The organism is Methanosarcina acetivorans C2A, from assembly GCF_000007345.1.
In the GTDB taxonomy this organism is placed as follows: Archaea; Halobacteriota; Methanosarcinia; order Methanosarcinales; family Methanosarcinaceae; genus Methanosarcina; species Methanosarcina acetivorans.
The window spans coordinates 2,479,878-2,537,548 of sequence record NC_003552.1 but is presented as its reverse complement, the minus strand read 5'-3'; the positions used below and the strand labels follow the sequence as shown (position 1 = coordinate 2,537,548).

45 protein-coding genes and 4 pseudogenes (1 of these 49 only partly in view) are annotated in these 57,671 nt (G+C 41.4%); 27 read left to right on the top strand and 22 right to left on the bottom strand.

What is annotated here, in order from left to right:
* The 13 genes and pseudogenes from MA_RS10645 to MA_RS29770 form a co-directional block, all read left to right on the top strand.
* Positions 1-3,062, top strand: partial view of a DUF2341 domain-containing protein gene (locus MA_RS10645; RefSeq protein WP_048065292.1) — the end only. It extends 3,583 nt beyond the left edge of the window; the window shows 3,062 of its 6,645 coding nt (coding positions 3,584-6,645); its start codon lies off the left edge, out of view; it ends in the stop codon at positions 3,060-3,062.
* 10 nt (positions 3,063-3,072) lie between these two features.
* A complete protein-coding gene (locus MA_RS10640; protein WP_048065291.1) occupies positions 3,073-3,735 on the top strand; it encodes an Imm64 family immunity protein in 663 nt (220 codons plus the stop codon).
* A gap of 378 nt (positions 3,736-4,113) precedes the next feature.
* Positions 4,114-5,061: an RHS repeat-associated core domain-containing protein gene (locus MA_RS24545; RefSeq protein ID WP_083755909.1), complete on the top strand. Its 948-nt coding sequence runs from the start codon at positions 4,114-4,116 to the stop codon at positions 5,059-5,061.
* The gene (locus MA_RS10625) at positions 5,061-5,462 is read left to right on the top strand and encodes a hypothetical protein (RefSeq protein WP_162013080.1); all 402 of its coding nucleotides are present in this window, start codon (positions 5,061-5,063) and stop codon (positions 5,460-5,462) included. Before MA_RS24545 ends, MA_RS10625 begins: the two co-directional genes overlap by 1 nt.
* Positions 5,463-5,576: 114 nt before the next feature.
* Positions 5,577-6,278, top strand: coding sequence for a hypothetical protein (locus tag MA_RS24540; protein ID WP_011022033.1), 702 nt, complete (start codon positions 5,577-5,579; stop codon positions 6,276-6,278).
* Positions 6,271-6,546 carry a hypothetical protein gene (locus tag MA_RS10615; protein ID WP_011022032.1) on the top strand — a complete coding sequence of 92 codons (276 nt, stop codon included), beginning with the start codon at positions 6,271-6,273 and terminating at the stop codon, positions 6,544-6,546. Before MA_RS24540 ends, MA_RS10615 begins: the two co-directional genes overlap by 8 nt.
* Before the next feature lie 16 nt (positions 6,547-6,562).
* A complete protein-coding gene (locus MA_RS10610) occupies positions 6,563-6,862 on the top strand; it encodes a hypothetical protein (protein ID WP_011022031.1) in 300 nt (99 codons plus the stop codon).
* Positions 6,863-7,192, top strand: coding sequence for a hypothetical protein (locus tag MA_RS10605; RefSeq protein WP_011022030.1), 330 nt, complete (start codon positions 6,863-6,865; stop codon positions 7,190-7,192). It begins immediately after the preceding gene.
* A gap of 670 nt (positions 7,193-7,862) precedes the next feature.
* A pseudogene (locus tag MA_RS29775) lies at positions 7,863-7,979 on the top strand (RHS repeat-associated core domain-containing protein); the annotation flags it as partial.
* 3 nt (positions 7,980-7,982) lie between these two features.
* Complete coding sequence (locus MA_RS10600) at positions 7,983-8,666, top strand: hypothetical protein (protein WP_226990821.1); 684 nt, start codon at positions 7,983-7,985, stop codon at positions 8,664-8,666.
* Between the two features lie 85 nt (positions 8,667-8,751).
* Complete coding sequence (locus tag MA_RS10595) at positions 8,752-9,117, top strand: hypothetical protein (protein WP_157860174.1); 366 nt, start codon at positions 8,752-8,754, stop codon at positions 9,115-9,117.
* 204 nt (positions 9,118-9,321) lie between these two features.
* The gene (locus MA_RS26865) at positions 9,322-9,579 is read left to right on the top strand and encodes an RHS repeat domain-containing protein (protein ID WP_011022028.1); all 258 of its coding nucleotides are present in this window, start codon (positions 9,322-9,324) and stop codon (positions 9,577-9,579) included.
* Positions 9,546-9,710, top strand: a complete 165-nt coding sequence (locus MA_RS29770) for a hypothetical protein (RefSeq protein ID WP_083755906.1) — start codon at positions 9,546-9,548, stop codon at positions 9,708-9,710. The genes MA_RS26865 and MA_RS29770 overlap by 34 nt, the downstream gene beginning before the upstream one ends.
* A 39-nt stretch (positions 9,711-9,749) precedes the next feature.
* Here MA_RS29770 and MA_RS10585 read toward each other — a convergent pair whose 3' ends face one another.
* From MA_RS10585 to istA, 10 genes and pseudogenes are all read right to left on the bottom strand, one after another.
* Positions 9,750-10,589, bottom strand: coding sequence for an ion transporter (locus MA_RS10585; protein WP_011022027.1), 840 nt, complete (start codon positions 10,587-10,589; stop codon positions 9,750-9,752).
* A gap of 980 nt (positions 10,590-11,569) precedes the next feature.
* Entirely contained in the window at positions 11,570-11,749 is a 180-nt protein-coding gene (locus MA_RS10580) for a hypothetical protein (RefSeq protein WP_048065287.1), read from the bottom strand.
* 217 nt (positions 11,750-11,966) lie between these two features.
* Positions 11,967-12,131 (bottom strand): hypothetical protein, encoded by a 165-nt coding sequence (locus MA_RS26860; protein WP_157860173.1) that lies wholly within the window; start codon positions 12,129-12,131, stop codon positions 11,967-11,969.
* Positions 12,132-12,141: 10 nt separating this feature from the next.
* Positions 12,142-13,425 (bottom strand): nitrogenase component 1, encoded by a 1,284-nt coding sequence (locus MA_RS10575; protein WP_011022026.1) that lies wholly within the window; start codon positions 13,423-13,425, stop codon positions 12,142-12,144.
* Positions 13,422-15,689, bottom strand: coding sequence for a nitrogenase component 1 (locus MA_RS10570; protein WP_011022025.1), 2,268 nt, complete (start codon positions 15,687-15,689; stop codon positions 13,422-13,424). Before MA_RS10570 ends, MA_RS10575 begins: the two co-directional genes overlap by 4 nt.
* A 586-nt stretch (positions 15,690-16,275) precedes the next feature.
* On the bottom strand, positions 16,276-16,800 hold the full coding sequence (locus MA_RS10565; RefSeq protein ID WP_011022023.1) for an APC family permease: 525 nt from the start codon (positions 16,798-16,800) through the stop codon (positions 16,276-16,278).
* A gap of 52 nt (positions 16,801-16,852) precedes the next feature.
* Positions 16,853-17,044 (bottom strand): hypothetical protein, encoded by a 192-nt coding sequence (locus tag MA_RS10560; protein WP_048065286.1) that lies wholly within the window; start codon positions 17,042-17,044, stop codon positions 16,853-16,855.
* A gap of 562 nt (positions 17,045-17,606) precedes the next feature.
* Positions 17,607-18,068, bottom strand: a pseudogene (locus MA_RS10555) (hypothetical protein); the annotation flags it as partial.
* 121 nt (positions 18,069-18,189) lie between these two features.
* The gene (istB, locus tag MA_RS10550) at positions 18,190-18,963 is read right to left on the bottom strand and encodes an IS21-like element ISMac3 family helper ATPase IstB (RefSeq protein ID WP_011020063.1); all 774 of its coding nucleotides are present in this window, start codon (positions 18,961-18,963) and stop codon (positions 18,190-18,192) included.
* Positions 18,960-20,203 (bottom strand): annotated as a pseudogene (gene istA, locus MA_RS10545) (IS21-like element ISMac3 family transposase). The gene istB and the pseudogene istA overlap by 4 nt, the downstream one beginning before the upstream one ends.
* A 114-nt stretch (positions 20,204-20,317) precedes the next feature.
* Here istA and MA_RS10540 point away from each other — a divergent pair.
* A complete protein-coding gene (locus MA_RS10540; protein WP_011022020.1) occupies positions 20,318-20,917 on the top strand; it encodes a tyrosine-type recombinase/integrase in 600 nt (199 codons plus the stop codon).
* Positions 20,918-21,094: 177 nt separating this feature from the next.
* On the opposite strand, the gene MA_RS10535 is transcribed toward MA_RS10540, so the two are convergent.
* The 3 genes and pseudogenes from MA_RS10535 to MA_RS10525 all read right to left on the bottom strand — a co-directional run bounded on the left by MA_RS10535 (position 21,095) and on the right by MA_RS10525 (position 24,028).
* Positions 21,095-21,820: a hypothetical protein gene (locus MA_RS10535; protein ID WP_011022019.1), complete on the bottom strand. Its 726-nt coding sequence runs from the start codon at positions 21,818-21,820 to the stop codon at positions 21,095-21,097.
* Positions 21,821-22,941: 1,121 nt separating this feature from the next.
* A pseudogene (locus MA_RS28565) lies at positions 22,942-23,253 on the bottom strand (30S ribosomal protein S17); the annotation flags it as partial.
* A gap of 244 nt (positions 23,254-23,497) precedes the next feature.
* Complete coding sequence (locus tag MA_RS10525) at positions 23,498-24,028, bottom strand: hypothetical protein (RefSeq protein ID WP_048065285.1); 531 nt, start codon at positions 24,026-24,028, stop codon at positions 23,498-23,500.
* 620 nt (positions 24,029-24,648) lie between these two features.
* Here MA_RS10525 and MA_RS10520 point away from each other — a divergent pair.
* Entirely contained in the window at positions 24,649-25,287 is a 639-nt protein-coding gene (locus MA_RS10520; protein WP_011022016.1) for a hypothetical protein, read from the top strand.
* Between the two features lie 1,159 nt (positions 25,288-26,446).
* A complete protein-coding gene (locus MA_RS10515) occupies positions 26,447-27,403 on the top strand; it encodes an SBBP repeat-containing protein (protein WP_226990858.1) in 957 nt (318 codons plus the stop codon).
* 254 nt (positions 27,404-27,657) lie between these two features.
* Here MA_RS10515 and MA_RS10510 read toward each other — a convergent pair whose 3' ends face one another.
* On the bottom strand, positions 27,658-28,575 hold the full coding sequence (locus MA_RS10510; protein WP_011020628.1) for an IS481-like element ISMac4 family transposase: 918 nt from the start codon (positions 28,573-28,575) through the stop codon (positions 27,658-27,660).
* Positions 28,576-29,273: 698 nt separating this feature from the next.
* On the opposite strand from MA_RS10510, the gene MA_RS10505 reads away from it, so the two are divergent.
* On the top strand, positions 29,274-30,551 hold the full coding sequence (locus MA_RS10505; RefSeq protein WP_048065283.1) for a hypothetical protein: 1,278 nt from the start codon (positions 29,274-29,276) through the stop codon (positions 30,549-30,551).
* A 628-nt stretch (positions 30,552-31,179) separates the two neighbouring features.
* Complete coding sequence (locus MA_RS24535; protein WP_157860171.1) at positions 31,180-34,860, top strand: PGF-pre-PGF domain-containing protein; 3,681 nt, start codon at positions 31,180-31,182, stop codon at positions 34,858-34,860.
* Positions 34,861-34,933: 73 nt separating this feature from the next.
* Here the strand turns inward: MA_RS24535 and MA_RS10495 are convergent, their stop codons facing one another.
* Positions 34,934-36,085: an ISH3 family transposase gene (locus tag MA_RS10495; RefSeq protein ID WP_011022010.1), complete on the bottom strand. Its 1,152-nt coding sequence runs from the start codon at positions 36,083-36,085 to the stop codon at positions 34,934-34,936.
* Between MA_RS10495 and MA_RS27905 the strand changes: the two genes are divergently transcribed.
* Positions 35,982-36,239, top strand: a complete 258-nt coding sequence (locus tag MA_RS27905) for a hypothetical protein (protein ID WP_162013057.1) — start codon at positions 35,982-35,984, stop codon at positions 36,237-36,239. The two genes, MA_RS10495 and MA_RS27905, sit on opposite strands and share 104 nt — an antisense overlap.
* Before the next feature lie 52 nt (positions 36,240-36,291).
* Here MA_RS27905 and MA_RS28560 read toward each other — a convergent pair whose 3' ends face one another.
* Positions 36,292-36,936: a hypothetical protein gene (locus MA_RS28560; RefSeq protein ID WP_011022009.1), complete on the bottom strand. Its 645-nt coding sequence runs from the start codon at positions 36,934-36,936 to the stop codon at positions 36,292-36,294.
* Positions 36,937-38,040: 1,104 nt separating this feature from the next.
* On the opposite strand from MA_RS28560, the gene alaXM reads away from it, so the two are divergent.
* From alaXM to MA_RS10475, 3 genes are all read left to right on the top strand, one after another.
* On the top strand, positions 38,041-38,778 hold the full coding sequence (gene alaXM / locus MA_RS10485) for an alanyl-tRNA editing protein AlaXM (protein ID WP_011022008.1): 738 nt from the start codon (positions 38,041-38,043) through the stop codon (positions 38,776-38,778).
* A gap of 488 nt (positions 38,779-39,266) precedes the next feature.
* Positions 39,267-42,269: a PAS domain-containing protein gene (locus MA_RS10480; protein ID WP_011022007.1), complete on the top strand. Its 3,003-nt coding sequence runs from the start codon at positions 39,267-39,269 to the stop codon at positions 42,267-42,269.
* 49 nt (positions 42,270-42,318) lie between these two features.
* The gene (locus MA_RS10475; RefSeq protein WP_011022006.1) at positions 42,319-42,693 is read left to right on the top strand and encodes a response regulator; all 375 of its coding nucleotides are present in this window, start codon (positions 42,319-42,321) and stop codon (positions 42,691-42,693) included.
* 140 nt (positions 42,694-42,833) lie between these two features.
* On the opposite strand, the gene MA_RS10470 is transcribed toward MA_RS10475, so the two are convergent.
* On the bottom strand, positions 42,834-43,205 hold the full coding sequence (locus MA_RS10470) for a VOC family protein (RefSeq protein WP_011022005.1): 372 nt from the start codon (positions 43,203-43,205) through the stop codon (positions 42,834-42,836).
* 361 nt (positions 43,206-43,566) lie between these two features.
* On the opposite strand from MA_RS10470, the gene MA_RS10465 reads away from it, so the two are divergent.
* A complete protein-coding gene (locus tag MA_RS10465) occupies positions 43,567-44,244 on the top strand; it encodes a diacylglycerol/polyprenol kinase family protein (protein WP_011022004.1) in 678 nt (225 codons plus the stop codon).
* 135 nt (positions 44,245-44,379) lie between these two features.
* Positions 44,380-45,063 (top strand): MBL fold metallo-hydrolase, encoded by a 684-nt coding sequence (locus MA_RS10460; RefSeq protein WP_011022003.1) that lies wholly within the window; start codon positions 44,380-44,382, stop codon positions 45,061-45,063.
* Positions 45,064-45,084: 21 nt separating this feature from the next.
* On the opposite strand, the gene MA_RS10455 is transcribed toward MA_RS10460, so the two are convergent.
* Positions 45,085-46,137 carry a calcium/sodium antiporter gene (locus MA_RS10455; RefSeq protein WP_011022002.1) on the bottom strand — a complete coding sequence of 351 codons (1,053 nt, stop codon included), beginning with the start codon at positions 46,135-46,137 and terminating at the stop codon, positions 45,085-45,087.
* A gap of 284 nt (positions 46,138-46,421) precedes the next feature.
* Positions 46,422-48,050 carry an IS1634 family transposase gene (locus MA_RS10450; protein WP_011021085.1) on the bottom strand — a complete coding sequence of 543 codons (1,629 nt, stop codon included), beginning with the start codon at positions 48,048-48,050 and terminating at the stop codon, positions 46,422-46,424.
* A 746-nt stretch (positions 48,051-48,796) separates the two neighbouring features.
* Here MA_RS10450 and MA_RS28195 point away from each other — a divergent pair.
* Positions 48,797-49,870, top strand: a complete 1,074-nt coding sequence (locus tag MA_RS28195; RefSeq protein WP_048065282.1) for a zinc ribbon domain-containing protein — start codon at positions 48,797-48,799, stop codon at positions 49,868-49,870.
* Between the two features lie 126 nt (positions 49,871-49,996).
* Here MA_RS28195 and MA_RS10440 read toward each other — a convergent pair whose 3' ends face one another.
* Together MA_RS10440 and MA_RS10435 are read right to left on the bottom strand one after the other, a co-directional pair.
* Positions 49,997-50,785, bottom strand: a complete 789-nt coding sequence (locus tag MA_RS10440) for a DUF2119 domain-containing protein (RefSeq protein ID WP_342636664.1) — start codon at positions 50,783-50,785, stop codon at positions 49,997-49,999.
* Positions 50,745-51,425: a TlyA family RNA methyltransferase gene (locus MA_RS10435; RefSeq protein ID WP_011021999.1), complete on the bottom strand. Its 681-nt coding sequence runs from the start codon at positions 51,423-51,425 to the stop codon at positions 50,745-50,747. The genes MA_RS10440 and MA_RS10435 overlap by 41 nt, the downstream gene beginning before the upstream one ends.
* A 449-nt stretch (positions 51,426-51,874) precedes the next feature.
* Between MA_RS10435 and MA_RS10430 the strand changes: the two genes are divergently transcribed.
* Positions 51,875-52,831, top strand: a complete 957-nt coding sequence (locus MA_RS10430; RefSeq protein WP_048065281.1) for a bile acid:sodium symporter family protein — start codon at positions 51,875-51,877, stop codon at positions 52,829-52,831.
* A gap of 199 nt (positions 52,832-53,030) precedes the next feature.
* Here MA_RS10430 and MA_RS10425 read toward each other — a convergent pair whose 3' ends face one another.
* Complete coding sequence (locus tag MA_RS10425) at positions 53,031-54,290, bottom strand: alpha/beta hydrolase family protein (RefSeq protein WP_083755904.1); 1,260 nt, start codon at positions 54,288-54,290, stop codon at positions 53,031-53,033.
* A 604-nt stretch (positions 54,291-54,894) separates the two neighbouring features.
* Between MA_RS10425 and MA_RS10420 the strand changes: the two genes are divergently transcribed.
* Positions 54,895-56,979 (top strand): M13 family metallopeptidase, encoded by a 2,085-nt coding sequence (locus MA_RS10420; protein ID WP_052279149.1) that lies wholly within the window; start codon positions 54,895-54,897, stop codon positions 56,977-56,979.
* Positions 56,980-57,671 lie beyond the last annotated feature (692 nt).

The following is a 57,671-nucleotide window of genomic DNA, read 5'->3' as shown; positions in this document are numbered from 1 at the left end:
ATGTTTTTGAATTCTTTGATGATTTCGAAAGCGGTGTAATAGACAATGCTAAATGGAATGAAGTTGGCTCGCCGACAATTGTTGATGACAATGGAGACAAAGTGCTGAAGGTGACACCAAGCAACGAGGTAAATACATTTAATAAGTTTTCCGGTACAGAGTACATCGTTGGGGGGTTGATGAAGTTTTCATCATTCGGCGACTACGGACCACGCATGACACTTGATGTCAGAAGGCAAAATGACCAAACGATACTTGCGACATGTCGTATAGAATCGTATGCGGATGGGACAGGAGGAACAGGCACGTCAATACGATATTATCCGGGTTCAGGAAGTTTCATTACAGTTGCACAAGCTCGGCCATCGTGGTCTACCGGAGTATGGAATAGATTTTCATTTTCCTCAACGAATAGTACACAGAAACTAACAATTAACGGCCTTGTCATTTCTGGCACATGTGAAAACAATCTTTCAGGTTCGATAAATATACATACCTGGGACAGTGGCAATGACATTAGACTTTCTTATTTATATGTCCGTAAATTCGCATCGTCTGAGCCCACTGTTGTGCTTGAAGAAAAAAACTATGTCTCTACTTTCGACTCCACTGACTCATACGACGGCTTCGGTCAATTGATCCAGAAAAAGTATGAAGGGGAAGGCGGCTGGATTATCCAGAACACCGCATATAACGAACTGGGCCTTGTAGAAAGTGCCGAAATCCCGCATTATTCGGACCAAACCGGCTTATCCGTAACCTACGAGTATGATGCAGCCGGACGGCCAACGGTTATCACCAATACTGACAGCACTACCCTGACATACGATTACAACCTTGACGACACCACGATTACCAACCAGAACGGCGTTGACAAAACACTAACAAGTGATGTTTTCGGAAATATTGTCAAGGTATATGAGTTCAACGAAGGCGAAACTTACGTTACATCCTACAGTTACGATGCCCTGAATAATCTCATCGAGATTACGCCGGGCTTCAATGACCCTCAGGCTCCGCCCAGTGTTTATTTCACCTACGATTCCCTCGGCAGGAAAGTGGCAATGGACGACTCTGACATGGGCAGCTGGACCTATGAATACGACCTGAACGGAAACCTGATAAACCAGACCGATTCACGGGGAGTTTCGACAATCCTCAGTTATGATGACCTGGACAGGGTTACTGCAATAGATTACCCTAACGATGAGGACATCAGTTTCACCTACGACCTTGAATTTAACGGTACGCTTTCCCGGGTAACAAAAGGACCCGCATCATCAAGTTACGACTACGACCTGCGCTACAGGGTAGAAAGCGAAACTTTAACCATTGACGGTACACCCTACACCACGTCCTACGATTATGACAGCATGGACAGGGTCACGGGAATCACCTACCCGAACGGCGAAGCCGTCAGCCTGACATACAATGCGCAGACCCTTCTTGAAAGCGTTGACGGCGTGATTGACGACCTTGACTATAACGCAAGGAACCAGATCACAAGAAAGGAATATTCCAACGGCGTAATCACAACCTACACCTACGACAGTCAAAAACTGCTGCTGGACAGAATCTATTCCGCAGGCCTCCAGGACCTCAACTACGATTTCGATAACGTCGGCAATGTCCTCGAGATCGCGGACAACACCCAAAATTCCGTAAAAACCTACGGATACGACGACCTTGACAGGCTGGTCAGCGCAGATATGTCGGTCAACAGCGTCCCGACCTACCAGAGAGATTTCACCTACGACCGGTATGGCAGTATCAGGCAGGTGGATAACAACGGCGCCACAGTCTCCTCTTACGGATACTCTGCGACCCCGTCCCACGCACCTGTTACCTACAACGGAAACACCCTCGACTATGACGCAAACGGAAACCTTGTCGACGATGAGGATTTCATCTACGTCTACAACGATGCCAACCAGTTAAGTGAAGTCCGTTACTCTGCCAATAATTCCCTTGTAGAAAAGTACTGGTACGATGCAAACGGCCAGAGAATCAAGAAACAGAATTCCGATGGAGAATTCACCTATTACATCAACAAGTTCTACGAAATCGATAACGGCATCTCTACCAGCTACTTCTTCCGCGATGATGAACGCGTAGCCAAAGAAACATCCGAAAGTATGGAGTGGTACCTCTCCGATCACATAGGCAGCACTTCCCTGATGGTTAACGAGAATGGGCTTGAGGTCGAACGCACCGATTTCCCATACGGACAGGTTCGGTCAGGCGGGCTGGAGAAATACGGGTTTACAGGGCAGGAAAATGATGCCGATACAGGGCTGATGTACTACGGTGCGAGGTATTACTCGCCTGAGTACAGGGTTTTCGTTCAGCCGGATACAATGCTTCCTGACCCGTATAATCCGCAGGCGTTGAACAGGTATTCTTATGTGCTGAACAACCCGGTGAAGTATACTGATCCGAGTGGGCATGTTGTGGACGTCCTTGTGGATGGCGGATTTCTTTTGATGGATTTAGACGACATCCGCACCGGGAATGCTGATAAATGGACATACATCGGTCTTGGTGTTGACCTTGTATGTGCTTTCGTTCCGGGTGTGACAGGGGGAAGGCTAGGAGTTCAGGCTCTGGAGGAAACAGTTACTCATGCGGATAACGTTGAGGATTTGTTTAAGCTACTGGATAAAACGGTGGATGCAGAGAAGAAAGTTGACGATGTGATAGATTCTGGAAAAGTTGCTAAAAATAGTAACCAAATTTACAACGTTATCAAAAGAGCGGACTTGCCTAATACAAAAATCACAAGTTCGAAATTACAACATGAATGGAAACATGCAACTGATTTCGGAATAAAAGGCAATTGGAATAAAGCTAATGGAGATCTATATGAAAAAGCTATTCAGAATCATATAAATACTGCACCTGAAGTTTATAAATCGACTTATAGACAAAATCAAGATGTTTATGTTTATTTGAATAAGGAGACAGGGGTGGGAGTATACACAGATCTTTCTGGGAATTATATTGGAGCTGGAAATTCAGTCCGGAACAGATTAAGTATCATACAACTAATGGACTTAAAATAGAGTGATTTCTATGGGTAGTTACATCTCAATTGGTCTTACTTATGGAATAGTACAAAGATTTGCAAATCTTGTGTATGATGATGCTACTAATAATAAAATAGAGAAGGAATTAAAAAAATTAATTGAATATTTTTTGGATTCTGATGGGATCATCAAAAATATCAAATATAGTGAAGATTTGGAGGGAGAACACTGGAAAGAAGTAAACTCTCCATCTCCTTTTTTCCCACGTGATTGCTATAAAAGTTTTTCAAGAGGATTTTATGGAGAAGTTGCAGTTCATGCTGACATACTAAAACGTAGAGGTGTTGATCTTATAATGAGGCTCGAAAAACAATCTGAGTTTTTTGGCTTTCTGTTGGATATAAAAGAAGAAGATCTGTTGGAAACTCACTCAAAGGAAGAAATAGGATACATGACGGAAGAGTTAATTGACACAATGATGAGCATATATAAGTATTCAAAGTATGACTACACATTTTGTGATCAGGAAGCGGAATTTAAGTATTCTTTATCAAGCCTAAAAAAATTGAAAGAAGATGTCTATTCAATAGTCATCATTCCAGACTCGGACAACAATTCATTTACTGTCATCAAGAGCGATTGGAATATTGATGGTCTAACTGGCAGGGAAAAATATGGAAAAGAGATAAGATTCCCTCAAAATGTCTGAAGTATTTATTTTTGGTATCTATTCAGCCGAGACAGAACAATACTCTCCTCTTATGGCTACTCTGCGACCCCGTCCCACGCACCTGTTACCTACAACGGAAACACCCTCGACTATGATGCAAACGGAAACCTGGTCGACGATGAGGATTTTATCTACGTCTACAACGATGCCAACCAGTTAAGTGAAGTCCGTTACTCTGCCAATAATTCCCTTGTAGAAAAGTACTGGTACGATGCAAACGGCCAGAGAATCAAGAAACAGAATTCCGATGGAGAATTCACCTATTACATCAACAAGTTCTACGAAATCGATAACGGCATCTCTACCAGCTACTTCTTCCGCGATGATGAACGCGTAGCCAAAGAAACATCCGAAAGTATGGAGTGGTACCTCTCCGATCACATAGGCAGCACTTCCCTGATGGTTGACGAGAATGGGCTTGAGATCGAACGCACCGATTACTTCCCATACGGACAGGTAAAGTCAGGCGGTCTGGAGAAATACGGGTTTACCGGGCAGGAGAACGATGCCGATACAGGGTTGATGTACTACGGTGCAAGGTATTATTCGCCTGAGTACAGGGTTTTCGTTCAGCCGGATACGATGCTTCCTGATCCGTATAATCCGCAGGCGTTGAACAGGTATTCTTATGTGCTGAACAACCCGGTGAAGTATACTGATCCAACCGGGCATATCGTAATTCCAGCAATAGTTATTGCTGCCGTTAAAGTTGTTTCAACTGTAATAGATTATGGTTGGAATTTGTATGATTTTGCAACGGACTCGTGGACAATAATAGATCCAAACTCGAATGCTTTCGACAAAGAAGTTGCAAAAATTGGATTAGGTTTGGATATTGCTTCGGAATTACTTGATCCTGATGAATTGTCACCGATTAATACTCCGACGGACGATATAACAAGAAAAGCACTTAAGGATCAAATAAGTAGAGAAGTTAAAGAAGAAGTTTTAGAGAATGCTGCTAAAAATGCAGGCAAGAGTGGAATGATCGATCCAAGTAAAGTAAGGTACACTCAAAGCAGTATTAGTAGAACATTTAGTAATTCCGATGAAACAGTAGATGATTTAATAGAAGGATTAAAAAATGGAAACGTTGATCCTTCTAAAGTCGAACCTATAAGAATTTTTGAAATGAATGGAAAACTGTACTCGCTTGATCATAGAAGATTATATGCATATAAACAAGTTGGGTTGGATATACCATATGAATACGCAAGCCCAGCTCAAATAAGAAAGGATTGGGATAAGAAGTTGACAACGACTAATGATGGGGTAAGTATTAAAATCAGAAATGGTGGTCGATGATGGAAATAAGAATACTTGAACCAAATATAACGGTTCACGATGTTCCATTTGAAAAAATCGTCTGTGACAATAGAGACGGAAATAAATTATTTATCGAATTCGATGATGAAAACGAGATCAGGTACAAAATTGAATTTGTGACATACATTGCATTAAAAATTACGATTGACGATTGTTTTGATGGGAGTTTTCTGTTTGATATCTCAAATCACGGTATGATGTACGAGGCTATAAATTCTGATTGGTTTTCTCAATTAAAAAGTGAATATAATGACCAGCATCCACATGGAAAGCTTATAGACGGCGCTCATCACTACATAATTGGTTTAGGAGATTTTTATGTTGAAATAATTGCACGTGGATATAAGTTAAGAAAATTAAGTGAGGAAAAAAATGAATAAGCATAAACAAATTCTATAATATTTTTATAAATATTTGATTTTACCCTTAGTTTGTGCCTTTTATTAGGCACTTTTACTTCTTTTATTCAATAAGACTTTGTCCAGTCGGATACAATGCTTCCTGACCCGTATAATCCGCAGGCATTGAACAGGTATTCTTATGCGCTGAATAATCCGGTGAAATATAATGATCCTACAGGGCACTATGTTGAGACTGCCATTGATTTAGCTTTCCTTGCAATGGATATTAATGATATCCGCACTGGGAATGCTGATAAATGGACATACATAGGTCTTGGTGTTGACCTGGTATGTGCTGCTCTGCCTGTTGCTACAGGTGGAAGGCTTGCAGTTACAGCGGTGGAGGAAACAGTTACTCATGCGGATAATGTTGGAGATTTGTTCAAGCTGCTGGATAAGACGGCGGGTGTAGAGAAGAAAATAGATGGCACGACTGATGCTGAAAAAACAGTAAACAACTTGGATAGTTTTGCTGATGCAGTCAGGATCAGTAAGAATCCATATAAATGGGGAAACCCGAAGACATTGCAAAGACATTTTAAAGACCACGGAGCTGATTTTGGAGCCAGAACAGAAGATGAATATGCAACGATGGCAAACGACTTTTTCAACAACGGAAAAAGGTATGAAACAAAAATAGATGATTCAGGAGTTATCAGAATCTATGATCCAAAAACAAATACTTTTGGTTCCTATAACCCTGATGGAACTACAAGAACATTTTATAAACCAACCGCTGGAGTTGATTATTGGAAACGTCAACCTGGAATAGAAAGGAGCAAACAATATGAGTAATATCTGCTTAGTTTGTGGTTTTAATAACTTATATGATCCACCTTATGATAAAAATGGGCATGGATCTGAAGAAATATGTCCCTGTTGTGGGTTTCAGTATAACTATGATGATAGTGGATATCGATATGGATATGACCCTATTGTAAAAATATTAATTAATATTTGGAGACTGAATTGGATCAGAAGTGGTTACTTGTGGTTTTCTCCAGAAGAAAAACCTAAAGAATGGGATCCAAAAAAGCAGTTGCAAGTGCTAAGATTCTCTTAAATAGCTGGAGGATTTCATGATTGAGACATTAGAGAGAATGTTGCAAATACTAAAAGGCATAAACAGAAATCTTTCCGAACAATCCGTTCCAGAGGAGATATTCGAAAGTGAATTGAAAACTCTTAGAACTGAAATCTTAGGTTTATATGAGGATATTGATAATATTATAAATTACATTGATGCTAACGCTGAGATCAGCCAAACGGAAATATGTGGCTTATTAAAATTGCTTTATTCAAAGTATGAGGAATTATTGAATAGAGTAATGATAACTCATGACATATTAATTGAAATGCTTTTAAAGGCAGAAAATTAAATGAAGGATATAGGGATAACAATGATTGAATTAATGGAGAAAACCTTAAATACTCTCATGAATTTGGAAAAACGTACTTCCAAGAGTCCTATCCTTATCGAAAAAAATAGTAATGTATTAGAATTGTTAAACAATCATAATGAAGTGTATGATCTTATGATTTCTCCTTTGGAAAAACTGGAGAACTTAAGACCATCTTCTCTTGATGAAATAAAAATTTATTTGTTCCGTCTACACCAGCGTTTCATTTATGAATACTATATATTAGAAATGAAAGATCTCATAAACAAAAAAATAGAGCTATACAATGGAGAAGAGTGCAAGCAGTAATTTGTATGCTTATTCACTGGACATCAGGTGAAGTCCACCACTCTGAACGGATAACGTATATAAATTAGGAAAATGCTACACCAAAAACTCAAGTTTAAAGGTTGATTGGGATAAAGCTATATTAAAAAATCAGTGTACCGAAAGTTCTGTAAATTCGGTGTCACGGTTTGTATACAGTAGATAAAACTGACTCACGTTCTCGAGTTTTCAACTCGAGATCTTTTCAAAATTTGTAATATTACAGAAAAATTGGCACACTGTCAGAGAAGGCTTAATTTTTCTCTAAAATGAAAATTAGTCTTTTGATCGTAAACTCCACATTGATCCTGACATATAATTATGTCAGGCTACGTTTTTGTTAGGTAGCATTCTGATCGACCATACTGAGTGATTCGATTAGTTTATCCATGAATCCAGAAGAAATTGAAAAATCTTTTAATCAACTCTTTAGTTTTCTCTACTTTAGTTTTCTCTATAATTAATATCTCCACCCCATCCTTTTATAACAGTATTACGAGAGAAAGTAGCCTAAGGTATGGAGTGGTACCTTTCAGACCATATAGGTAGCACTTCCCTGAAGGTAGACGAAACCGGGCTTGAGGTCGAACGAACCGATTACTTCCCATACGGACAGGTAAGGTCAGGCTGTCTGTAGAAATACGGGTTTACAGGTCAGGAAAATGATGCCGATACAGGGCTGATGTACTACGGTGCGAGGTATTATTCGCCTGAGTACAGGGTTTTCGTTCAGCCGGATACGATGCTTCCTGATCCGTATAATCCGTAGGCGTTGAACAGGTATTCTTATGCGTTGAATAATCCGGTGAAGTATACTGATCCAAGCGGACATTATATTGAGACTGCCATTGATGTAGCGTTTCTTGCAATGGACATTAACGATATTCGTACCGGGAATGCTAATAAATGGACATACATAGGTCTTGGTGTTGATCTGGTATGTGCTGCTCTGCCTGTTGCTACAGGTGGAAGGCTTGCAGTTACAGCGGTGGAGGAAACAGTTACTCATGCGGATAATGTTGGAGATTTGTTCAAGCTGCTGGATAAGACGGCGGAAGTTGCTGACACTGGGAATAAAATAGATAATGTGATCGATGGGAAAAAGGCCTTAGAGGGTCTTGCCGATGGCATAACACTCATAGACGATACAACTGAGGGTGGACAATATAGAAGAATACTTGGATATGGTGGGAAGAAGATACAGATAAATAGTGGACATGGATATATGCGGGAACATCCAGTAGCTGGTGGTCTGGAAGAAATTGGAACGATGAACGAAATTGAAAGTGCAATTGTTTTGGACGTAAATTCTGCTGTAAATTCTGGACTTGAATTACCCAGTACAGGATCAATAGAAAGAATTGTCACTGTTAATAATAATCAAGTTGGGTACCATTTAATGCAGACACAAGGTAGCCTTTATAGAGTCCCAACATATTATCCAAAGATTGAGTAGGGTGTTGAAAATGGATATTCTCCAAATGAGAGACGAGATTAATCGATCAATGAAATGCAACTATTCGCGTTTAAGTGAAAATGATGTGAAAAAAGCAAAACTACATTTATTTAATCTGAGCGAAGATTTTAAGCTTAAACTTAAAGAAACAAAAGAACCTGATTTATTAATCAATATTGTTGAAGAGGACAAAAAGAACTATGACATGCCGATTGATTTGATGTTTCTGGTATATCAACGTTTAATAGAACTTCAACCTCACAAAAATATATTGTTGGATTTTGCAAGTTACTTATTAGATATAGGAGGACCAGATTGGGAAGAAGAATTAGAGGCAATTAGAAAGTTTACAAATGATGACAAAATACACGAAGCTGTAGAAGTTGCTCTAAAAGTTGACTATTTAAAGTACCCGTTTCGTGAAGGAGTTGAATTATATCCAAGGGACTGAAATAAGCTTTTAATATGTTTGACTTATGTACTCTAAATTACATATCATTAAAAAACATCCAGAATTGCTGGATGTTTAAATCTTCTTTTTGCATTTTTGATTCGATACCTCACATTCGTTTTAACGTAATTAATAGACAACTGCACATCCACCAGTTACTTCTTCCGCGATGATGAACGTATAGCCAAACAAACTTCCGATGGCATGGAGTGGTACCTTTCAGACCACATAGGCAGCACTTCTTTGATGGTTGACGAAACCGGGCTTGAGGTAGAATGCACCGATTACTTCCCATACGGTCAGGTTCGGTTCGGCGGGCTGGAGAAATATGGGTTTATCGGGCAGGAAAATGATGCCGATACAGGGTTGATGTACTACAGCGCAAGTATTATTCACCTGAGTACAGGGTTTTTGCCCAGTCGGATACAATGCTTCTTGATCCGTATAATCCGCAGGCATTGAACAGGTATTCTTATGCTCTGAACAACCCGGTGAAGTACACCGATCCGAGCGGGCATATCGCAATTCCAGTGATTTATTACTATTTAGAGACCGCTTGTGATGAATTTCTCACGAGCAACAATACAACTTAAATTCTGCCTGATTCGGGAATGGTTCTACCCAAAGCCATCTTACAATTCTGCCCCGCAGCGCTTGCAGAATTTAGCATCGCTGTCATGCCCCTCGAAACTGCAATTCTGGCATACCCTGCCGTTTAGATTTTTGCTTGCAAAGGTGATCTCGGATGTCACAATCCCTGTCGGGACTGCGATGATACTATAACCGATGATCATGATAACCGATGCCAGTGCCTGCCCGAGATTGGTCACAGGGACAATGTCCCCGTAGCCTACGGTTGTGAGGGTTATGACCGCCCAGTAGATACTCCTCGGGATACTGGTAAATCCGCTTTCTGCCCCCTCAATTACGTACATAAGGGAGCCGAGTATCACCACCAGGTTCAAAACCGCAAACAGAAACAGGGTTATTTTTCGCCGGCTTGCTTGTAAGGCTTTTATTAATAAATCAGCTTCGCCAACATACTGGACAAGTTTGAGCACTCTGAAGATCCTGAGTAACCTTAAGCTTCGGATCACCAGCAGGTAGCGGCTTCCAGGCAGCAGCAGGCTGAGATATGTGGGGAGAATTGCCAGCAGGTCAATGATCCCAAAGAAACTTGTAGCATATCGGAGAGGGCGGCCAACACAGATCAGGCGCAGAAAATACTCCACCGTAAAGAGGATCGTGAAAATCCATTCCAGGATATAGAATAATCCGCCATATACAGCCGCGATCCCGCTGACGCTGTCAAGCATAACCACAATAACACTCAGCAGGATAGTGAGGATCAGGACTTCATCAAAAAGCTTGCCTGCGGGGGTATCGGCTTCAAATATTATTGTATATAGGGTATTTCGCCAGTTATTCTCAGGTGGCTTATTTTGCGTTTTGTCTTTCACGGAACCTGGCATTGTTAACATCCACCCACACCGAAGAGTTTGATACGCAATTAAAGTTTCCGAAGATGTGCTTATGATGCAGCACCTTACAAAAAAGTCATGTTAACCTATGTTTCAAAAAGTAATAAGTATTTTCTTGCAGTAGCTAATATTACAGTTAAATAATTTGGTCTTTGACTGTTCTCATAATTTGGGAAGATTTGGAATTTCCGGCGCTCCCTTCAGGTCTTCCACCTTTACATGGGCGATATCCCGAGTCTCGCTCCGGGATCACGGGAAATTGGAAAGATTTATAAAAAAGTGGACATCTGGGAAGGAGCGGAAGCATTGCAAACCCGAATTTGAGCATCAAAAAAGGCGTGACTAAGAAGGCAGAACTCAAAAATTAAATGACTATACAAAACTTTATCTTCCGCAACTTATTCTTGAAAAAGTCAAGGTTGCGAATTGATAATCAAATATGTTATTATTTAAAAATATCAAGTTTGAGGTTTTCAAATAACATAGTTTATCCTTTTTACTTGTTTTGTCATATTGTCAATTATTACTATGAATCCAAATGGACCCGAAATATTTATCTATCTTAACGTAGTTATATCTATTTGTAAATCAATTTTACTTGATTTACCAACAGTTCTTCCTTGGGGTCTGAGATTCGGAGAGTGATTTGCCATTTTAACTCTCTGGATAGGGAGTTGGGGGTTTAACCTCCATTAATTTCCTCCTTTCTTCCTTTTTCTCTATTTTTTCAATTTTTTATTATCCTATCTTATTTTTAAATTTTATATTCTTCCAAAAAATAAGATACCTTAAAGCAGCGCATTCTTGTAAATCGTGAGCGAAAACAGATATGAGAAGCCTGGTCAATATACCTAGCGATTTTCTCTACTATTGTGTAATTTTTCTCTACTATTGCGTAATTTTTCTCTACTATTGTGTAATTATTCTCTGCTATTGTGCTATATACCTTGATTATGAAAATTCAAATGCAATTATGGTCCAACAGGGCCTACTATAGGTACATCATAGTATATTATTTCTGCAAAAAAAATTATCATCAATATAAAAATTAAAGCACCAAGAATCGACATAATTTTATCTTTAACATTATCAGTCGCATCATTCTCTGTCTTCGTTATTTCAGTATTTTCTGGACATTCTGCAACTTTCATTTAAATTATATTATCATATAATCCTACAGTCACTAATATATATTTTAAAGAATGTATAATAACATAAGGGAAAAATATAAATTCTATCATAATTGGTGTGCCTAATACTACTAACTCAAAAATTTCGTGATTCAGAGTACCATTTCGGACTTTCGTAAAGTCTCTGAACTTCAATATACTGCATACCTGTTATCGTATTTAGCTCAAAAATTGTTTTTTAACGCTCGGGTACGCATAAAGTGAACTTGTAGTATTCTTCAACATTCAGGACTTTTGTTTCTTCTATCGCTTTCTTTTCTCTCTTTCTTTTCTCTCTTTCTTTTCTCTCTTTCTTTTCTCTCTTTCTTTTCTCTCTTTCTTTTCTCTCTTTCCTGCCCTTCAAAATCAAATGTTCACTTGGAGCGCAGTCCGTTAATGATTTCTTCCAGAAGGAGGAGGGCACCCGAAACTCCAAGATATGTTTTCGGAATTATGTGGATGTAGCCTTCTTCCGGAAGGGCGATTTCGATGCCGGCTTTGCAGCATCCCTTTGCTTTTAAAAGCTGGAGTGTAGGGCCGTCAGCAAAGGCGATATCAGCCGATTCAAGGGAAGGATCCCTGTCCCAGGCTTCGCAAAAGCCTTTTTCGTCCAGAAAAGCCCTGAGAGATTCTGCTGCTTCTGGGTCACTTCCGGGAAGCAGTTTTACTGCAAGGGGGGCCATTCCCAGGTAGGAGTAAAGCCAGTGTGTAAGTGGGAAGGCAAGCGAGCTTTCGGCCCGGATTGAAAAACTGGCTCCTTTGGGAAGTCCTGAGTAAGAATGGAAACGTGAAATATGCCGGTAACTGGCCTGCCTGGCTCTCCGGACTTCGGCAAGAGCAGGTGCAGGGTCGATATCCAGGACAGCTGCAACTTCCCTCAACAGGCTTTCACTCGCATCAAACCCCAGGGGAGCCCCAAGAGGAGAAAACACGGCAGGGGTCCCTAAGTGTTTCCTGTACCATTCTGCAATCCTTCTGCCATATTCGGGATAAAGGACGATATTACAGGCTGCATCACCGGATTCCCGGATTTCGTCAAGGAAAGTGCCTGCAAGGAAAACGGCCCCCACTTCCAGGCCCAGAAAAGCCAGAAGCCGCTTCATTTCCGCAACCGACCCTCCCCAGTGTTTATGGAGCAGAGAAAGCCCTATCAGGTTCACTTTTTTCGGTGAAGCCGGGCGTTGCAGGGGGCGGAGTTTCAGGTGTTCGACCAGGGCAAGGGCAGCATTTTCAAATCCCCGGGCTGCAGGAAGGGAAAAACCCGGATTTTCCACAACAAAACAGCGGTCCTGCATCCCTGCCTTTTTGATTACACTTTCCAGGTCGTCTCCCACAAGGCTTGCTCCGGGGGAATTAATCACCATGAGCAAGCCTTTTTCTTTTACTGCTATTGATGTAAGTGCTCTTTCAAACTTTTCAAGTGAACCCCGGATGTAGTCTTCCCCGTCCAGGCAGGTGCAGGGGACCCGGGGCTGTCCGAAATAGAACTCGTCCTGGAACGCCAGGGGGTCATGGGAACTTTCCCTGGGAAACTGCCTGTCCGAGAGAAAACTGTGGTATAACTTGCACCCTGTAGGCCCATTCAGGATCACAGTCGCATCCCTGATTCCTTCTACCGCCAGGATAGAACCCGTAAAAGCGTCAGGGGAAAAAATCAACTTTCATCACCTCCGTCGTACTTCCACCCTTCCGTAACCGGCAGCCGCAGAAGTGTACTCCAGCGTTTCGCAAGTTCAAGCCCGCTCAGGAACCCGACCTGCGGGGAGAAGGGGATAGTATCGTAATGCACCCCGTCTTCAGGGACTGAAGGAGCATAATTAGAAAGGACAAGGTCCGGCATGAGGATCCTTACATCCCTTGCTCTCTTTTCGTCTGTATAGTCTCTCTCTACCGGGAAGGCTTCGCAGGACAGGAGACCCGGACTTCCCCTTCCGAAAAACGAGACCGAAATCCCAACTTTAACGATTTCCATCCCCAGATCCCGGATCGTGTCCAGCACCCAGCCGATGTCCTCGGTGTAGCTAACCACGAGTACGCGCTTTCCCGATAGCTGGGGGGCATATTTTACAACCCCCGCCCTGTACAGCTCTTCCTGTTCCTCCAGCAGGGGAGAGGGATCCTCTCCGGGAAGCAGGCGTGCTGTTAGGGCTTTTACCCAGAGGGAACTTTCCCGGAAACCCACAGGAAAGGGAAGCTCAAAAAATTCAAGCCCGAAACGGTCGGAGAGGTATGCCTGCAGGGCCCGGGTCTCGGGGTCGTCGCAGGCCAGCATGTTGATTTCCGCTTTTTTAAAAGAGCGAAGGGAAAGGGTATCTGCCCCTTTTAAAAACCTGCAGTTGACCCCGTACCCTAACTTTTTGATCAGCCCTTCGATCGTACGGAAGTGTTCCTCTTCTCGCAGGGAAAAACTCCTTTCTCCGATAATGTTGACCAGGCCTTTTTCGGGCGTTACGGAAGGGTCGATCAGGTCAGCAACCCGTTTGTACCCCTCAAGCAGTCCGGTCGAAAAGTCTCCCGTAAGTACCCCTTCTACGGGGACGGGGATGACCCTTGCTCCTGGAAAACGGGTTTCTACCCTTGAAGTTGCCCTTTTTACGTCATCTCCTATGATACCTCCCGGGCAGGTGCTCACCACAAAGACCGTTTGCCAGCCGGCTGAAAGGGCTTCTTCGATTTTCCTCTCAAGCTTTTCAATCCCCCCGAAGATGACATCCTCTTCCTCCATATCTGTCGGCAGGAGGCCTGGGACCTGCTTTACCTCACCTGCATTTATTCCGCCTCCCCTTAAAAACGAACATGCAAGGGCATCGGCCGTGATATGGGTACAGCTCCTCGGCCCGTGCAGAACCGTGGCAGCATCGCTAACCTGAAAAGTAGCAGTTGCAGCCCCTGAAAATGCACAACCGTAAAGAGGAGGCCTGGAGGGAAGGGGCGTAGGGGACTGTGTAGGCACTTCTTCGGGAGTTCCTGCGGACTTTGTTTCGGGAATTTCGGAGGGGATTTCTGCAGAAGGTCCCTTTTCCTGGCAGAGGGAACAGAGCTCCGTACCGGTTTTTTCATCGGTTGCAGGAGCTGTAGTGAATGGCTTCATGCAAACCCTTTCTCGTCTCCCCAGCACCAGAGCTTCAAGCTCAAGGTCACCGAGGGGGTTTGCGGGATGAAGCAGACTTCGATCCTTTTCAAGAGTTTCCACATACACTGCCAGCTCCCTGAAAATACCTGCAGAAGCAGAAGAGGGGAAGGCTTCTGCCAGGGTTTTTCCGGCTTTTTCAGCTTGAGAAAAGACCTCGTCCCTGGGGATGGAGGAAAGCACGGGCAGCCCTACTGCCCGGGAAAAGGCAAAGACCCTTTCCTCTTCGGCGAAAAACCCCCGGCTGTTGAAGATGATGCCTGCAACCCTGGGGTTTGTGTCCTCAAAATTCCGGATACCCCGGAGGATGTTGTTGGCTGCGTACAGAGCCATATATTCCCCGGAAGTTACCAGAAAAACCGCGTCGGCATATTCTTTCCTGAGGGGGACTGCAAACCCGCCGCAGACCACGTCCCCGAGTACATCGTAGAGGACGACGTCAAAGGAAGAAGCCCTGAGCCCCAAGCGTTTTAAGACTTCAAAACTGCTCAGAATCCCGCGGCCTGCACAGCCGATCCCGGGTTTCGGCCCCCCTGCTTCCACGCAGGCAGTACTTCTGTAGCCTTCAAAGACCAAGGCTTCAAGCTGCTGGGCTTCCCCGGGGGTTTCACGCATATAGTCCAGCACTGTGGGGATGACAGCCCCACCGAGAAGCAGGCGGGTGGAGTCGTGTTTCGGGTCGCAGCCGACCTGCAGTACCCGCTTATTCAAATCGGCAAGGGCAGCCGAGAGGTTTGCAGAAACAGTTGACTTGCCTATACCTCCCTTACCGTAGAGTGCAATCTGGATCACGTTTTTTCCCTCGATGAACTCCTGAACTTAAAAAGGGAAATATGCGGAAAGAGAGAATTAATTGTTTTTCCTGTTTTGGAAGTCATATCTATGTCCTTATTTGTGATAAGCAATTAAATTTGTGCTTTACAACCCTGCCCGTATTGTTGTTATTTGCCATTATGTAATCAAAAATCATTCTGCTACTCCCTCTACAAGCAGAGTAATTTTATTGTTCTAGTGTCTTTAGTTATGATAAGCAATTAGATTTGCGCTTGACAATCCTGCCCGTATTTGTTATTGATCATCATGTAATCAAAAATCATTCTGCCACTCCCCGCTACAAACAGAGTAATTTTATTGTTCTGCAGGCTGGAAGAGTTCCTGGGATACTTAAGAAACTCGTTTCCAAGAATTCCTTCCTGGGCCGTGGATTTACTGCCTGAGAAAATAATGTATCTTCACTTTTTACGATAAACCTGAAGTAACCAAGTCCTATCAAAAAGACCGGATATATGACCTTCCAGGTAAATCTGGAGGCCAGAAAACTCAAAGACAGAAGTGAAAGGACAAAAAAGACCCGTTTCTGCCAGCCTGTTTCTGTTTTCTAGTAAGTAATTATGACGAAGCTGCAGAGGAAAATAAAGTTATGGTTTACGAGCAGCATCATAGCCGTAATAGGAACTTTCAATAAATAACACCCTGTAATTATAGGAACTGACAGGACGTATAGAGCCACAAGACTGGGTAGGGGAACATGTCTTTTTGAGACTTTCCGAATAGTTCGGGAAAAACACCTGTCCTGTCTCCAGCATAGGTCAGGCGGCTTGCAGTAAAGTTCCCGGAACATGCATTTGCTGCAAGCACTACTATTATAATCCATAATAATCCATATCAGAAAACTTCCGCCTGGAATAAAAAGAACAAGACTGGAAAGCCCGGCAGCTCCCTTAAGGGAAACTCCTGTAGTGCTGGCTCCTACGCTTATCAGGGTAAGTAAAACATATATCGCAGCGACCGGAACAAAGCTCAACCAGTATAGGCGGGGAATGTTTCTTTCGGGATCCCTCAGTTCTCCAAAGCAAAAAGAAAGATTCTCCCAGCCCAGAAAATCAAGGCTGCAACATTCCACACTATTTTTGGGTCCACGTTTCCATAGCCACTCAGAGCCTCTCCAGCAATACTCAGCCCGGAATCGAGAAATCGAGGCTAAATACAATAATCAGCCCTATAAGCATCAGCCCTATAAGCATCAGCCCTATAAGCATCAGTCCTATAAGCAGGAAAAGTATGGTAAGGGCAAGGTAGTTGATCAGAGTAATAGCTTTTATTCCAAACAGATTTGAAATAAACATCAGGCTTACAAGAAAGGGCAAAGGATGTCACAAGCCCGATTCTGATCAATACCATGCCCCTGCCTACCCTGCCTGAAAACAAACAGCCCAGGGAACTGAAATAAAGCAGCTTTTTTTGAAGTCGGTCGAATAATAAGTCTTCTGACGTTGAGTAAGTTCTTAGTTGAGGACTAATGGCCTCAATTAATGTTCATAAAGATGGTGAGGCTCAAGACTTCATCAAAAAGCTTTCATGAGGGGACTATCGGCTTCAAATATTTTTGTATATAACGTATTTCTCCAGTTGTTCTCAGGTGACTTATTTTGCGTTTTGTCTTTCACGGAGAAGCAGGCGCTGTTAATATCTATCATGGAGCAAGCATTTGATAGAAGAGTTTGATACGCAATTAAAGTTTCCGAAGATGCATTTATGATGCAGCACTTTACAAAAAAGTCATGCTAACTTATGTTTCAAAAGGTAACAAGTATTTTCTTGCAGTAATTAATATTACAGTTGAGCCTTTGCCAATTTCACTATTAATGCTTTAAAATCAAATTAAAAGCACTAAACTTCCTTTTTTTTAAAAAAATTGCTTTTACTTGCTCAGATATTCAACCTTCTAAAAGCTCCTGGTGCTCTTATCAGATCATGTCTTCCAACTTTAAAAGCTGTAAGTGCCGTAAGTAATGCGGCAATATTGCTTATCGATACATAGATTTTAGCCCATTCACTTCCTCTGGTTGGTGTTTTTGATCTATTGTATACAACAACATCGTTTGAATTTTTCCTTTCAACAGTGGTTCTTATATTGTACAATTTTCCAAGCAATTTATGATAAATTCTTGGGACGTATTGAGCTCTGAAGTGGTTCCCCTTTCCTGTTTTCAAGATATTTCCAACACTATTCTCTCTTGCAGCTATGACTGGAATAACCCCTTTCTCAATTACGGTTTCATTGGAAAGATGACTATCAGGTCCTGCATCAGCGATCACAAAAAACGGTTTTTCTGTTGCTGATTTCATACATTGGTTTATTGTATCCTGAAATATGGTGTTGTCATTTTTACTAGCGTTTACTGCATCCCAATTTTGTCAAGGGCGGTTAACTTTTTTCCATTTTGGGCGGTTTAGAATTTGCCAACCTTTTAATATAAATTTTACTCAATTTTTCATAAACTTTTAGAAATTACTGGCATATATTTCCTGTTTTTATTCCCTGTTTCTTCCTTTCTTTCAGCCTGTAACTTTCCCCTTTGATGTTAATCGTAGTTGAATGGTGGAGAATCCTATCAAGTACAGCAGCCGCTATTACATGGTCCTTGAATATCTCTCCCCATTCTCCATATGATTTATTTGATGTCAAGATCGTTGAACTCTTTTCATACCGTCTTGAGATCAGCTGAAATAGGCAGTGAGCTCCTTCTTCGTCAAATGGGAGATACCCTATTTCGTCAATTATCAGCACTTTATATTTCATCAAGTCCCTTAGTTTCTTTTCAAGCATTCCTTCTCGATTTGCTATTTTCAACTTCTCGATAAGGTTTCCTGTATTGGTAAAGTAAACCGAAATCCCTGCTTTTGCTACTTCAATCCCAAGAGCGATTGCAAGATGAGACTTTCCAACTCCGGGAGGACCAAGGAAAACGACATTCTCTGAATTATGAACAAATCTCAAGGTTGCAAGGTCTTCGATTGCTTTTTTATCAATGGATTTCTGAAATTCAAAATCGAATTCCTCAAGAGTCTTTTTAACGGGAAAAACTGCACTTTTCATCCTTCTCTCAATTGCAACAGCTTCTCTGTGTTTCTTTTCCTGTTCAAACAAGTAATCAAGGACTTCCATTGTTGTCTTGTTGTCCCTTGCAGCAATTTCAAGGTAGTTATCCAGAAGCTCTTCGATAGAATTAAGTTTCAGGTATTGCAGGTTATTGTGAAGTCTCTCATAGGTGAAGTTGTTCATTCAAAACCACCTTCACTAAATATTTCATAGACATCAAGAGACCTTTTTTCAACTTCGGGATCTGAGAACTTCAACGGGATCTGTGAATCTTTTTTGCATTTTGAGTTCTCTTTAAGAATCTCACTCAGGAGACCCTGGAAATGTTCCTTTTTCCTTGAAACTCTGCAGTTTCCAGGAAGGATTTCATGTTCACAGACTTTCTCATAATCAACATAGACCTCGAATATTCCTTCAAGGATCTGAAGCTCTGCAGTTCTCCCTGCAAACCTGTAAGGAACAGAATACTTATTCCAAGGAACGAAATATAACAGTCTCTGGAGACCTTTCTGGTCTCCTTATGGACAACTTTGTAAGGAGGAACCTGATCCAGAGGGCTCAGTTTCTCCTCCTTAAAGCGTTCAAGAGGGATTTGATAGGTTGTTCCGTGGACAGTTGAATTTACCCTTTCCAACCAACTGTGAACTTGGGCGTTCAGGTCTTCGAGAGAGGTAAACCTTCTTCCAAGGAAGAAATCCCTCTTGACGAAACCGACTGTATTTTCAATTTTCCCTTTTGTCTGAGGCCTGTAAGGCCTGCATAACCTTGGAATAAAACCAAAGCATTTGAAGAAATCCTCAAACTGTGGGTTCCATTCGGAATCTGATGATTTTAAGGCTCTTTTGATAACAACCTGTTTCATGTTATCATAGAGGATCTCCTGTGTAAATCCTCCAAAGTACTCAAAAGCGTTCAGATGACACTGAATAAGAGTGGGAGTGTCTATGCTCAGTGTAAATTCAACATATCTCATTCTGGAATATCCAAGAATCATGTTGAAACAAAAGAGTTTCTTTACCTTTCCATCAACCTCAACTGTTCCCATCTCTGCCCAGTCAACCTGAGCCTGTACACCTGGTTTTGTTTCATAGCGGAGTACAGCAGGGACTCCCTGTTTAGGTCGGACTTCTCTTACGAAGTCCTTGACTATGGTTTTTCCTCCATCAAAACCCATTTCTTTGATTTCCCTATAAAGGCGAACAGCAGTATAAGGACCTTCTTTGAGTTTTTCTTGTATGTAAGGTTTGAAAGGATCAAGTTTACTCGGTTTTGGCGGACGTTTCTGAGGTTCTGGGGCAGTTTTCTTTTTAAGATATTTCCTCACAGTTTCCCTAGCATAACCTGTTCTTCTAGAGATCTCACTGATGCTGAAGCCTTGTGAATACAAATCTCGTATCAATAGCCATTCCTCCGTTTTCAGCATTATCTACAATCCTCGAACTTTTCACAAGGATTGAGAATTGGAAGTTTTTAAACCGCCGAAATTGGAAGATTCTTAACCGCCCTTGACATTATTATAAAATCGGAAATCAATCATATGTTTGTGAACGATATTAGGATACTTACTCCTAAAGAGTACGAAGCACTAAAAGACGCAATCCCAAAAAAGAAACACAAATACATGTTTGATATGCTTATGATAACTGGAATGAGGTATATTGAGTATTTGCGGTTCTTTGAACATCAGGATTGGTATAATAAGAAGAAAAACTTGATTCATTTACCTGAAGAAGCTGTTGAAAAAGGTGAACGGAAAATGCCTGAGAGAAACATTCGTCCGTTACCTAAAAACTATTTCGAAGTCTTAATGGATAATTTTGATGAAAAGCCACCACTTCAAGATACTTGGAGTAAGAACTTAAAACGTTGGGCAATGAAAGCGGGCATTGATCCATACGGGATATCCGCAAAGACTACCCGTAAGACTATTGAATCTTGGATGATTGCGGCAGGTATCGATGAAAGTAAAGTCTGTTTGCGACAGGGACACGATGTTTTAACATCTATGAAACACTATCAGGGCCTTGCACTCGATGATGAACTCACTGATATAATTAAACAGCTAGAAGAATGGAATATAATTCAAAGACAGACACGTTTAGTTTCTGTTCTAAGCCCTTTAGAAGCCCAAGATTGAGTTTTCTTATGATTCTTGTATTTTGCATGAGTTTATACTATCAAGCGGATATTTTGACTTTCGTTTATCATACCATTATGGAAAAGTACACTTGAACAAGAGGCCTCTCAGAATTTTCGCGCTGCAAGTATGACTTTAAAGAGGATAAAAGCTTTAAATATGGTTAAAAAAGACAAGTCAAGAATTTAAACCCTCTGCTTTAATTAAACTAACATATCCATTGGGATCGCTAAATTTAATATTCTCATATTCAAGAGTAAACTTTGCCTTCACCTCCGTTTCGTTTTGGTTTTTTGGCACCGCTAATATAATATGAATTGATTTTTCTCCCTCTAAGTCCTCATTAATATATTTCCAGGCTATTACGGGCTGAAAGATTTTTTCATTCTCTAAGCTTTCTTTATTATCCACCCGAACTATTTCAGGTTCTTTCGGATAACATTTTATGGTTGGATGCAACTCACTATATTCACAAATCAAATTCTTACCTTCTGATATTTTCTCAAATTTTAATGTTGCTTCGTTTATACCTAATTTATAATCACGCAGTACATCTTTTCCAGTAACAATTTTAGGGTAATTGTCTCTAACTATCAGTTTATCATTATTTAATGTAATATTAAACTCTACTGAGTTGAGATTTTTAGGCAGTTTATAAAGTGAAAACTTTATACTGATTACAAATACATTGTTCTTATGAACTAGTTTTTTTGCATCTTGGGTCATACCAGAAGTGTTTTTACAGAAATTTGATATTATACCCGAAACTGGAGTATTTATAAAAATTCCAAATTTTTCTCTTATGTTCTCAAATCCTATGTCTCCAGAATTCCCTCCGTTTTGAATATAATCATCAAATTTACGGATATTATTACTCACGATTTGTAATTCTTCCTCGTCCATAATTCCCTCTTAAGACGGTTCCAAATTTTTTGAGATTCGTCTAAATATTTTGGATCACTCTCAACCTCATACAAATCAATTAATCCGACTGCAAGATTATTTAGGCGCAGGATATTATTAGAAGAATAATTTTGTTTATTGAGATCCTCACTTTTGATTGATTTTCTCCAAAAATCAATTGCTTCTTTTAAATATGAAATTTCGTTAGTGTGGATATATAATTCTCTGGAGACATTCCCGATGTTGTTAAATATTTTTAATAAATTAATTGAATCGTCTGAGATGAGTCCTTTGGCTTTCATATAACTATTTCGAGATTCGATAAGAATTTTCTCTAATTTGTCAAATGGAATTTTACTTTTACCACACTCATAATATTCATTAAGTGAGTCCCCCAAGTCTATTAACAACCCTGGTAAATTTGCAGATGATGAATTCGTGATATTTACAGCTTTTTGAATATAATTTATTTCTTTCTCTAAATAGTCTATATCTTGATTGAGTGTATAATAATATTTCATGGCTGAACTTAGTCTTTTTAGGACAATTGGAGTATTTGACGTGCCAGTAGGCGCCGAATTTAAAAATTCATTATAATAGTAGACAGCTCTTTTTAAGTCAGAGGCATTCTTATTTTTTTCATATTCAAAAATAAGCAAATCTGCAAGATTCTTTGAGGCAGTTAAAAAATAAGGTAAATAATTGTTGGTAATTGTTGACAGTACGTTATAAGTTTCTATTGCTTCTCCATAAGCATTAATTGCGGAATCTAACGATGAAACATCATTTGTTGTTTTATATAAAAAGCTTTGAGTTTTACCAAGACTAATAAGTCTAATTAGCTTGTCGCTTGAGTTTATTGGTGTAAGTGATACGGACTTTGAGAAATTATCAACTGAGTCTTCTAGCTGTTTGATATCCCCCGATATAAAATATAAATTCCTTTGACAATTAGCTAACTGATCTAATCTAATAGGTAGTTCTGAAGATTTAGAGGGCAACGATTTAATTTCTTTTTGAATTAATGAAATCATTTCTTTTAGATCTTTTACATAAAGCTCTTCTCTCCATTTATCATCAACATTTAATAAATTGTCTACAAAATTAATATTAGATTTGTTTTCAATTACAACAAATGAACTGCCTTTATTTAGAGGTCTGCATTCCGCGATAGTTATAATGTCTCCTATTTTCGCTTCCATACATGGAGGGCTATATGCATGAATCTTAGAACTCACTCTCTGTTTTCTTTGATATTTGTAACTCCACTTTTCACGATATCTTTTCATCACTATATTTTTCGTCATTTTGTCACTAATGACTATTCCTTTTAAAATTTGGCCTCTTACAGAAAGTTTACCATGGAACGGACATTCAGGATCATTACAGTCTTCCGTAGGTAGTTTAATCCCATTGATTCCTATATCACGCATATTACCTAAACATTCCTTTTACGTCATTTATTTAGAATCTTTTTAACAAAAAAGGACAATCCTTTTGATTTGTGAAAATTTATTAGTTATTGGGAGCCTATCTAAAAGCTATTTAATTCTTAATCCTCAAGAATTCTCAGAACTATTCTCATAATAAGAAACTTGATTGATTATTCGGATACAGGACTCAAGGAAGCAGATTTGAGTTTCGGAATAGGCTTGTGAATTATCTTAAGTGAAAACTTTACTTCGGACTATGTAATCTTTTGTCAGTAAATGCTAACTGAATAATATCTTTAATTAACCCTTCTATTGTATCAAAATCATGAATATCAGTCTCTTTATGAATTTTCATTTTTTCTCTTAATTTACTAAAGCTTTGTTCATCCTCTTGATATATTAATAAAATACTCAGCCATTTTTGAGCTTCATCTTTCTCGCCATTATATAAATGTTGAATACAATTGCTATATATCTCCTGCAGTCTATCTCTTTTCCACTTTTTAAGTTCTAATTCTCTTTGCTCTTTCCATCCTCTCATTTGCATAAAATAAGAGATTAAGCTACCTGTTATGACTGCAGATGCACCAATAACAGCTACTACTGCTGGGTCTGATCCGATTGAATCTTTTTCATTGTTGGCAGAGTTATAGTTTATCTGAATTAGAGGATTTGTTCCATTTAACTCTTCATTGTTTGTTTTTATATTTATATCATTTATCTTATCAACCTTTACGCTATGAATCACAGTATATGAAGAGTTATTCTCTTTCATATCTATTGAAAGAGTATCAGCTAATGAAATCTGTGGACTAAAACTCAGTAATAATAAAATTGAACAAAATATCTTCAATCTCATGCTAACAAAGTTAACTTGGGAGTATAAAGATTTAACATTTTCGAAATAAACTGATTACGAGCCTAATCCTAAAAGCCGTTAATTCTTTATAATCAAGATTTTCAGGACTGTTTTCATGATCAGAAACTTGATTGATTACTGATCTTAAGTCATTGCAAAACTTAAAAATAGTCGAATGTCAAGCTATTCTCAAAGGATACCCAACTCACGCCAACTTTTCCCCGCTACAACTCTTATTTTCTCTTTAGAACCTCATTGCTCTCTTATTTAATCTAACATACTTATTTTTAGCATAGACTCGGCTCAAAAGCTTAGATTTGCTTCAATTTCCAGCTATCTGCCACTTCTCTCAAAATCGCTTTTTTATCGACATCTCATTTGCCTGCATATTTATCTCTTTTTTTCAAAATCAACCACAAGCAACCTCGTATGGGAAGATTTTTAAGCGAATTCCTTGACGTAGGGGGGTGTGATAAAAACGCTATCAGTAAACCACAAACTAGCTAAAATCTCTAAAAATAAAAGGAGCATTAAAGATGAGCAAACATAAAATTACCATACCAGAAGAAGAGTTCAGGACGGGCATTGAAAAGTACAACGAAAATAAAGAGCTGGAATTTGTATATGAGTATGCGGTTTTCATAGTAGATCGCTATTGGAGTTCATCCGAATATACAGATATCTTGGAAATAGCTTTTGCTTTACGAAGGTTCCTATCAACAAGCAATGCGAGGTTTTATGGAAAGGGTTCTATTGATATTGCTAAACTCAAAATATGCATTGCAAAAAATATCAAGGGCATAGAGAAGTTTAGAAATCGATACATTTCTAGTTTATCCGATTCTGATCAGAAAGACATAACGGCTCTAATCAACGATTTTATTGAAGCTTTATCAGTTGAACTTAAGAATGGAAAGATGAACAGGGGCACTGCGGCTGCGGCTATGGCACTTCATATTTTTGCTCCACAGTTCTTCCCTATGTGGGATCGAAGTATTGCACTGGCGTATGGATGTCGTTACAGAAATGACCCTGCTGAAAAGTATTTTTCGTTCTGTAAGCTTATGAGGGAGATTGCGGAAGAGGTAAAGGAGTACGAAATCGAATCGGACAAAACTATTCTCAGGCTCATATACGAATATAATTACGCAAAATATACTAAAAAGTGGGTTTGAGGTATTTGATTGCAGAAAAAGACTTACAGATCAGTAAAAGCTTTTGAAATGCCCTGAGAAGGGTTATTTCTCTTTTTAATTGCATGAGTTTAATTCTGACGAGTACTACGAAGCTCTGATTTAATTAACCGACCAATTGATGAGGGTAAGTAAACATATAAATTTCTTTTGAAACTGTATGATAAATTTTATATAGTTTTTGATGCTTATACTTCTATGAGACAGGACGCTTCTACAGGTGTTCAAGTCCCTTTATGGGGGCAGGTCTATGGGTATTCCTGCCCCAACCTCAAATATTGTTTTTGAACCATTTCGATTGCGCTTTTTTCACTTGTGCCAGTGATTTCTATAACAAAACACGTTTGGTCAAATTTAAAGACTAGTTGTACAAAAAGGTCAATTATAATAGCGCGTCTTTTTGAAACGATAAGCTTGAAAATGAGAGTCAAATTTTTAGATATGTATTAACTATCAAAAGGAGTAATATCGCCCTTCGTAGGGCATCTCAAGGGCTTTCAATGCAATTGCTTGAAAGACAACAATAATAATTAAACAGCTCCCGCATGTCTCTTAGCTACAGCAATAAATGCTTTGTGCAAGGGAGTTCCGTTTTTTTCAATAGATTTAATTGCTTCTTCGTTTTTTGAAATAAATTGTTTAGACCACTCATCAAAATCTTCTTCATTTTTCGCTATAATTTCACCTTCTGTAGTCCTACAATTGAATTTCTAGACCAACTTCAAGTAATAATATATTTTATGTCTAGCATACTCAATATCCGACTACATATATAATAGATCTTGAAACTATAAATGTGTTACTGATGCCGTTTTTTAGAATTATAAACGTAGTTGCATACTAATAAGGGCAAGTAATTTTAAGACTTATTTGAATTATATAGAGCTGATCCCAAAACTCAAAATTTGCTTCTTTGGATCTCATATTTAAGCTACATATCTAGCCTCGTTTATGAAGCAATCCTGAATAATCCTAGATAATTAGATAAAACTGGGTTTTGGGCTGAGTTCATATAGTAAAATGTTGGACTATTAACAACATAATATGAAAAAATAAAGGAGCGATTCAAAAAATGAAGTGTCAACAAGTCAATATTTTTAGGAAAATATTGTTTTGTTTGGTTTTATTATTTCTTTGTTTGATGATCGCTTCTGCTACGTATGCTAAGACTTATAATTTTGTTACTAAATGGGGTTCTTATGGCAGCGACAGTGGACAATTTATATGTCCAATTGGTGTTGCTGTAGATTCTTCGGGTAACGTTTATGTTACCGAGATTAGTAATCACCGCATTCAGAAGTTTAACAGCACAGGTGGTTACATCACTCAATGGGATTCTTCGCGCAGCGGAAACAGAAAACTTTTTTCACCATATGGTATTGCTGTAGATTCTTCGGGTAATGTTTATGTTGCGGATACGGGCAATAAACGCATTCAGAAGTTTAACGGCACAGGTGGATACCTCACTCAATGGGGTTCTTTGGGCAGCGGAAACGGGCAGTTTATTTATCCACATGGTGTTGCTGTCGATTCTTCGGGTAATGTTTATGTAACAGATGCAGGCAACAACCGCATTCAGAAGTTTAACAGCACAGGCGGATACCTCACTCAATGGGGTTCTTATGGTAGCGGAAACGGACAATTTAATGATCCTGAGGGCGTTGCTGTAGATTCTTCGGGTAATGTTTATGTTGTCGATAGTGATAATAATCGCATTCAGAAGTTTAACGGCACAGGTGGATACCTCACTCAATGGGGTTCTTATGGTAGCGGAAACGGACAATTTCTTTTACCATGTGGTATTGCTGTAGATTCTTCGGGTAATGTTTATGTTGCCGACGACTTTAATCAGCGCATTCAGAAGTTTAACAGCAACGGCAGATACCTCACTCAATGGGATTCTTCGCGCAGCGGAAACGGACAAATTTATGACCCAACTGGTATTGCTGTAGATTCTTCGGGTAATGTTTATGTTGCTGAATCAGGATATTCACGCATTCAGAAGTTTGCTCCAAATTTCGTAGATTTCTCTTCAATTATTGTACTTGTTGCTGCAATCATTGTTTTAACAGTAATATTTAGACGTAAAAAATGGTGAGGTTATCCTCTTTTAAACTTTTTATCAAAACTCCAACATGTATTTTTTCTCGGAGCGTGGAATAAACGTTGAGCTTCTCCCAAAACTCAAAATTTGCTCTCTAAATCTTAAATCCAGAATAGTCAATCGAGCCTAATGATAATAATTCGGAAATTTCTATCGATGGAGTAATAAAATAGGTTTTGGGATAAGCTCATAAATGTTTTGTCCTGAAATAATTTCGCTTTGAAACTTTTTTCCTCTTGTCCATGTTTTCACCACCCAAACAATCTCACTCCTATTCTGAACTTTGCCTCAACTGGTAATCTATTCCAGAATGCTTCCTGTGGCGATTCTAACTGTTCAAGTTTCAAAGCTCCATGTGGCCTCTTGTTATACCACTGTACGAATTCTTCAAATGATTCAAACTCTCCTCTAAACCTTTGATATGTATCGAACCATTTCTCTATTTTTCCGTTTGTCTGAGGATGTCTTACCCTTGCAAGTATTGGTTTGATTCCAAGTTCTTCAATGCATCTTTTAAAGTCACTATCCCATGAACCATCCTTATTAATCCTGTGAGCCCCGAATTCACTTCCATGATCCATAATGAGCTCTCTTAAAGGGTATATGTCCCAGTACTCTTTGACAAGTTCATCAATCACTTTAATGGTGTTCTCCGTGTTGCAATGAACGTACTCTCCACCTGCAATTATCATTCTTGATGAATCATCAAGAATGGCACAGACTTGCAGTCCTAACAGGGGATTCTCATGCCAATCGATGTGTGCAGCAGACATGCTGTGTTCGCGTTCGTATCTACACCATTTTCTTCTCTGTTTCTTTTTTCGGTTTTCCTTGGCAAGGTCCATGCTAAGTAGGTAGTTATGGATTCTGTTATGAGATATCTTACGATTATATTTGCCTTCGATGAGAATCTCAAGGTAACAGGCTCCAAACTTATAATCAGAGTAAGTTTGGTCAATCAATTCCTGATCAGAGGAGGATAAGGGGTTCTTTGGTCTTCCAAGATTAATGCCAACTTGAGGAAGCTGACCAGTTTCAACGTATTCTTTGTAGATCTGCTGAACTCGACGGGCTGAGATCCCCTGGATCTCAGCTATCGTCGAGGTAGATTCACCTTTCGATTTTTGAGCAATGATCCAACGTATCTTTTTTCCATTAAGTTTCACAAAAGATAAGGGATTACAACCGACATATTTAGCGCGAAATAATTTCGGGATAAAACAGGATAAGCTCATAAACAAAACACATATAAAAATAACAAAAATCGGAATCTTTAAGAACATCAAAAAACAATCTGCTGATGCGTTTTTTCTTTTTACAGACATCTTCAAATAAGCTATAAAGAATTGTCAGAAACATTCGTATTTCATATATTTTATCGAAGATAGCTTTCTGGCATGTCTTCTCACTCAGGAAAAACATTCGAATTCGGGAAGAGAATTAGATAGAACAAACTTTAACATATAAAGGAGACTAAAGGAGACTAAAGGAGATTAAAGAAGTATACTCTAAAAACACATCAAAGGATTAACTTTACCAAATTATTTATCTTAGTAGATTCTTAAAGGATTTAAGCGTTAAACCGAAGGGTTAGACTCATACAGGCTGTCTCAAAACTCAAACCATTTCTACAATTGGATAATGAGCAACGTTGAATTTAAAAACAAGACCACCTAAATTAGAGAAATTTACACATGAATTAACCTTGTAGTAGAAAAATTTGACACAATTGTAGAATTAACTTTAGTTTTGAGACAGCCTGCATAATAAGATTTTTAATCTATGGACTTTTGATCTGTAGAATTATTGCATCTTGGTCCTTATGACCCTACATGAAACCTCAACAAATACAGGAAGTTCTAAATTGAAGTGGATCAAAAAGCTCTTGGGAAAACAGGAAAGTTCCGGCGAGAAAACTGCTTTCAGTGAAGTCGGTTTTGAGGAACTGCCCGCATGGCTGGAAGAGAGTTCTCAAAAAATATCTTCCGATATAGAAAGGGATGTTTCAGGCCTTTTCAAAGAGCTTGAAGCTGCTATTTCCGAGCTTAAAGAAAACAATGCCAGGCTTCAGGAAGCAAAAGTTGAGGGGAATTTTGACGTAAGGGCTGTAAAACGAGCGAAGAGCAACAGAGAAAATGTGACAAAGCAGGTTGGAGTATTCCTGGACAAATTCGGAGTTCTTGAGAACAGGGATTTCAGGGCTCTTAAGGAATATCAAGAAACAGCTGTGCAGAACCTGAATACCTGCCTTGAACATATGAGCCAGAGTTTCCGGTACACAAAAACCGTCTTTCCTCAGGAATCAAAGGATCTTACCGAAAGCCTTGGAGAGATGGGACAGATCCTTAATAAGCTCAAAGGAACGATCCAGGGGCACAAGAGGGAAATGGACGCTATTGGAGCAATTTCTGCAGGCATGAAAGAAATTCAGCGCCTATCTGCTTCAATAAAGACCGAAAACCTGGAACTTGAAGCAAAAACCCGGAAAATCCAGGCTTTGAAAAATGAAATTGCAGAAACCGATAAGGCTCTCGAAGAGTTTAAAAAAGGAGAAGCCTGGCAAAACCTGCAGCGTCTTCAGGAAGAACTGGACACGGCCAGAGATAGGCTCAAAAAAGCCGAAACAGGCCTGAACTCTCTTATCCTCCCCTTTTCGGGCAACCTCTCAAAGATAAAAAAACTCCATGAAAGCGGCCGATACACATTAAAACCCGATGTAAAACAGCAACTTGACATCTGCCTTAAAGCCCCTACTAACCTTGACCCTTCTTTTTTCCCGGAGCTCCAGAAGGTCTTTGAAGACCCTGCCCTTGACATACAAACCCAGAAAAAAGAAAAAGCCCTTTCACAGGTCAAAGCCGCAATGTCAGGCTTTGAAGAGAAGAAAAAAGAATACATCGCAGCCCAGAAAGCACTTGAAGCAAAAAAAGCCGAACTTGCAGGCTCAGATACCAGAAAACTTGCCGAGCTCGAACACAAGGAAACAGAACTGCTGGCAAGAACCCGCCTGCTTGAAGAAGAACTTGAGAGTTCCGAAAAGAAATTAACTGTTTTCAAAGAAGAACTAAAAAACAAAGAAGCAGAACTTCAGGCAAGTGTAGCCGTAATTGACAGCAGCGTAAAAATTCAACTCCTGCCCTGAAATCTCAGGAATTACAATATTAAGGGAGGATTAAGGGAAAAAACCAATTCAAGAGGAAAATTTCAGAAAAATCTCCTTTTACCTGAAAAATATCTCCCCTAACTCCGAAATTACATTTTCAGTCTAAATTTTCTGTTTTTTTGAATTTGCCTGTTTTCCGGCCGTTTTTTTGTAATTGAATTTTACTCTTTTCGTTTTTTTCTTTTTCTTTTAATTTGGTATGAAAGTATTTTCAATTTCATTTATTTTTGCCTGTTATTCGAAGAATATCATGTGTGTTTTTCTTTCCTTTTTTCGCGGGGAAAACTGCTCTTCTGCGTCTCTTTATTTTACCATTGTTTTGATGGCATTCCTGAGCGAATCTCTCGATTTTATCTGCAAATCAGTCCGCTTGAGAGAAGTGAAAACGGTAAAAAAGACCTCAGGATTATCAATCTGACAGTTACAGTAACAGTTTATCTTATCAGACAATCTTATGAATTTATAACTTATCAGTTCGTTAATTTTATTCAGGGAGCAAAGTTTCGTGGGGATCGAGAGCTTTTTCAGAGAGTTTATCTGTTACCTGCATTTTTGTATAGCTATCAGGAGCTTTCCGGATATTTGAAAAGTTGATGTGCTGGTCGTGATGAGTAAAGCAAGATGGTGCCTATCCATTATCTTTCTGGTTTCTGTTGTTTTGTCAGGAGCCCTGAATTCCTGCTTTTCAGACATGCAGATAGCTTTTGCAGCCGAACTAATTCAGGGGGAATACAACAATGGAAACAGCAGTATCTCCGCAGATGTTGGAGGGCAGGGTTATTCAGAAGAGACCTTAAACCCTGCACAGATGAAACTCTCAGGTGATCTGCTGCAGTTGAGTGACGAACGATATCTGTCCGGGAAAGAGTCAGCTGAAATCCTGAAAGCCCGTATGGTAGAATTGGGCCAGTTGAAGCAGGCAGATCCTGTTTCGGGAAGGGCGGTTCTTTCTGAAGAAAAATCAGAGATTGCTGCGGGTTCAGGGGAAAATGCCATCGAAGCTTCTTCTTATCCGAATGAAAAAGTTTACGTGTATGTTTATCTGGAGCCCTCTGCAAACAGTAACATACTTGACGGGTACTGCGAGGTTGAGGACAGGGACGAAAAAAATCATATTGCGGTAGCGTGGGTCCCGCTAGAATCCCTTGAGACACTGGCTGCTCTTTCTGAGGTAAGGAATATTCAAACTGTCCTGCCTCCTTTTGTCAGGCAGGGAAATACGGTTTCGGAAGGAGATTCGATTCTTAATGCTTCAAGCCTCAGGGAACTTTACAGGGTAAACGGGACGGGAATAAAAATCGGGATCATATCCGACGGCGTGGACAACCTTGAAGACGTTCAGGCTACTGGGGACCTTCCTTCTGACGTACATGTCCTGAGCAATAATATGGGGGGAAACGAAGGCACGAATATGCTTGAAATCGTCTACGATATCGCTCCAGGGGCAGAACTGTATTTCCACGACTGTGGGAAGAGCAGGCTCGAATTCAACAGGGCTATCGATGTCCTTGTTAACGAAGGGTGCACGGTTATCTGCGATGATATAGGCTGGCTTGCCGAACCCTTCTTTGAAGACGGGACAGTGGCAGCCCATGTAAAGGAGGTTATAAAAGATCACGACCTTCTTTACGTAAGCTCTGCAGGAAATTCAGGAGACAGCCATTACCAGGGTTTCTTCTATGACAACGGAAGTGGCTGGCACGACTTCAGCCGTGGGAAGGGAGAAGTCGAGAACCTGCGGCTTGAGATCCAGCCCTCGGGAAAGGTCTGGGTTTTTCTCCAGTGGAACGACAGATGGGAAGATTCGGGAAATAACTATGACCTTTTCATTAAAGACGGGAATACTCTGGAGACCATCGCGTCCAGTGAGGTCTATCAGGACGGGGACAATCTCCCCCTTGAATATATAATGTATACCAACAGTGGAAATGAAACCCTTAACGCATCTATCGAGGTCCGAAAAACTTCAGGGGAAGCCAGAGAACTCGAGCTCTACGTTTACTACTGGACAGGAACAACACTCAGGACTACAAACATCGTTTCCAAAGACTCGATTTTCGGGCACCCGGCTCTTCCGGAAGTGATAACCGTAGGGGCGGTCGGGATCGGGGGATCCGGGGATTATTATATAGAGTACTTCTCTTCCATCGGCCCGGTTACGCTTTACTACCCTTCTCCTGAAATCCGTCCCAAAACAGACATCTCAGGACTCGATGGCGTAAATGTCACAGGTACAGGCGGGGTTTCGGAGCAGTTTTACGGCACAAGCGCTTCCTGTCCTCATGTTGCAGCCATTGCAGCGCTGGTCTGGAGCTCGGCTCCGGAAAAATCAGCTATGGATATAAAACGGCTGCTTTCCACTTCATCAACCGACCTGGGGGAGCCCGGGTACGATAATGTTTTTGGGTACGGGCTTGTAGATGCTCTGAAGCTGCATGAACAGGCCTCAGCCGAGCCCTCCACATTTACTGTGAAAACAGACGGAAAAGGGGATTTTTCCTCAATATCGGACGCCATAAACAGCAGCAGACCCGGGGATACCATTCTTGTATACCCTGGCAAATACAGGGAAAATGTGGATGTGCGCTGGGCTCTGAATATAAGTTCGGCTTCCGGAAAGTCCGCGGATACTGTTCTCGAAGCTAAAAACTCCGGGGAACCTGTTATTCATGTGGCTGCAAATACTGCAAAAATCAGCGGTTTTGGCATAAGCGGCTCTGGAGAGACTGATGGCTCGGGAGAAAACGGTGAAGCCGGAGGGGCTGGCATATATCTGGAAAGTACAGCCACCTGCACACTTGCGAACAATAAGGTATCTGGCTGCAGTCAGGGAGTCCTGCTTGAAGATTCGTCTGACAATACCCTTACAGAAAATAACATCTCGAATAATGCGGAAGGGCTCAGGTTAACAGACTCTTTCCGGAACAGGATACTTGAAAACGAATTTGAGAACAGCATCAACCTAAATGAAAGTTCTTCAGGAGAAACAGGGCTTTCAAACACCTGGAACACGGATACAGAGATACGCTACCTGTACAATGGCGGGATTTACGAGAGCCGGTTTGGAAACTTTTACTCAGATTATAACGGCCAGGATGCAGACGGAAGCGGGATAGGAGATACCCCTTACGGCAGTGACTCCTCTCCCCTTATTGCCAGATTGTCAGCTTACTCCAGAGGTTTCGAGATCGGAAGTGCAGCTCCTGCTCAGAACACAGTTTTAATTGACGGGAATACCCTGGAATTCGGGATCAAATCTACGAAAAACTGCACCTTCAGCTGGCTGCTAAACGAAGCCCTTCTCCAGACAAACGAATTTGTTCCTTCTGCTACCCTTTCCGTAGATACCGGCGAATTTGCGGGCAGTATAACCGAGGGCAATACTTCAACCCCTGTCCCGACGAAATACACCCTGACAGTTATTGCAACAAACGGCTCTTCAACCCTGCAGCACAGCTGGACCTTGACCACCTCTCTTATAGAAGAAGAGACGGACATGCCTGAGAACACAAGTGAAGATAGTGTGAGCAGGAGCAGCAAAAGTTCAGGAGGTGGAGGAAGTGGGGAAAGCGGAGGAGGCGTTGCAGGCGGCTCCCCTGAACCCGCAAGCAATGTCGAAAGTAAGGAACTGGTGCAGAACTTCGTCACCAGCGGAAGGCATATCCGGTTTGATTTTACCAGAAACGCAACCCCTGTAACAGCCGTAGAGTTTGATGCCAGGAAAAACGCCGGAAAAGTCACAGTTACCGCGGAAATGCTGAAAAATCAGTCAGTTCTGGTTTCGGGCCTGCCGGAAGGCGAAGTTTACGGCCACTTTAATATCTGGGCCGGTAACAGCGGGTTTGCCTCTCCGGACAACATTCAGAATCCTACTGTCAGTTTCAGGGTAGAAAAAGACTGGATTTCCGAAAACAGAATTGGCCCGGCTTCAGTTTCTCTTTACAGGTACTCGGACTCGAACTGGACAGAACTCCCTTCCCGGATCACCGGAGAAGATGAAGCATTCTTCTATTTTGAATCCGAAACTCCGGCTTTTACAACTTTTGCAGTTGCCGGCCAGCAGATTGGATCTTTACAGTCTTCTTCCCACACACCCGTGCAGAATAACTCTCCTGAAACAGGCCCGGAAGGAGTTCCGGAAGTCTGGATAACACGCGAAAATACAGAAAACTCCACCAAAGGAGGCAGCGAAAATGGTAGTGAAGATGATAGAAGTATACCAGCCCCCGGTTTTGTGATATGTATCGCCCTCTTGCTCGCAGGTGCACTGTGGAGTAAAAAACAGTGAGTGAAGATGGAAAACAGAAAGAAATATCAGTACTTCGCTAAAAATCTCTCCTCCACCTTTCATTCACCTTCATTTACCTCAAACACTCCACCATTAACCTAACTTTCAACTTTCTTTTCAACCATTCCTCAATTAGAACTACAAACATTCTAAATCTGAACTTGTCCTCATCTATTACCTGAGGGCCTCTTTTGACAATCGTAAAATGCTTTTTCTGAAGAAATAGCCATACGTTTTTTAACAGGAAAGATATCAGTGCATAAAAGTACCTGATACTGGCGTTTTTGGATGAGGTCTTTGGTTTAACTACATTTCTCATCCTGTACGACGATTCAATAGCAAATCTTCTTCTGTAAACCGTACTGACCTTTCTTGGAGACCATTTGACTCCAAAAACCACAAAACCAAGGTTCTTACGTCCCTTTTTTCCTCTTTTGCCTTTCAGATACTTGACGTCAATTACAATGTCCAAAAGAATATTTTTCTTAGAGTTCCCCATAACATATTGTTCATTACGCGCCTTATTTCCCTTAAGTAGTTTCTTCATCCGCTCTCCTTTTTTAATAACCGGAACGATGTGTGGAATCTGCTTACTTTGCAAAAATTTAAAAACGTCAATAGTACAAAACTCTCTATCCAGGCAGAGAATTTTAATTTTAAAGTCCAGTCTTTTGATGAGATCAATGAAATGGGAGAGATATTCAACCTTTGTCTTTTTCTTTTCGACAGGAAGAACTGATAAGGTAAACCTCTCAGTTTTGTTAATGATATAAAGGGAGACATACGAGTAAAATGAGTTTGTTGACTTTTTAGCCTGTCCACCTATTACATATTTCTCGTTAGATGAATCTTTTTTCCCGTAATAGGGATCATTGGTATAATCGACAGCGAATTCGTAGCTTTTACCTGTTTTTAGGGTTTCTATTAGTTCTTGAAGGAGAATCTTTTCATTCGATTTGATCAGTTCATCCATATCCAGTTTCTTAAGGTGGTATCGAAGAGAGGTTTCACAAGCAACATCCTGATACTGTGTTGAGACTGAATGAACAGAATTCCTGTTGACTGCCATACTTACAACAGTACGAAAAACGTCTTCACTTGTAAGGGAACCATTGATCTTTATGGTTACATGGTCATTGAGAGGTCTTAATACGGCATCAATACATTCTTTTGCCTTTAATTCAATTTTAGGGGCATATCCAGATTTATATGGCGGAAAAGACATACGGAGGCAGATTTTATCACATATAAAGGTATCGAACAGCCTCGTTTATGAGGAAATGAAAATTAGAGAAGTACTGAATATGGAAAAAGAGGGAAAAAGATGGACAGAGGGGGTGCAGCAGGCTCAGGAGGATGACAGCCTGAGGTGCAGATGAAGGTGAAGGAAGTACAAAAAAATAAGAGGATTAAGAAAACTGTCACAAGCCTTTACTTTCTCCTTGCATACATAACTGTCCCGAGCACTATTGCAAGCACCCAGTAAGAACTTATAAAAGAAGTACTGTTTGATTCCTGAGTAGTGTTGGATTCTTTTTCCTGCTCATCTGTCGTTCCCGCATTTTCTGTCATTCCGGAACTACTTACATTACCATCATCCGGGCTATCAACTCCGATTTCGCTAAGATTGACACTCACAATTAAACGTTCATCCATAATCTTAGCCACATCACGCAGTACAAGATTATCAGCAACCACAAACTTATCCGGATACCTGTTCCAGATATCCTGCAGATCGGCTTTTAACTTTTCTTTATTTTCCTTCTCAAGATCAGATTCGTCAATCGCAGTCAGGTAAGCAACCTGACTCTCGTTATCAGTCGCGGCAAAGGCAATCGAGCTATAAGGAGATGCCTTCACAACATCCGGTAAAGAAGCCTGCAGCTCCAGATAATCCGCAACTTCTTTCATTCCTTCTTCCCCCAGCTCAGTCTCCAGAGCCTCCATCTTTAACTGGGCAGCATCTTTAGTCCGATTGGTTTGCTGTTCTTCGGTCGAAGCCATTGCTGACGGAATCAGAAATAGGTACAACGCTATAGCAATAAACAACACCAATGTTCTATCTTTATCATTCATACTCTCTCATTCTCTCTCCAAATCCAACAATACAGATTTGATACACAAATTTATGGAGTTCATTTGAACATGGAAAATACTTATACACTCAATAAATTTTTCTTAATTGAGGTTTTGCCATTTTTCACATAATCCCTTTATTTCCGCTTATATTTAACAACGTAGTTTATTTTGTGAAAAATTTACCTAATAACAACTTAAAATCTATTTAATTCGTTATTTTTATCTATAATTAATATTGGAGTAATAAATAACTCATTAATTTGGAAATAAACTTCTTTTGAACTTTCAAAACATAATAAATATTTATATTTTTATGTGATTTATTGAAATAAGTTGCAATAAATTCTAATTTTTAAAGTAAATGTAATATTATATCAGTTTTTGAGCTTAATTCGTATTCAAAGGCATTTTGAAGTATTATTTTAGAGGCTTTAAAGGGAATTTTTTGTCAAAATACGTGATTTTGACCTATTTTTTTTATTTTAAAGCATTTATATCAATTTTGGCAGAATCTCTGGTAATTAAAAAATTAGCCGACACTCAATTAAATCGTATACTTGTGACTACAATCATCATGTAACGTTTTCATGTAACTCTGACCTATTAGTGGTATTGTGGCTATTTTTGCCGAAGGTATTCTTACATCCAAGCTACCATCAGAGTACAGAGTTCATGTGAACATGGAAAATATTTTTGAACTCCATAAATTTCTCGTATTCAACTCCTTATAAGTTTTTCCGACAATATCCTCTTACTATCCTTTTTAGTACTCTTTTCGAATCTGAAATCAATCCTGACCTTTGATTGTTAGATGATTTGGCTAGAAAGTATATATATGAGCACATACCCTCACTCAGATTCAAACTTATTCATATATAGAATAATTGCCCGTTCCTGAGATACATGGATAACATTCGGTTAAGAAGATGTCAAATATCGACTTATATCTCATTTGATAGCCAATACATTGGTGAATAAGTACCTGTATTAAATGTATTCCGATAATTCTTTTAAGAACCCCTTTTAACGCAAGATTTGGAAACTCTTTTAAAGGAATATCAATTTACCTGATAATATATTTTTGAGAAAAGAGGATTACCAATGACAGAAGTGCTTTACTTCCTTGACTGTTACCTGAGAGAGTTTGAAGCGATCGTTGAAAAAGTGACAGATGACAAGTATGTCGTCCTTGACCGCACGGCTTTCTACCCCGAAAGCGGAGGTCAGCCCAGTGATACCGGAAAGCTTGTTCGTGAGGAAGACGGGGCTGAGTTTGAGGTCGTCTATGTCGGCAAGTTCAACGGGGATATAAGCCATGAAATAACTCCGGTAGACGGAAACGCAGCTTTGGGTCTGAAAGCCGGGGATAGGGTAAGGGGAATCATTGACTGGGACCGGCGCTACAGGCATATGCGCATGCATACGGCAACCCATGTGATCGCAAACGTAATCGAAAAAGAGGCGGGAGCTCAGATCACTGGGAACCAGCTCGGGCTTGACAAGAGCCGGGTGGATTTCAGCCTTGAAGCTTTTGACAGAGACAAGTTCGCTGAATACGAGAAAATTGCAAACAAAGTAATAACTGAAAACCATCCTGTAAACCTCTACCTTGTCAGCCGCAAGGAAGCTGAAGAAAAACTTTCAAGGCTCACAACGCTTGCTAAAGGTTTTTCGGAAGAGATCAGCGAAGTCCGCCTTGTGGAAATCGAAGGCATCACGATTGAAGCCTGCGGGGGGACGCACCTGAAAAACACAGGAGAGATAAAGGGAATAAAGATCGAGAAACTCCAGAACAAAGGGAAGAGCAACAGGAGAATGTATTTTACGCTTCTGGACTGAGAGATTCATCGGAAATGAATATTATCTTAAGGATATTTCTTTTAGATTTACAGCAGAATCTTTTAAGTCCATTCTTTTTTCTTTTCAGTCGTTCTTCTGATTTTTCTTTTTTTCCGTCTATTATTTTTCCGTCTATTATTTTTCCGTCTATTATTTTTCCGTCTATTATTTTTCAGTCCATTCTTTTTCAAGCCCATCCATTTTTCATTCCATCCCTTCAGTTCTATTCATTTTGGTCAGGATTTCGGAAACATGTTCTGCGGGAGGAGGATGTTCTCCAAGTTTCACTAATATTTACACAAGTTTATATATCGAATAATCACATATTTTAGTAGGTCATATTTTGCATGCCATCTTAATGCCATGTTAATATCATTTGATTATATTTTTGCAATCAGAGTTGTATATCGAATAAAAATATTAATTATAAATTCGGGCTTTAAACCCGAATTAAGTTTGCACAAGCCTGCACCCTTTCTTAAGCTGCTGTGTGCGGTTTAAAAAAACGGTTATTTATTGACTGTTATGAGGGTGAAAGTATCGAAGAGATCAGGGGAAAGAAAAGAGCCGACAGGGAAGAAACTGAGGTTCAGGAAAAGTCGCACTTAGAGGAAAAGCTGGTCAGGCTTGAGTGGCAAGCGGATTCTGCGGTTACCGGCCTCATAACGATGGATTTTGACGGCACTCTGAGCTATGTGAATCCTTTTTTTGTCCGAATGTGGGGATACGGCAGTGCGGAAGAGCCTCCGGGCAGGCAGGTTTCGGAACTGTGGGCCTCCCCGGCTGAGTTTCTGCAGGCAGAGAGGGAGTGTAGAGAAAAAGGGGAGTGGATAGGAGAACTTCAAGCCAGAAGAAGGGATGGAACATTTTTCTATGTACATACTTCGCTGAGTTTGATAAGAAACAGGGAAGGTCTTCCGTTGGGAATTTCCGGTTCTTTTGTCGACATTACCCGGCTCAAGCAGGTAGAAGAAGAATTACGGAACAGGACCCTCGAACTCTCGGAAGCAAAAGCACGGCTCGACCTGGCCCTTGAAGCCACAGAGATGGGGACCTGGGATTGGGACGTCCTCACCAACGGAATGACATGGGACGACAACCTCTTTCGGCTGGTAGGCATATCAAGGGAAGAATTTCTCCAGACTCATGACAGTCTGCTCGAGCTTTCTAATAGAATTCTATCCCCTGAAGATAACAGACGGATGCTGGAAGTAATGCAGGCAGTTGCGGACGGAAAGACCGACAGTTACGAGTTTGAACACGATGTGCTTCGGCCTGACGGGACTGTACGTCATTTTTTGGTTAAAGGGAGAGCGCACCGGGACTCCGAGGGTAAACTCTTACGGGTTACAGGAACAACGACGGATATAACGGACCAGAAAATTGCCGAAGATGCCCTGCGGAGAAGCGAGGCAAATCTCGCAAGATCCCAGGCAATGGCTCATCTGGGCAGTTATTCCTTTGATGCCCATACAGGTGAAATTTACTGGTCAGAGGAACTCAAAACTATATGGGACTATGATCCCGGCCCTAACTATTCATTCGAAACGGTTATTTCCAGGATTCATCCCGAGGACAGGAAGCGCATTCTGGAAGCATTGAAAAACGCAGGGCAGGGAAAGCATCCGTTCAATTCTGAGTACGGAATTTTAAAGCCTGACGGCTCTATTCGCTATGTACATGACCAGGGAGAAATCAGCCTTGACGGGAATGGGGTTCCGGTCAGGATGTTCGGGACACTTCAGGACATCACGCATAGAAAACTTATGGAAGAACAGCTTCTTAAAGCAAAAGAAGCAGCAGAATCCGCAAATAAAGCTAAAGGAGATTTCCTTGCCAATATGAGCCATGAAATCCGTACTCCCATGAACGCTGTTCTGGGTATGCTTGAAATGCTCCTGGAAACCAGCCTTACGGATGAGCAGCGGGAATACCTCCAGCTTGCCCACGCTTCTGCAGAATCTCTCCTTTCTATTATCGATGATGTGCTTGACTTCTCAAAAATTGAACAAAATAAACTTGAGCTCGAACAGATCAGTTTTGAGCTTGAAAGCCTCATTTCCCATATCATTAACTTACTTTCGGGAAAAGCAGGCTCAAAAGGACTAAAACTGGCTTTCCATATTGAAAAAGACCTCCCGTCAACCTTCATAGGAGATCCTGTACGCCTCAAACAGGTGCTGTTTAACATTCTAGGAAATGCGATAAAGTTCACCAAAAAGGGAGAAATCGCTCTGTCTGTTGAAGTATACATGCCATCGGAAAGGAATTCAGGACTTTCGAACTCTGATTTCCCAGAAGAGGTGGCTCTCCTTTTCAAAGTAAAGGATACCGGAATTGGGATCCCTCCTGAAAAACTTTCCCAAATATTCGATCCCTTCATACAGGCGGACGCTTCGGTCACAAGGGAATACGGAGGAACCGGGCTCGGGCTTGCAATTTCCTCACAGCTTGTCGAGCTTATGGAAGGCAGGATCTGGGTGGAAAGTGAAGTCGGGAAAGGATGCACTTTCTACTTCACGGTAAGAGTGAAAAGAGGGGAAAGTTCGGAAAATTATGGACAGGGAAACAACATTCCGGAAGAAAGCCTGTTAGTATGCATGGAAGCTAAAGAAAGTTATGGGAATGGAATAACTTCCGGAGAAAGCCTGAACGTCCTTTTCGCCGAGGATCACCCGATAAATCAAAAACTAATTTTGGGCCTTCTTGAGAAAAAAGGACATAAGCTTACTCTGGTTACCAGCGGAAAAGACGCGCTTGATGCCCTCTCCAGAAGGGATTTTGACGCTGTGCTGATGGACATCCAAATGCCAGGCATGGACGGGCTGGAAGCAACTCGAAGGATAAGGGACCCTTCTTCAGGGGTTAGACGGCACAACATTCCGATAATTGCTTTTACTGCCCGGGCACTGAAAGAAGATAGGGAAAAATGTTTTGAAGCGGGTATGAACTATTATATATCAAAGCCTTTGAAAAAAGAAAAACTCTTGAATATCCTTGAAGATATCCGGGTCGGAAAAAACACCCGGGAAAAAACTGCTAGGGAAAGGACTGTTCAGGACAGAATTGTTCAGGAAAAAAACATTCAGGAAAGAGCAGCAACACCCCTGGACCTGGAAAGTATAGCTTTTGATTTTCCGGAGGATCAGGTCTTTAATCTGGAAGAAGTCCTTGAAAGGACAGAGGGCGACGAGGTACTCTTAAAGGAGATGGTTAAAATTTTCCTTGGGATGGCGCCGGAACTACTGGATTCCATAAATAGTGCTTTAAGAAAAGGGGAAGCTGAAGCCCTGAGGGAAAATGCCCATATTTTAAAGAGTGCAGCCGGAAGCATAGGTGCAAACAGGGTATTCAGGGTTGCTTATTACCTTGAACAGGTCGGAAGAAGAGACCGGATGGAGTTAGCTTCCGATAAATTTGAAGAAATTAAGGCCCGGTTTAAAGAGCTTGAGCCGGTTCTTGTCAGGTATCTGGAAAAACAGATCTGTTAGATCGGGACCGGTAACACTCAGTTACCGGTTTTCAACAGGAGGCAGACCTGTGAAAGTTCTGATTGCCGAAGATGAACCGATTTCCAATTTGTGGCTTAAAAACACGTTGACAAGGTGGGGTTATGAAGCCATTTCCACACGTGACGGATATGAAGCCTGGGAAGTTTTGAACGAAAGTGACTTCCCCAGAGTTGTTATTCTCGACTGGGAGATGCCGAAAATGAAAGGAATAGAGGTCTGCGAAAAAATAAAGAAAGACCCCCGGCTAAGCAGCATATATATAATTCTTATAACCGGCCGAGACCTGACCGAAGATATGGAGGCAGGGTTCAAGGCAGGTGCTGACGATTACCTCAAAAAACCTTTTGACAACCGGAAATTAAAAACAAAACTGGATACTGCCAGAAAAAAGCTGGGCTTTTAAGCTAAAGAACAGCACGGCACGTAAAAAAGAAGAAGATGAAGTGCTGTTTCCTCTCTTCTGCTTTTAAAAATCACCCCGGGATCCAAAAGGCAAAAAAACCTGTACACAAGAGCTGTTTTACAAAGGCTATTTTACAAGAATCATTTTGTCTCTTTTTCATCTTGCCAGAGCCCGAAGGTGTTGTTCTCGGTGTCTGTGCAAATTGCAAGGTATCCCCAGCCCGGAACGGCAGTCTTTGCCATCACCACTTTGCCTCCGAGTTTTTCCACCTTCGAGAGGTATTCTTCAATTGAGGGGACTCCGATATAATTCATGATTCTCTGGTCTGGAGCACCTCGTTTCCCAAGCCCTCCTCCAGGCCCTGCTTTTCCTTCAAGGTCTTCCGTTTCGATGAGATAGTATTCCATCGTTTCAAAAGGCTTCTCAAACTTCCAGCCGAAAAGTTCGGCGTAAAATTTCTTTGCCCGCGCAGGATCGTCTGCCGGGACATCAAAATGAACTATTGTTGGCATTTTATCTCCCTATATTTTATCTCTCAATTAACACTGGCTTTTGAAGGATTTAGTTCTTGAGGTTTTAGGATTACCAGAGAGTTCCCAAAGCCGAAAATTTTGTAAAAGAGTGGTGTTAAAAGAAATTCCCGAACATTTTAGGAATAGAGCGTGATTGCAAATTTATTCAGCATATATTTAGCCAGCACACATTTATTACATCTGCCAACACACATTTATTACATCTGCCAAATAATTCCTGTAAAAGCAGGAACTGAGGAATTAAGGGGTTATTTTCAGACCGTTTTTCTGCCTTTATTCTGCAGAACTTCAATCCGGGAAATTAATTGAAATCAAGAGTGTAAGCTGACGACGTGATTCTATGGCAGCCGAAAACACAGACGGAGACAGGTGCGCACATCAGGACGAAAATTCATCTCTTAAAGGTGAGGTTGAACGCCAGCTAATTCACCTCCTAACAGGAATCTTTTTTATTCTTCTTATCTATGTAGCCGGAGAAAGGGCATTATGGATTCTGCTTTTGTTGCTCGCTTTTTATCTGGCAACATCTTTTGTGATTTCAAAGAATATTCTTCCACCTTCACTTTCGCCCTTTCTGTGCAGGTGGGGAAGACCTGAAAAGCAGAATATCCCTCTCAAAGGGAATATCCTGCTCCTTTGCGGAATAATTCTGTCTCTCGTACTCTTTCCTGAAGAAATCGTATATGCTTCGATTGCAATAGTGGGATTCGGAGACTCGGTATCAACCGTTACAGGCGTTACTATAGGCAGGCATAAGTTACCCTACTCGGAAGAAAAAACCGTTGAAGGAACTCTTGCAGGAATTCTCGTTGCTTTCCTCGCCTCGTTATTTTTTGTAACTTCTGCTCAGGCCTTTGTCGGATCAATCGGAGGAATGCTGCTGGAAAGCGTTGTGGATTTACAGACCGTAAAAGAACTCAATTCTCGTGCAGCTTTCAGGTTTTTTCTCAATGACAATTTTTTAATTCCAATATTTTCAGGTTTACTTATGTTTATTACCGGACTGTTCCAAAATTGAAAGTTCGTTCTTCTATGCCGAAGCTTTAAGAAACTGCAAGCCACATAATTGACTGCCTGCAATTTATAGCTTCGTTGAAGCGAAAGCAAAAAGAAATTGTAAAATTGATTATAAAGCTGATGAAAGGGGGTTTAAATGGATATTTCCGTAAATATTATACCTGTACCTCTGAAAATGACTTCTGCGTTCATTATCAGAGACAAAGGAACCATCCTGGTCGATTCCGGATATCCGGGGAGTGAAGACACCATACTTGAAAAACTGCATGAGATCGGGGGTTCGCCTGAAGATATTCGGCTCATAGTCCTCACACACGGGCATGCTGACCACGCAGGAAGTGCTGCTGCCCTAAGGGAGAAAACAGGCGCAAAGGTTGCCGTGCACCGCCTGGATGCCGATAAAGTCCGTGAAGGAAACCAGGGGAAACTGCATCCTGCCGGATTTACGGGAAGAATTCTCGGGCTCTTTTTCGGTACGAAGAAAGCCTCCAGCTACCCGGCTTTTGAACCTGATATTCTTATCGACGAATCCCTGGAACTCGAAGAGTACGGCGTCCGGGGGCGAGTAATCCACACTCCTGGCCATTCTCCGGGCTGTGTATCTGTCCTTCTAATTAGCGGGGATGCAATTGCAGGAGACCTTATCTTTCCTTCAATCCCTTCCGAAAAACCGTCCCTTCCTTTCTGGGTAGATGATCCGGCTGAGGCTCGACGGAGCATCAAAAAACTGATTGATATCACTCCCGGAAAGATTTACATCGCTCACGGGAAACCATTCAGTTCCACGGAAGTAAAAAAGAGTTTTTCGAGCCTTTTTTGAAGGTTCCAACCCGTAAAAAACTCAGATGTAGAATAAAACTACAAGGAAAGCCACATAAAACATCATTAACACCACTCCTTCCCACCTTTTGATTTCCCAGCCTGTGCTAATAAAGATAAGAAGGATAAGGCTTATGGCTATCATGACAGGGGTTGTAAAGAAGAGACTCATTTCTGCAACGGATAAGGGGTAGAAAAGCCCTGAAAGCCCGAGGATCAAAAATATATTTGTGATATTCGATCCTATCACGTTTCCAAGGGCTATACTCCCGTAACCCTGCCTTGCTGCAGATACCGTTACCACAAGTTCCGGGAGGGAAGTCCCGACCGCAACCAGAGTGGTGCCTATGACGGTGTCCGGAATCCCGAGGAGTTCTGCAAAAAAGATCGACTCTTCCACAAAATACTTTGCCCCAATTACAATTGCTGCACAGCTTAACACAAGGGTAAAGATATCTTTTGCAAAGCCCCCCTCTAGCCGTTCATTTCCATTTCCTGAATCCGAGTTTCTATCTGAATCCGAGTTTCTGTTGCGGTTCCCATTGAGCTTTTGCATTGCACTGTTTATGTACTTGAATTTGAAAAAATATGTTATGAACTCTTTGAAATGGAGCTTTCCTTCATATTTTTCGGCTTCCTCAAAAAGGAAAAATACATAAGCGATATACAGCAGTACAAAGAGCCCTGCTTCGAGCATTGACAATTCCCTGTTGAATGCAAAAACAAAGAAGAGCACAGCTGAAAAGAGCATGATATAGCCGTCTCTTTTGAGCATATCGATTTCGGTTTTCATGGGGGAAAGAAGCGCAGCAACTCCCACAATCAGGCCTACGTTGGCAATGTTTGAGCCTACAACGTTTCCTATTACAATGCCACTTGCCTGCTGGATAGAAGCGGCTATGGAAGAAGCAAGTTCCGGAATTGAGGTCCCGATTGCCACAAGGGTCAGTCCTATAACGAATTCCGAAACGCCAAGCTTTTTTGCAATCGTTGAGGCTGACTTCACAAAGTAATCTGAACCCTTAACCAGAAAGACAAGGCCAAGTAAAAGAATGAGAAAATTCACTGTGATCATAAAATCACATCTGATCTGTTTTTCATATGTTTGATCATTATCGGTTCGAACTGTAATCGGAATAACTTTTATTAAAGGCTTTCAGTAAAAAGAGAAATGCCTTCCTGTCTTGAAGAAAACTTCCCTGAACTCGTAACCATATTTTACATTTTACATTTTACATTCATATATCCCATTGCTTGCAGCAGGGTGCGTCACGACTACTGTAACTTTTTACCATTAAACTAACACTAGACTGGCTCAATAATATATGCATGTAACCTAGATTCGGCAGGTTAACGTAATTAGAGATAGATATTTTCATATTTCTCTCCCATTAGACCCAGTATCTTCCAGTGAATCTCCTCCATATTCAATATTTCTGACTTCATTTGTCCTTTGTTCTGAGAAATAAGTTCTGTAATTCCCTGAAAATTGAAAAATATCCATCTCATTGTAGGTCTTTTTGTTGGTTTCCCTTTTTGATCTGGAATCGTTTCATTTTCTTCTTCTAATTTTGTCCTTAATTTCCATTCTGCAATTGAATAAATCATTAAGCAGAGAACCATTATCATAGTCATCGCTTCAATTCTCTTTTTGTTCTTGAGGTAAACTTTCGATATGCTAAAGGTGTTACTTTTCAAGAATCTGAATCCTTTTTCCACGTTATCCTGCCCTTTGTAATACTTCAGCATATCCTCAGGAGAAAGATTGATATCATTACTTGCAAGAATAAAAAGTCCCATTTTATCCATTTCATTTAAAACAAAAGCATCATTAACCTTTATGATTCCATTAATCCTGCAATAAGTCTTTAATTGCTCATCTTTTGAAGGTCTGCCTCTTTTCCCCAACTCACGTTTTTTAATGGATTTCACATCTACTTTTTCAAATGAGACAGAAGGGAAATCTTGAATCCATTTTTCTGCAGCTTTTAATGCATCCTCTTCGCAAAAAAAGTCCTCTCCTTTCAGTTTTTTAAAAGACTTCTCTGCTTTTTCAACCTCTTTTTCAAGCTTCGTCCTGAGAGTTTGCTCTTTCTTCTCTTTCATCTTGTGAGAAAGCAGCAAAACCCACTTTTGTTTGACTCCACCATATTCCACAAAGGTTTGATAAAATGAGTATCTTTCGTCGCTTTTTAGCGTTTTCAGGTTCAGATTTGCAGTTAGCAGTTCCTTTGCCTCGGTAATTGTTGCGGGAACACGACTGATCCAGAATGACTTTCCCATGTTCTTGATATTATTGTCTGTGTAAAAGGAACTATCAGCGACGTAGTAAACTTCGCTTTCAGGTCTTAAAACTGATTTGAGAGACTGGATCGCTTCCAGAATTGTGTTTTTGTCGGAAGAATTTCCTGAATGTGTGTTCATGAAAAGAGGTATCCCATGCTGATTAACAATCAAGCTAAGTACAAATTGTTTGAGGTCCCATCTTCCGTTTTTGGGAATTCCAAAAGTAATGTCAATAGACTCAGTTTCTTCGTCATCATAATCCCCATAAACGCTGACACTTGTAGTGTCAGCGTGTAAACAATGAACAGGAATAGGTAGATGAGTCATGATGTGAAGAGCAATTTCCGTAAACAGTTTTGTAGGGCCATATTTTACGATTCTGTCAAGAGTCTCTCCGATAACGTATTGATTCAGATCCTCTCTTGTTATACCGTCTCCGAAAAGCCTTTCCGTAGAAATGTTTTTAAAAAAATCAGGAAACAGGTACAGACGTTGCCCTACGAAACCAAGACCATTGAGCAACATGGCAAGGATGCAGACTGAGTGAGGGACAGTATGATCCCTTTCTTTGGGAAGTTTTTCATCGATCAGATTGTCAACCTCAAGTTCTCGGAACACTCCAACTATCAGACCAAGGTGACCTAAGAACCTTGTACGTTTTAGGGAGGATTCAACTCTTCTACTGCTGTCTTTTTCTGCCATGGGAAAACCAGGACAAAGATATAAAATTAATAATATTAAGATATTTGTTTACCTGCCGAATCTAGGATGTAATTAAATATGCGAAATTAATTACTTGGGGGGCAAAAAGCCCAGCTTATAATAGTTAACTCGAAATTCGATTTACAGAATACTTTTCAAACTTCAGGTATCTGGCTCCAGAAATAATAAGCACATAAATATGACTATCAGGTTGGGCTTCAATGAACTGAACCTGAAAAATAGAATCTTAGCAACCGAACTTTAGTCACCTGACCCAGTTTCCTGAATCTCAGTCATCTGAATCTTAGTTATCCGAATTTCAGTTATCCGGACCTCAGTCACCTGAGCCCAAATAAATTGCCTCCTAACAGGCTCCTGGGAAAAAGAGTTTGAACTGGCTTAAACCTAGTTTTTCATTAAACAGGTTCAGAGATCTTAAGCTCCTTAAAAGTATGATACTGTTGTATCCTTAAATTATTTCGCAGATTCAAATCGGTTTGAATGTTCAATACATGATACCGCAGCAGATGGCGCAAAATGTAGAACATTGAGTAAATTTCAATTCCATTCTGATATTATGGAGTGATCATGTAAAATAAAGCAAATTCGAAGTTGAAGTAAACAGTGAGTCACGTGTATATGATATATAACTACAGCAAAAGAAATTAAAAAAGCGAAATAATTTCAGGATAAAACACTGATAGCCCCTGAAGAGTAGAAATAACCCCCTGAAGAGGTATTTGAAAGTGTACTGCAATAACTGCGGATTAAAAGCAGATCCGGAAGACATTTTTTGTTCAGGTTGTGGAAACAAAATCAAAAAAAAATCCGATACTGCTAGTTCCGAGCATGAAATAAAGGCTTTCAAGTTCGCAACTGCTGCTCCCGGAAGATCCAATTATACAATAGCATTATTAGTTTCCAAAATATCGTTATTCTCTTTATTCTCTTATTATAACCGTAAAATCCCTGCTAACAGAAGAATTCTTAAAGGCATCTGGATTGTGGCTCTAATTTGTATTTTAGGAACCTTATTAACCGCATACTCAACTTTTGCCATTGGTTCTAATGAATCTTCTGATACAAACAGTCCGATTTCAAACAGTCCGATTACAAACAGTCAGATATTACATTCGATATCACAGGACCGGATACAGACAGATAAGAATATCCGACGATGTGAGCAAATAGCAACCGAGTACGCCAGTGGTCATACCTATTCAAAAGATGACGTTTATGATTGTGATAATATGGCCCAGGACATCTGGGACATGTTAAAGGCAAAAGGCATTAACGCAAGAATTGCAGTAGGAAATTTCAAATCTGCAGAAGATTGGAGAATTGCAAATGGGACTGATACCCAGAAAAGCTCTGATGACGGGCATCTTGGTGAAATTGAAGTTCCCGGTCACACTTACACAAATATGAATGTGTCAAATTCGAAAGCCATTGAAAGTTTCAATCATGCCTGGGTTCTTGCCGAAGTTTCTCCAGGTTCCTGGTTAGCCATAGAATGCACCGGAGGGTATATTGTTTATAGTGATGAAAACGAGAAGTACTATCAGGGACTGACCTTCAGCAACCCGAAAAACTATAGAAGCTTTCTTTCTTTGTACCGGGACTGGAAAATAAAGGCTCTTGACTATGAGACCGAGAAGTCGTATTACAATGAACTCGTAAAACCGTACGATAACGCAAGTCACTCTGAACAGGTCGTTATGAGGAGCGGGATTGAAATCGCCCAGCGCACCCTTTACGAAAAAGAGAAAGCATTCCTTAAAACAGACTCGGAACTGAACGCTTTACTTAAGTACGGATAAATATTAATTTATTAAGAAATTATGATTTTGATATTGACAATTTCGATATTGTACTTTTTCAATATTGACAATTTCGGTTTTGTACTTTTTCAATATTTTATTTATTGATAAGTAGAAGGCAAACTCTCAGATTTCCCCGTAAAAGCGGCGGTAATCCTCGATAGCTTTTTTTGCCTGTTCGGGAAATTTATTTCTCAGGTATTCTATAAACTCGTCTCTTGATCCTGTTTCTTTGAGGACTTCGAGCATATCGGCAACAAATTCCCTTGACAGAGGATTTCCTTTCTGGATCTCAAAAGAGAGGCAAAGGGCTTCTTTTGGAAAGTACTCCCTTCGAATCCAGGGAGAAACCGAACCCAGCAATACCCCTGCTTTCAGGACGCTGTAGGCCGGCACTCCGATCCTTTCCAGCCTGTCCCTTCCTGCAAGTTTTTCGAGGTTTTCTCCGGAATAGGAATGGAGTTCAATGTAAACTTCAGGGTTCAGGGCTTCAACGGCTTTGAGGATATCTGTCCCCATTACCGGATAGTAAGCCGGGTCCAGAGTTGAAATATATTCTCCCTTGCTGACAAGAGGGATCACTGCAAGGATGCCGTTTTCGGGAGGCTTTATTTTTAGCAGGATTTCCGTTGTGTCCTTCCACTCATCCCCATGCAGTCCCGCAACAAAGAGGCGAACAGGTTTTCCCTGCCCATAGATCCTCAGCCCGGTCTCATTAGCATAGTTATGCGTGTTGCACATGTCCGTACAATCGGGCTCTTCAGGAAAGGAGCCGGTTTTTTCATCAAATTTCATCCGTTTGTGTTCCTTTTTTTCTTTTTTTTCAGGCAGTTTTGTTTTCGGATTTCGTTTCTTTTTCCCAAGCCGATTTTTTTCAGGCTGATTCTTTTTCTTCAGGTAGCGGTTTTCTTGCAACCACGTAGATCTCCTGTTTTTCGGAACTAACAACCTGCTGGATTTCAAGTCTCAGGTTCTCGATCCTGCTCAGTATAGGCTTCGGGTTTTTCTTCTTTGGGATTTTTATTACCTGGAGCAGTTTTCCCCCTTCCTTCAAGAGAGGAAGCACTCTGGATAGGGCTTTGATCGAGTCTTCGGGCTCAAGAGTCATGTCCGAGAGAATAACGTCCACAGGCTCTTCAGAGAGCTCTTTAAGAGGTATGGTAAATACATCCCCGAATATTACCTCAACATTTTCCTTTTCAAATGCAATTTTTCCAAGCTCGCTCCTGAAATCCCGGCTGAACTCCAGACCTTTTATATGGCTCACAATCTCTGACGCAAAAAGGAGAAAACCGCCCGCACTTGATCCCAGGTCGAGAACCCTGTCCCCGGGTTTAAGGACTTCACTTTCTTCCTGAATAAACCGGAGTTTGAAGTAGCCCTGAGGCTGATCCAGGCCCTCGGCAACTTCTATTACATCATCAATCGAGACGTCCCTGGAGACTTTTGTTACCGTGATGCCGTTGACTTTCACGTTTCCGTCAAGAATGGCAGTTTTGGCCCGTCCCCTGGACTTGAAATGTCCCATCTCTACAAGATATGCATCCAGTCTCATGGGGCATTGTATCGGCAGAGCCTGTATATAAAGGTAGCAACTGGACGTCAGAGATAGCAATCGGATGTTTGAGAAATTTCGAGTATCCTGAGTTGTTAACAGGATTACAGTCAATCGACAGCATTTAACAGGATTACATTTAATTGACCGCAGTTAACAGGTAGAGTTAATCGGTATCATTTGACAGGATTACAGTTACTCGATAGCACTTAACAGGATTATAAGTAATCGGTAACATTTGACAAGATAACAATTAAATTGTGAAGTTGAAATCAATAACAATTTTATTCTCCAGTTCTGCCAAATAATGAACCTTCTTTCTCGTTGTTTCAATTTCTAAATTAATTACAGCTTTATTATTTATCGGAAATAAATAGATATATATTTAAATGACAATCTCAGTTTATTTAATGACTCAGTTGTCAATTTTATGTGATGGTGTACTAAAAATGCTTAAAAAGTTCACTTCATTATTTCCCCTCTGGGCAATACTCTTATCTGCGGTAGCATATCTGCATCCGGAGTATTTTGCCCCTCATCAGGGGCTTATCGTACCCTTTTTAAGCCTGATCATGCTCGGGATGGGCGTTACACTCTCAGTGGGCAGTTTCCTTGCGGTCCTGAAGCGGCCCTATGTGGTTCTCCTGGGCACTCTGATGCAGTACACCCTTATGCCCCTGGCAGCATGGGCGGTAAGCCTGGCCTTAAAGCTTCCTGCCGACCTTATGGCGGGGGTGATCCTGCTTGGCTGCTGTCCCGGAGGTACGGCTTCAAATGTTATCTGTTACCTTGCAAAAGGAGACGTTGCCCTCTCGATAGTGCTTACCTCTGTCTCCACCATGCTTGCCTTTCTTGCCACCCCGTTCCTTACCTGGCTCTTTATAGGGCAGACTGTGAACGTTGACGTTACAGGCATGCTTGTAAGTGTTGTAAGGATAGTGATTGTGCCTGTAGTGCTCGGGCTTGCGATCAATTATTTCTTTGAAGCACGGATAAGGGCAGTCAGGGACGTCTTTCCGGCAATTTCAGCCGCGGCCATAGTGATCATAATTGCCATAATCATAGGGACTAACAGCGAGAATCTTGAGCAAAGCGGGCTCCTTGTCCTGCTTGCAGTTGTCCTTCACAATAGTCTAGGGCTTGCAGGCGGCTATGGAGTTGCAAAAGCTTTGAAACTTAGCGAAAAAGAAGCAAGAACTCTGGCAATCGAAGTAGGGATGCAGAATTCGGGCCTCAGTGTGGCTCTTGCGATAAAACATTTCACTGCTGCGGCAGCGCTTCCGGGTGCCATCTTCAGCATCTGGCATAACCTGTCCGGAGCTTTCCTTGCAGGGCACTGGTCAAAAGAAACAGTGCCCGATCCCGATAAAAGTGAGAGACCCAAAACAATTGGGCATATACACTAAGAGGTTGGGTAAAACCTGAAGGGTTTTACAGGAAGCAAGAATAAACAGAGGTTGGGAAGCAGGAAAAATCCGGGAATACAACAACAGATTTCCCGGTTTTTCCTGTATTCATCTACTTCTCTATTTTACTGTTTTCTAATTTTTCATTTCTCTATCTTTACCGCTTTCTAATTTTTCATTTCTCTATCTTTACCGCTTTCTAATTTTGCTGTAGCACAGAATCCAGCCAGTTGAATATCCTCTCGCTGGATATCATCACAGCGCCCGTCTGACAATGAAGTCCTGCACCCTCTTCAGACGTAAAAAACATGAACTCCTTGGGAGATGTCAGCGCATCATAGAGAGGCCTTGCCTGACCTGGAATGAGTGTATCGTTATCCGTTTCGATTACAAGCATGTTGCACCTGATCTGAGGAGCCACTTCCTTCAGAGTATAAGGAGGAAGCATCCGGAAGTAATCGCTGGGCGTCCTGGCTCCGAAAATATACATCCCATTGCCTATAGCCCAGCCTATTTCAACGCTCTGGTCCATGGCCTTCAAAATCTCCTGGTCAAAGGTTTTTGATTTGTTTTCATCGCTCAGGATGTCCTCGATGTCCGGAGAAACTCTTTGAAGAATGCTGCCCCCGAAGTCATAAACTCCACCATTGGCAATGCAGGCCTTTATACGATGCTCGAAGACCACGGCTCTTGGAGCCAGGTAGCCTCCGAAGCTGATTCCCATGAGGACGATCCTCTCCGGATCAACTATGCTCTGGCTCAGGGCATAGTTCGTGACAGGAGTGACAACTGATTCCCAGTTATACCTGAATGGAATCTTCTGTACCCGGATAACCTCTCCCTGCCCCGGTCCCTCGAATATCAGGACATTGTAGCCTCTGTCGACTGCAAACTTCGCAACCTGAAAATAAAGTTCCTCACCTGTACCGTCATAGCCTGTTTGGACGATCAGCAGAGGCCTTTTCTCTCCATCGGTGTCTACAAGACAAAGGTAGCCAGGTAAAGTAGTGTTCTCGAACGGAATCCTGACAGGCCTGATGAGGTTATTCGACAGGTCGGCGGCTTTGAGAAAGCAGTCTCTGCTCCTTTCCCAGGTGGGAACGATGCGCGGGTCGTCCGGGTTTTTAGTTAGATAGAAACCTGCTGTTCTGTAGTAGTTGGACGCCCGGAGATAGGTCTCTCTGGCGCTTACATTATTGCTCCGGGCCAGGAATTCATCTCCGGTTGTCTCCAGCCGGCCGGCAGTCCTATTCCACTCCAGATACCAGCTTTCGATGTCGCCATTCTTTACGCGGTAGGCTGTGTCCAGGCATTCGTTAATGTCTGCTCCTCCACTGACAGCATAACCGATTGTGCGAAGGAATTGAAAGTTGAACTCCGAGTCCGGAAATACGGCCCCAGTAGCATTCTTGTTGCTTTCGGCATCCGAAACGGCTACCATACCGGTCGTCAACAGCATCGGCAAAACTCTGATGTTTTCAAAAAAATGCTTTAATATGTATAATCCCCCTCAGGATTAATCGGTAATCCCGTAAAAAGATATTTTTGCAATTCATTATAAGCCTTACCGCGCTCTATTTTGTGAATTTTCGGTTGATAGTTTTTTTCGCTTGATGGTTTCAATCAAGAAATGAAAAAATCACTGATTTAGAAACTGAATTTACTTTTATTTTATCATGATTAATTTAAAATAATTACTTAGATAATTGTATATTATATAACGGGAGCAAACGAGACAAACGAATGAAGAATAATCATCAGGAATATAGAATTGCTGAATGATTGATCCTGTTCCGAATAAACGCACCTCGAAGGGTATTTTCGGAGCAGCTGTATCTGGGGCTGCAGTAAAGGAACGGGACTCTCAGGGTTTTTTCCTCTTAATCATCTGTGTTGTGATATAACGAGCCCGCAGTTAAAGAGCTGATCTTGTCTAAACAGGACTTACGCAGTTGAACTGGAAAATCAGTTGCATTAAATTAGGAATTTCTACAAACCATACGAGCAGCCTCTACATGCTGCAGTTTAAGAGGCTTCCCAGGATCCATAGGAGTTGAGAGGGCATGGAAAGAAAGGGAGTAATATATCTATTCGCTTTTTGCATTTCACTTATCAACACTGTAACCCCTGTATCTTCTGGTTCTTCCGAAATGTCGATGGGTAACACGAGCACCTCGGGACATGAGAAAGCCTTCGACCCCGGGAACATGAACCTCTCAGTAAAACCCGGAGACGATTTCTATGAATATGCTGAGGGAGCCTGGATAAAAAGCCGCCCTGTGCCTGCGGACAAATCCCGATACGGAGAGTTCGAGATAGTAAAGGACAGGACATCCGACAGCGTCAAAAAAATAGTGGAAGACGCAGCCAGCAACACTTCTGCCCCTGAGGGAAGCCTCGAGCAGAAGATCGGCGAGTTCTACCGCGTGGGAATGGATAACTCCACCCTGGAAAAGCAGCGTCTGGACCCCATCAAAGCCGAGATGCGGATGATAGACGATATCTCCAGCACTTCCGATGTCCAGGCCGTTTCGACGCAAATGATGGATTATGGCATGGATCCCTTCTTCTCCATGTACGCCTCACCCGACAAGAAGAACAGCAAGGTCATGATTGCCACCCTCACTCAGGGGGGGCTGGGCCTTCCGGATAGGGATTTCTATCTCAGGCAGGACAGCGAATCTATCAGGATCAGAGAGCAGTACCTGACCCACGTTACCAGGATGTTCGTCTTCCTGGGCGATAACCCGGAGACCGCTGAAAATAATGCCAGAACCGTGATGAGGATAGAGACCAGGCTTGCCAATGCATCCTTTAACAATGTGGACGACAACGATGAAGTCAAAACGTATAACAGGATGAGCCTTGAGGAGCTTCAGGTCTTCGCCCCAGGCATGAACTGGTCCTGTCTCTTCAGCGTCCTGGGCCGCCCGGACGTAGCCGAGGTCAATGTCAGAAATCCGTCTTACTTCAAGGAACTGAGTATAGCCCTTCAGGAAGAGAGCACAGCTGACTGGAAGACCTTCCTGCGCTGGAAGCTGATCTCAGCTACGTCTCCCTATCTCAGCTCCGACCTTGAGAAGGAGCACTTTGACTTCTATGAGAGAAAGCTTAACGGCCAGAAGGAGATGGAGCCCCGCTGGAAGAGGGTTCTCAATGCGGAAAACAGAGCCATAGGCGAAGCCATAGGCCGTGTCTATGTGGACAGATATTTCGACCCGGGATCCAGGGCCAGGATGCAGGAGCTGGTATCCAACCTGAAGAAGGCCTTTAGGGAAAGAATTCAAAGCCTTACATGGATGGAGCCTGAAACAAAGAAGGAAGCCCTGATGAAGCTTGAGTCCCTGGATGTCCAGGTAGGCTACCCCGACGAATGGCTGAATTATTCGGAACTCGAAGTGAAAAACGATTCATATGTCATGAACGTCCTCAGAGCCTCCAAATTCCGGTTTCACCACGGTCCCAACGGCCTGGACAGGATAGGTAAGCCCGTAGACCGCAAGCTCTGGGAGATGAACCCCCAGGAGACCAACGCCTATGCAGACTGTAATAAGGTCATCATAGTCTTCCCTGCAGGCATTCTTCAGCCTCCCTTCTTCAACGAGGAAGCCGATGACGCAGTCAACTACGGTGCCATAGGCTCCATCATAGGACACGAGATGACGCACCACTTCGACAGCCAAGGCAGGAAGTTCGATGCCAGCGGAAATCTGGCGGACTGGTGGACGCCAGAGGACGCCGATAACTTCAACAGGAGCACGGAGGTCTTGGTGGACGAGTACAACAAATTCGAGGTGCTGCCCGGGCTGCACGTCAACGGCAATCTGACCCTCCAGGAGAACATAGCAGATTTCGGTGGCCTGACCATTGCCTACCACGCCTATAAGCTTTCATCGAAAGAGGAGCCGGAGATGGTCGACGGTTTCACCGGAGATCAGAGGTTCTTCTTAAGCTTCGCCCAGATATGGAGGGAATCGGACACAGACGACTCCCTGAGGACGCGAGCGCTGACCGATACCCACTCGCCCGCTAGGTTCAGGGTAAACGGTGCGGTCTTCAACATGCCTGAGTTCTACAGGGCATTCCCGAGCGTAAAGCCAGCGGATAAACTCTACAGGCCAGAGAGTGAGAGACCGGTTATCTGGTAGAATGACCTCCGGGAAGCCTTTTTCACTCCAGTCTGAGTGTTGATCTTGCGATAAAAATTTCACAGTTACCACAACGCTTCCGGGTGCTATCTTCAGCATCTGGTATAACCTGTCCGGAGCTTTCCTTGCGGGGACTGATCAAAAGAAAACGTTCCATGGTCCCGATAAAAAAGAGGGGTTCCGAACAAGCGGGCACATAATCCTATATTCGGCAGGTCGACATTATGAATTAAATATTTTTGCTGATATTGTTTTTAAAACATTCTGCAAATTTGTAATATACTTGAAGCTGGTTAACATATGACTCAAATCTTACGTCCTATATAAGTAACGAACCATTTTTGCAGTAATGTTTAATGTGGAAGAAAATGTGTTTTCCCACAAAAACGCTATCAATAAAAATACTTGGAAAAAATCAAGTTACCTGCCGAAAATAGGATAATTAAGGGGATGGGATGAAACCTGAAAGAGTTTCACTATGAAGCAGAAAGACAGGGTTGGAGCCAAAGAAAAAGTTCGGGGAAACCATAAAAAGTTCTCTGGACTTTTCCTACTTCACTGTAATTATTCGTTTCAAACTGCTTTGGTCTGAAAGTACTTTGCCTTTCAATTTTTTGTTCCTGTTATTCAGAAAATTTCATGTGCGTTTTTAAGATCCCGATTTATCTTCCCGAGTTTCGCTTCATGGTCGC

Excerpts from the sequence above, each read along its gene's own strand:
- MA_RS10640 (WP_048065291.1), top strand. The coding sequence starts at position 3,073 with ATGGGTAGTTACATCTCAATTGGTCTTACTTATGGAATAGTACAAAGA.
- MA_RS24545 (WP_083755909.1), top strand. The coding sequence starts at position 4,114 with ATGGAGTGGTACCTCTCCGATCACATAGGCAGCACTTCCCTGATGGTT.
- MA_RS10625 (WP_162013080.1), top strand. The coding sequence starts at position 5,061 with ATGGAAATAAGAATACTTGAACCAAATATAACGGTTCACGATGTTCCA.
- MA_RS24540 (WP_011022033.1), top strand. The coding sequence starts at position 5,577 with ATGCTTCCTGACCCGTATAATCCGCAGGCATTGAACAGGTATTCTTAT.
- MA_RS10615 (WP_011022032.1), top strand. The coding sequence starts at position 6,271 with ATGAGTAATATCTGCTTAGTTTGTGGTTTTAATAACTTATATGATCCA.
- MA_RS10610 (WP_011022031.1), top strand. The coding sequence starts at position 6,563 with ATGATTGAGACATTAGAGAGAATGTTGCAAATACTAAAAGGCATAAAC.
- MA_RS10605 (WP_011022030.1), top strand. The coding sequence starts at position 6,863 with ATGAAGGATATAGGGATAACAATGATTGAATTAATGGAGAAAACCTTA.
- MA_RS26865 (WP_011022028.1), top strand. The coding sequence starts at position 9,322 with ATGGAGTGGTACCTTTCAGACCACATAGGCAGCACTTCTTTGATGGTT.
- MA_RS29770 (WP_083755906.1), top strand. The coding sequence starts at position 9,546 with ATGCTTCTTGATCCGTATAATCCGCAGGCATTGAACAGGTATTCTTAT.
- MA_RS10585 (WP_011022027.1), bottom strand. The coding sequence starts at position 10,589 with ATGCCAGGTTCCGTGAAAGACAAAACGCAAAATAAGCCACCTGAGAAT.
- MA_RS10580 (WP_048065287.1), bottom strand. The coding sequence starts at position 11,749 with ATGAAAGTTGCAGAATGTCCAGAAAATACTGAAATAACGAAGACAGAG.
- istB (WP_011020063.1), bottom strand. The coding sequence starts at position 18,963 with ATGAACAACTTCACCTATGAGAGACTTCACAATAACCTGCAATACCTG.
- MA_RS10540 (WP_011022020.1), top strand. The coding sequence starts at position 20,318 with ATGTTTGTGAACGATATTAGGATACTTACTCCTAAAGAGTACGAAGCA.
- MA_RS10535 (WP_011022019.1), bottom strand. The coding sequence starts at position 21,820 with ATGGACGAGGAAGAATTACAAATCGTGAGTAATAATATCCGTAAATTT.
- MA_RS10525 (WP_048065285.1), bottom strand. The coding sequence starts at position 24,028 with ATGAAAGAGAATAACTCTTCATATACTGTGATTCATAGCGTAAAGGTT.
- MA_RS10520 (WP_011022016.1), top strand. The coding sequence starts at position 24,649 with ATGAGCAAACATAAAATTACCATACCAGAAGAAGAGTTCAGGACGGGC.
- MA_RS10515 (WP_226990858.1), top strand. The coding sequence starts at position 26,447 with ATGATCGCTTCTGCTACGTATGCTAAGACTTATAATTTTGTTACTAAA.
- MA_RS24535 (WP_157860171.1), top strand. The coding sequence starts at position 31,180 with ATGAGTAAAGCAAGATGGTGCCTATCCATTATCTTTCTGGTTTCTGTT.
- MA_RS27905 (WP_162013057.1), top strand. The coding sequence starts at position 35,982 with ATGGTTACATGGTCATTGAGAGGTCTTAATACGGCATCAATACATTCT.
- MA_RS10495 (WP_011022010.1), bottom strand. The coding sequence starts at position 36,085 with ATGTCTTTTCCGCCATATAAATCTGGATATGCCCCTAAAATTGAATTA.
- MA_RS28560 (WP_011022009.1), bottom strand. The coding sequence starts at position 36,936 with ATGAATGATAAAGATAGAACATTGGTGTTGTTTATTGCTATAGCGTTG.
- alaXM (WP_011022008.1), top strand. The coding sequence starts at position 38,041 with ATGACAGAAGTGCTTTACTTCCTTGACTGTTACCTGAGAGAGTTTGAA.
- MA_RS10470 (WP_011022005.1), bottom strand. The coding sequence starts at position 43,205 with ATGCCAACAATAGTTCATTTTGATGTCCCGGCAGACGATCCTGCGCGG.
- MA_RS10465 (WP_011022004.1), top strand. The coding sequence starts at position 43,567 with ATGGCAGCCGAAAACACAGACGGAGACAGGTGCGCACATCAGGACGAA.
- MA_RS10460 (WP_011022003.1), top strand. The coding sequence starts at position 44,380 with ATGGATATTTCCGTAAATATTATACCTGTACCTCTGAAAATGACTTCT.
- MA_RS10455 (WP_011022002.1), bottom strand. The coding sequence starts at position 46,137 with ATGATCACAGTGAATTTTCTCATTCTTTTACTTGGCCTTGTCTTTCTG.
- MA_RS10450 (WP_011021085.1), bottom strand. The coding sequence starts at position 48,050 with ATGGCAGAAAAAGACAGCAGTAGAAGAGTTGAATCCTCCCTAAAACGT.
- MA_RS10435 (WP_011021999.1), bottom strand. The coding sequence starts at position 51,425 with ATGAGACTGGATGCATATCTTGTAGAGATGGGACATTTCAAGTCCAGG.
- MA_RS10430 (WP_048065281.1), top strand. The coding sequence starts at position 51,875 with ATGCTTAAAAAGTTCACTTCATTATTTCCCCTCTGGGCAATACTCTTA.
- MA_RS10425 (WP_083755904.1), bottom strand. The coding sequence starts at position 54,290 with ATGCTGTTGACGACCGGTATGGTAGCCGTTTCGGATGCCGAAAGCAAC.
- MA_RS10420 (WP_052279149.1), top strand. The coding sequence starts at position 54,895 with ATGGAAAGAAAGGGAGTAATATATCTATTCGCTTTTTGCATTTCACTT.